This window comes from Streptacidiphilus jeojiense, assembly GCF_000719095.1.
GTDB classification, from domain to species: domain Bacteria; phylum Actinomycetota; class Actinomycetes; order Streptomycetales; family Streptomycetaceae; genus Streptacidiphilus; species Streptacidiphilus jeojiensis.
Window position 1 is genome coordinate 54,685 of the sequence record NZ_JOEH01000032.1, and the last position, 48,914, is coordinate 103,598.

The window sequence follows — 48,914 nt, forward strand, 5'->3', positions numbered from 1 at the left end:
CCGACGCCCTGGCCGAGGTGCTCACCGCGATCAGCCGCCGCCAGCACGAGCACCGCGACCTCACCACCCGCCGCCTCTCGGACGTCCTGGCCGCAGGCCTGCTGTCCGACGAGCTGGTCCAGCTCGCCCTGTACTACCGGGCCAAGGCAGACAAGGACCTCGGCCGCACCGCCCAGGCCATGGACGGCATGCGCCAGGTCGCCGCCTCCGAGGGCCGGCTCGCCTCCCGGGCGCGGCGCGGCCTGGCCAACCTCGCCCGCATCCACGGGGACTTCCCCACCGCGCTGAGCATCCTTCCCGGCCTCGGGTGGAAGGGCCGCCAGCACCGCGTGCACGGAGACATCCTGTGGCCGCAGGGCGACTTCACCGCCGCCGCTCACGCCTTCCGTCAGGCGCGGGACCAGGCCGAGCAGCACCAGGCGCCGGGGGAGCGGGCCATCGTACAGACCCGCCTCGCGTTGGGCACCGCCTTCACCGACCCCGTCCGGGCGCAGGACGAGATCGCCCTGGCCCACCAACTGCTGGAACCCCTGGACCAACGTGCCACCGTGCTGCTGGCTCAGATCGCCGCCCTGGTCCGCGACGCCGGCACCGACCACGCCATCGCCGACCGGGTCTCCGTGCTGCGGGCCCAGATCGACGTCGCCGGACTGCTCTGGCTCATCCCGCTGCTGGAGACCGCCCTGGTGTTCCACCATGCCGTCCGCGACGACCAGGGCGAACTGACCGCCGCCATCACCCGTCTGCAGGCCGCCACCGCCACCGGCGACTTCGCCTACTACGTGGACATCGCCCACTACATGGCCGACCTGCCCCTCCCCGCAGGGTCTGCGGTGCGCTGGCTCGAGGACCCGGAGCTGATCCGCACCCGCTGGCGTCGACTCGTCATGGACCGCCGCCCAGGAATCGCGACTGTCTGATCAGAACGGTCGATTCAAAGAGCGCCGTCGTGCCTGGCATCCTGACCCCGTGGCCCGCCGTCACTCGCAGCAGGCCGGCTTCCGAGCTCCACCGACCACCGTCCGTGCCAGATCCCTGGGAGAGAAACGATGAGTGCCCTGGCTGGAGCCGCCGTGACCTCGGTAATGATCCTTGGGGCCGGAGTCCTGCTGACGCGCAACCAACTGCGGCTACTCAGGCGCCCGGCAGCTGATGCGCCGCGCTCGGCTCGGCTCCTGGCCTGGACGGCAGTGTCCTGCTGGGTGGTACCAATGCTGTGGCTCTGGGCTGCCGCGGTGACCGACGACAGCACCGTCGCTCTCGCGGGCCTGATGGCCGTGATCGCCGTACCGACTGTGCTGCTCGTGATCTGCGGACGGTACGAGCGCTCCGAGCGCCGGGCCGAGGACCGTGAACGGGCGGCCCAGGGTCTTGCGCCCCGTCGCTATCTGATGGCGCCGTGGCGTCTCGGACTGGTCTGGGGCTTTGTCTTCGTGGTGACCGTCAACGCCATGGTCCTGATCCCCATCCTGGTCTCGCCCCTGCACACACCCCCGACGCCGAACATCGGAGCCATGGAGATCGTCGCCACCATCGTCCTGCTGGCAGCCGTCTCCCACATCCTGCTCCAGCGCCACCGGGTCGCCAGGGAGGGCCAGCGCGCCGCTGCGAGCGACCGGCGAGATGTAGGCCTGGCCTGACCGACTCCGGCAACCAGCCGGGCAAGCCCCTCTCCTGCCCTACGCGGCCGAAGCGGTTCCCGGATCGTTCGCGGCTGCCGCCCGGGCTTTCTCGCTGATCGCGAGTTCCTGCATCCTGCGGGTCAGCCCAGCCAGCTCCAGGCGCTCGCGGTGGGTGCCCTTGACCGGGAGCAGTGCGATCTCCCAGCGCAGCGCCACAGCCCGCTCGTGCAGACCCTGCAACTCGGGGGAGAGGGGAGCGGGGCGGTGGCGTCGAAGGATGTTTGGTAGGCGCATCGGCAGAACGGCCTTCGCTCCTTCGCACGGGCTACTGGTTGATGCCGTGCTCGGGGCACTGGTAGTCGAGGAAGCGGGTCGAGTCGAAGGACTCCTGGTTCTGCTCGTAGACGCTCTGCCACAGCTGTGGGCTGTACTCGTGGACTGTCACTGGTTGTGGTGCTGCCATACCGTCTTCAGCGATCGTCATGTAGGGGAAGCTGTGCCGAGCTGCTGCGATGCGCGGATCTGTTCCACCCATGCAGCCCACGGCCGGCGACAGCCACAGCCGTGCAATGCGGCCGGCCATTCCGTTCAACGCGATGAACCGGGTGTCGTGCAGCCAGGTGAGAGTTGCGCGTAGGTCGGTGTCGGAGTCATCAGCAACGAGTTCGTCGTCAAAGTCGAGTGCTACAGGTGCGTCCCCGCGAAGTTTCGTCACCAGCCTGATGAGCAGCAGCATGGGCAGGCCGTCGGCTTCGCGGCGGCGAAGTTTCTTCCCGCCCTGCGTGCGATCGGCGCACACGGCGGAGCGGTACAGGAAGTCGGCAGCCAGGAAACCGGGGCCGTGGACGAAGGGTGGCCTGCAGGTGCAGCTGATGACGGTGGTCATGGTCGGACCCTAGCGCTGGGATGTGGTTTGGGCGGGTTGTGTTGCATGTGTCTCACCCCGTCAGCGGACAGTGCGTCAGCGTGACCCGTGCAGCTGGTCGACGTCGTTCTGACCGCTGGTCGGCACTATGCGCGGATGCGGCCGGGGAAGAGCTCCGTGACGCGTTGATCGACCGTCAGATGGAGCCGTAGCCTGCCCGTCGTGGGAGCCGTCGCACCGGTGAGTGCGGCCTCGGCTTCGCCTTCCCGTAGGAGAAGCAGCACGGCGAGGCCGTCGGCGGCGATCTTGTGGGCGGCGGAGCGAGTGATGGCCATGTCGTAGGACTTCCAGGTGGCGTGCGGGTCCACGTGCTGCAGGCCGGCTAGGACGGGAATGGTGCTGGCCTTGGTCAACTCCGCGAGGAGGGCTTGACGCAGGGTGCCGACGACGGTCATGGGCGCTCCGACCCCGTATCGGAACGCTGGCCGCGCGGGCCGCATACGGCCGGAGCCGACGGCGGGGCAGCGAGTCGCTCGCGAAGGTCTGCGATGTCCAGGCCCAGACGGTCGGCGACCTCGGGGAGCGGGGTCAGCGGGATCGCCTCGGCGAGTCGAAGGGCGTCCTCGAGGAGGGCGCACTGCAGGGGCGCTCCGGTCAGCAGGTGGTTTCTGGCCTGGGCGGCAGCGTCCCGGACCAGTGCATGGAGTTGGTCGGCTGTGGGCGCGGGGGCTGGCGGTGGCGGCCACGCGGCGGAGTGCGGCTCGGGTTCGGCGAAGGGCCCGGGCGCGGGCAGAGCGGGGGCTTCGGGGCGGTTGCGGTACCAGTCCCAGGCCTGCTGCGCGGAGATGCGCGGTGGTGTCGCCGCGGTGGGGCAGTGATCGGGGTCGGCGGGTGCGGCGTGGACCTGGGGCAGGGGAAGCAGGCCGCGCAGGGCTGCGAAGGCCGCCGGGGTAGTGCGGAGCCGGTGGGTGACGGCGTGGGCCAGGGCCGCGGAGTGGTGGCAGGGCGGGGTCCCGCACGTGCAGGCGAAGCCGATGTGCTGCGCGGCCGGGGCCAGTTCCGTGCCCGCGCAGTGGGCCGGGTCGGCGAGGCAGTCGGAGAGTTCTCCCGCACGCAGCCGGGTGGCGTGGCCGCAGGTAGTGCTGCTCTCCAGCAAAGCGGTGATCTCGGCCTGGCAGAGCATCGGCACGGTGATGGCGGTGTGCGCCTGGTGGCCGGTATGGCGTGCGGTGGCCATGGCGGAGGCGTGGCCGGGGGACAGGGTGAGGTTGGTGATGCCGCCGGCGGCGAAGTCGTTGTGCCCAGCCAGCAGGAGGGCGTCGTCGCCGATGGCGGTGCGCAGGGCGCTGCCCCAGGCGTCCGGCCAGGGGGTGTGGGTCATCGGTGCGCTCCCAGGGCGATCAGGTCGCAGATCTGTTCGTCGCTCAGTTCGGTCAGGGCGGAGTAGCCGTCGGCCAGGACGGCGTCGGCCAGCGCGCGTTTGTGACGCAGAAGGTCGTCGACGCGGTCTTCGAGGGTGTTCTCGGTGATGAGTTGGTGCACGGTGACGGTGCGCTGCTGGCCCAGGCGGTGGGCGCGGTCGATGGCCTGGCTTTCCTTTGCGGGGTTCCAGGGGCGGTCGAACAGGACCACATGGCTGGCGCGGGTCAGGGTCAGGCCGGTGCCGCCGGCTTTGACGGTCATGACCATGGTGCGTCCAGGGGCGGCCTGGAAGGCGTCGATGATCTTTTGGCGGTCGCGGCCGGCGGCGATGTCGCCGCTGAAGTACAGCGGTTTGAGGCCGTGGGCGCGCAGGTGGTGGACGAGGTGGCGGGCCATGGTGCGGTAGCCGGTGAAGATGAGCGTGGACTCCTGGGGGTCGGTCAGTACCGGCAGAAGGTCGTCGAGAGCGGCGAGTTTGCCGGAGCGGGCGGCAGCGCGCTCGGGGTCGTGGTGGCCGTCCGCGGGTTCGCGCAGGAAGTGGGCGGGGGAGTTGCAGATCTGCTGGAGCTGCAGGAACAGGGTCAGCAGCAGGCCCCTGCGGTGCATGCCTTCGGCGGAGCGCAGTTCGCGCAACGTCTGGTCGGCGACCTGCTGGTAGAGGTCGGCCTGCTCGGAAGAGAGCGAGACCACGCGCGGGGCGATGATCTTCGCGGGCAGTTCGGTGGCGATGCCGGGGTCGCCCTTGCGGCGGCGGAGCATGAAGGCCTTCAGGAGCGCGGAGAGGCGTTCGGTCAGGCCGGTGTCGGTGATGTTGGCTTCGATGGGTCGGGCGAACTGGTCGCGGAAGGCGCGCAGCGGCCCGAACAGGCCGGGGTTGAGCCAGTCCATAACGGCCCAGGCCTCGGTCAGGTTGTTCTCGACCGGGGTGCCGGTCAGCGCGGTGCGGGCGGTGGTGTTCAGCAGGCGCATGGCGCGCGCGGCGCCGGTGCGGTGGTTCTTGATGGCCTGGGCCTCGTCGGCGACGACCAGGTCGAAGGGTTGCTCGACCAGGATGTCGACGTCGCGTCGCAGCGTCTCGTAGGTGGTCAGGACGATGCTGTTGGCGGTGGCGTCGTGCAGGTCGCGGCCGGGTCCGTGGTAGCGCACGGTGGCGACGCTGGGAGCGAAGCGGTGGATCTCGCGTTCCCAGGTGACGAGCATGGAGGCCGGGCACACGATCAGGGTCGGGCCGGCGGGGTGGCGCTCGTGCTCGCGGCGGTGCAGGTGCAGGGCCAGGGCGGTGACGGACTTGCCCAGGCCCATGTCGTCGGCCAGTAGTGCGCCGAAGCCGGCGTCGGTGGTGTTGGCCAGCCACGCCAGGCCCTGGAGCTGGTAGTCGCGCAACGTGGCCTGCAGGGTGGGTGGCGGGTCGACCGGGCGGGTTCGGGAGCCGCTGCGCAGGAAGGCCACGATGGCGGCCAGGACGTCCTCCGGCTGGCAGGGGAAGGTCTGGCCGTCGCAGGTGAGGGTGCCGGTCAGGGCGGCGCGCAGTGCCTCCCCGGAGGCCATGGGTGGGATGGTGGGGTCGGCTGCGCGCTCCGCGGTGGCCTGGTCCAGCAGGACCCAGGTGTCGCGTACGCGTGTCAGCGGGCGTGGCGCGCGGGCCAGGTCCTGCGCCTGCTGCGCGGTCAGGTCCTCGCCGTCGACGGACAGTTGCCAGCGCCCGGCGAACAGGTCGTTCAAGCAGAACGTGGGCCGTGCGGCCTCGGGCGGGCACGCAGGGCGCCGGCCCACGACGGCGCGGGTATGCAGCGCGCTGGTCCACTGCTGATCCCACTCCACCAGCAGGCCCAGCTGCTCCAGCTGGCGTCGGGTGTCACCCAGCAGCAGCACCGCCTCGTTGCCGAACAGGCTGATCATGTCGGGGACCGGGCGCTCCAGGAGCCGCTCGGCCGGCGGCCAGTGTGGCGCCAGGCGGCGCAGGCAGCGCCGGATGTCGGCCAGCACAAGCGGGTCGGAGCCTCGCTGTTGGACCGGATTCCAGTGCCGCTCCGGTGCGCCTGCGCTGGCGGGGACCCGGACGGACACCTCGCCCAACAGCAGCTCGGTGTCGTGCGGGCTGTTGTTCTTCGGGCGCCGCACGGTCAGCTTCAGCTCCACTGCTACTGCGTCGGGCTGCAGTTCGGTGATGTCGTCCGCCCAGCGCAACAGCGCGGGACTGCGCTGCTGGCGCGGAACGGCTGCGGTGAAGGGACCGCCGCCCAGGACCGCGGGGGTACCCGGTCCGCGCAGCATGGCCTCGGCGACCGCGTCCAGAGCGGCGCGCACCACGATCCGCGGCGCCCACAGCCGGTTCCGGCGCAACCCGGTGGCCACACCGCAGTGCCCGGTGGCCACCATGGCCTGCCGCAGCTGCCTTGCGCGTTCCTTGTGCTCGGGCGTCAGCGGCCCGGCCCGCCACAGATCCGTGCCCTGATCGCCGACGGCGGGGTGGACCCGGCCGGCGGCCACCAACTCCAGGCCCAGCCCGATCACCTGCCGCCAGACCCGCACCGAGTGCGCTTCCTTGCCCCGGTCCCGGCACCCGGCCAGGGCGTTGGCGAGCAGCCGCACCGGCACCTGCCAGCACGGCACCTGCTGCGCGGCGACCATCGCGCCCCTCTCCGGCAGTAGCAGCTCGGCCTGGCAGGCTCGCAGCGGCCGGGGTACCGGCCCGGGCAGCGGAAGCCGGTCCAGGCGGTAGAGCAGGAACCGGGCGCTCTCGCCCTGCACGTCGATGGTCAGTTCCGCACCCTGCTCCAGTGCGTCGCGCAGTGCTTCGCAGGCCGCTTCGGCCTCGCCGCGTTCCGCCGCGGGCCCGCCGGGGCCATGGCTCAACCGCTCGTCCCGCACCGCCTGCGGCAGCACGGGCGCGGCTGGCTCTGGCGCCGCGGCCACAGGTTCCGCGGCGGCCTGCACTGGTGCGGCGATCAGGTCCAGCAACTCGGCTGCGGCGGCGGTCTGCGCAGCGCGCTTGGTCGGGCCGGCGCCGGTCGCGCGCACCGGCCGGCCGCCGCTGCGGCAGGTGACGGCTGCCACGAAGCCGTGCTGCTTGTCCACCTGGCCCTCGCCCACGTGCAGCGCGGAGACCTTCCCCTTCATCTTGGCGTCGTTGAGGAGCATCAACGGGTTCTTGCCGGTGGCTGCCGTCTTGTCGGTCCGGGGCGGCGGCGCCTCCTTGGTCGCACGAGTGCGTGCGGCCAGCAGCTCCTGGGCTGCTTGCAGGCGCGCCCCGGAGCGGCCCACGCTGCGGCCTGTTGCCGACAGCAGCTGGCCCTCACTGACGCAGGCCGCCACACACACGAACTTCGGCTCCAGCCCGGAGATGCCCGGGTGCTCCTTGAACACCAGGTCGCTGATCTTTCCCTGGTCCTGCAGCCCCTCCAGACTCTCCAGCGGCCCACAGGGTGTCGAGACGCCAGACGCACCAGCCGCCGTCGCCGGCGCGGGTGACCTGGAGGGCAGCAGGCCCAACGGAAGGCCGGCGAGCACGGACAGGACCTGGAGACTCGCCGCGCCGCGCGCGTGACGCTTCGTGGCCAACCACGGGCTACGCTCGGTGATGACCTCCCCGCCCACCAGACACTGAACAGTCGAGCGGAACCCGCCCGAGCCCGCGCCAGCCACGTCGCTGAACTCGGGTCCGGGTAGGTTGCGCACCGACTGGTGCAGCGTCAGCACCGCCACCGCCGTGCCCGGTTCCGCACGCGCCACCTGCAGGGCCGCGATCCGGGCCGGCATCCACGCCTCGCCGTCCGGGGTGAACAGCACCGCATGCAAATCACGCGGGATCAGCAACCCGGCCCCAATCCGCGACATGACCTCAGCGACCACCGCCGGCGCGACCTGCGGCTGCTCCAACGCCGCCTGCAACCGTGCGGCGAACGACAGGTCGCGGGCCGCCCCACCGCTGCTGCCTGCGATACGGGCGGCAGGCAACCACGCCGCGGCCTTGACCGCCACCTGCTCCACCGGCTCGCAGCCGCTCACATGCCCCAGCAGGGTGACCGCCGCGTACTGCTGCGCCGCCTTATGGGTCGTGCGCGTGACCACCGCACCATGGACCGCGCCGGAGGCGCCCCGCCAGCCCGCCTGGCAGCTGAAGTGCTCGGGCACTGACGGTGGCAGGTCGCACACCACGAAGGCATTGGCGACCCCGGCCTGCTGCGCGTGGCAGTGCAGCACCGAGGTGGCCACCTCCGGGCGGGCCTGTACGAAGGCCCACGCCGACGCGGTGGCCGGATGCCCCGGCGCGAAGCGGGGCAATCGCAGTAGCAGCAGTCGCAACTCCTGGACACCCAGTCGCCCGCAGGCGGCACGGGCGGCAGCCTCCGCGCCGAAGTCGGCGGTCATCCGACGGTCCGCGCAGACCCGCTGCAGCAGCTTCGCGAACGCCTGCGGGTCCACCGCCGCCAGACCCACACGGGCGCCCGGGGCACCCGGACGCGGCACTGCAGCGGAATGAGTCGAAGGGGGAGTCGCCATGAGAACCTTCAGGAAACCGGCACGTCACTATGCGTGCTTCGCTTTTTAGAATCAGCAACAGAGCGTGACAGACTGCCAGTTAATTCATCCCGATTTCACCGCTTTGCGCGCGATTGAGTACACAGATGTGCGACGGCCAGGGATTTGATTGACGATGCGCTACAGGGGGCGGGTCGCCGGCGGCTTCTCCGGGCCGAACGCAACGGCGCGAATGGGCGACCCTCACGCGCTGTCCAGACTGTGCTCCACTGTTACTCAGAAAGACTGTGTGCGGCACGATGATGCACACCACCGTGCCCGACAGGAACAGTCCCGTTGGCGCCGCCCTGGTCGTGCACCGGCGCGGCCAATGAGGTCGCTCCCACGACCCGGCTGACCGCCCTGTCGGCACCGGGCCGCCTGGGTCGGACCCTGCGGTGCCGGACGTGATCCACAAACCGCGTACACGCCCAACCCCGGTGTGCTGAAATGCGAGAAGCCAGGGGCACGGCGGGCTCCAACTGCAGCAGGGAGCAGCCGATGGAAGGTCAACCCGAAGGCCCGGCCGGCCTGCTGGACCCAGCAGCCCCGACCACGGTCACCATCCCGGGCGACAGCAGGCAGCGCATGTTCCACGTCCCGGGACTGGTACTGGCAGCAGCGGTCGCCGCGATGTACCTGTTCCTGGAGATCTCCTTCGCCCTCCCGGGAGCAGCCGCGGCCGCCGGCGGACACGCCGTGGCCGACGTGCACGCCTCCAACCGGCAGGCCTTCGCGGCTGCCTTCGCCTGGACCATGATGGGCGCGATGTGCCTGGCAGCCCTGGCCGCGGCCGAGCCCTGGAGCGCCATCAGCGCACCACTGCGCCCGGCCAGTCGACTGCTGCCGACCGCCGCTGTGGTGTTCTGTCTGGCCGAACTGCCGACCGTGGTGCTCAGCGCGGTCCAGCACTGGACCTTGGACCGCTTGCCTGGAGCCGGCTCCTACCTCGGGGGCGCTGCCCAGACCCCGGTGCTCGGATCGGTGACGGAATCCATCGCCGCCGGCTTCAGCGAGGAAGTCGTGGTCCTTGCCGGCCCGGTGCTGCTCCTGCGGGCCGTGTGGCGTCGACCGCTGGGCCCGGTCGGACGCGGATGCCTGATCACGGTCCTGGCGGCGCTCCGGCTGTCGTACCACGTCGAGTACGGGTTGGGTGTCCTTCCGTTGCTGCCGTGGGCCATCGCTTGTGCCCTGATCTACGAGCGGTCCCGCGCGCTGATCCCGCTGATGATCGCGCACGCCGTCTACGACGTCGTGGTGACCATGGCCAACCGCGTCGACTCCTACACCCAGGAGACCCTGATCCTCGCAGTGGCCTGCGCCGTGGTGGCCGTCTACGCGCTGCTGTCGCTGCGGCAGGCCCGAACTGCCGACTCGCTGCTTCTGCCCCGCGGGTGAGCCCGGCTGACGTCCGGATCAGTAGTTGACCTGGAGAACGGGACCGCCGAGCAGTTCATAGAGCACTCGGACAGCCTGACATCTCCTACGCGGCCCCGCGCTTCCGGCCGGCCTTCCGCACCGCGTCCTGCAACTGCTCGCGGGTCATGTTCGACCGCCCGGCAATATGCAGCTCGGAAGCCAACTCGTACAACTGCGCCTTGGTCATGCTGTCGAGCTGCGCGGACGTGCGCCGCTGCCCGACCCGAGTCACCGTCGCCGTCTCCTCGGCGGCCTCCGGCTCCGGATCCGGCTGCGCACCGCGATCGGACGGCGCAGACCGGTCCAGGCTCCGTCGCAGCGCCTCCATCAGGTCCACGACGTTCGTCGCGCCCGGCGCCTCGGCCGCATGCACGATCTCCTCCCCGGCTCGCTTGGCGTCGATGAGTGCGCGGATCTTGTCCTGGAACTCGTCGCGGTAGTCGGCGGGGTTCCACTCGATGCTCATGGCCTCGATGAGTTGCTTGGCCATGGCGAGCTGCTCGGCTGCCAGGCGGGTGTGGCCGGGCAGCTGGGGCAGTTCCTTGGCGGGGTCACGGACCTCGTCGGCGTAGTGGAGCGTGTGCAGCTCCAGCGCGCCCTGTTCGTTGGGCCGGATCGCCGTCAGGTACTGCGAGCCGCGCATGACAAATGTGCCGACACCGATCTTCCCGGTCTCCTCCAGAGCCTCCAGGAACAGGGCGTAGATCTGCCCGAACTCCTCGCCCCGCGGAGCCAGGTAGTAGCTGGAGTCGTAGAACCGCGGGTCGACTGCGCCCGGGTCAACGAACCCGGCGATCTCGATCAGGCGCGAGCGCCCCGGTGCGATGTCGTCGAGCTCGGACGGCTCGATGATTGCGTAGGTGTCGTCGCCGAGGTCGTAGCCCTTGACGATGTCGTTGAACGCGACCTCTTCGCCGGTGCGCTCGTTGACGCGCTTGATCCGCACCCGGTCACTGGTACCGCGCTCGATCTGCCGGAAGCGGACCTTGTGCTCCTGCGTCGCCGAATACAGCCCGACCGGGACGGTGACCAGCCCGAACGACACTGCGCCGGTCCAGATTGCCCGGGCCATACGCGCTCCTCACCGTGATGGTCATGGGCGCCGCCTGCGCGTGCCGGTGGACCGACGGATCTCTGCCACTGCTACCCATGAACCCGGTCATCCGCGCAGGTGGCACAGAATCATCGTCACGCCGCCCACCTCCGGGTGCATCCGGAGCGGGTCAGGCAGCGTCCAGAATCGCGCGGGCCTGCTCGTCCACGGAGATCAGCTCGTCGGAAACCCCGTACTCGGACGCCAGCGCGTACACCTCGGGCCATGTTCCGGCAGCCCGCTCGAGGACCACCTGGTCGTTCCGGCACTCGTACACCGCCACGGTCACGCCGTCGCCACGGGCCTGGTGGATGTAGAACCCGAGGACCTCCGCATCACTGTCCATGCGCCCATCGTCTGGGAGAGGCGTGCGAGGTGCACTCTGGAGAGGGCACTGTCGCCGCTCGGTGCAGCAACGAGCCCGGCTCAGTCTCCCGGCGGCAGCGTCGCGCGATAGGCACGACGGCAGGCCACGCAGCGGGTCTCGGCCCTGAGCTCCTCGAGCTCCGCGATCGGCAACGTCCCCGCTGCCGGCGTCAGCTCATGTCCGCACAGCCCGGTGCTCTTGCCGGTGTGGACCACGTGCCACAGGTGGATGGCTCGCCCGCCAGGAGCGGGCCGGAACTCGACCTTCAGTTCGACCATGTGGCCACTCCCGCTGCCCGGCATGGCCGTCCGGCCGTCACCTCAGGCGGCCTCTTTGATTTTGATGTCCGCCTCGGCGGCGGCCCGCTTGACGGCCTCCACGCCCTTGATGGCCACGGCCTTGGTCGGGTAGCCCTCGCCGGATGCCACGGTCTCGCCGTTGCCGGCCTTGAGGCGGAACCGCCACTGGTTGGCCTTGTCTTCGTAGACCTCGAAGTGCGCCGACATCTGTGCTCCTGGTGGTTTCGAAACGAGTTGTATCGGCACGCTACGTCCGGTCAGGGCGGTCGGCATCCCAGGCCGCGGTCCCTTCCCCCACGTCAGAGGCCTCTACCGCCGCACCCCTGCGGCCCCCGGCCGGGCGAACTCTCAGGTTCGGCACCCGGGGGTAGATCACTCCCACTGGTCGGCTCCGCCACCGCGCCAGACAACGGGGATGTCGGCCCGAAGTCCCGCCTCTTCCAGGAGGCGGTCCACGTCCTGCCATGACTCGGCTCGTCCCACGTCCACAGCTCCAACCTGAACCGGGCGCCCCGGTCCCTGGGGTGAGCTTTCCATGGGCCATACGACGACCAGGGGATCGGCTTGGGTCATGACAGCAGGGTCGCCCCGGGCGCCCGCAGCGGCGAGTCGGACCGATCGGCCCCGCGGTAGCGAGCAACTCGGGGTGGACGGTGCGGCCAGCTGATGGTGACCGCTGCGGTTTTGGGGCGGTTGGGGGCAGTGTGCCGCTGCACGCTTTGACTTCACTATCAAAGTGAACAGGTGTAGTATATGGTCACAGTCTAGGGTTTGGGAGTGATGGTGTGAAGATCGGCTTCGATGGGGAGCGGGTTGAGGTACCCGCCGATCTGGGCCGCGCCTTGCTCGCGGCCCTGCGCGGGGACCGCGTGGAGCCGCCGCAGGCCGGCGCGTTCGAGGACCTGACCGCCCTGGTCTCCAGGCTCAGCGGCCTGATGCAGCACCTGGGCGTGGTCAAGGAACTGGCGATGTCCCGCGCGGACGCCACCGGCGGCTACTCCAACCGCCGTGCCCTGGGCGCGGCCGCCGCGATGGCACCCTCACAGTTGGGCCGGGTGCTGGAGGGGCACGGGCTGCCGCGCGACCGGCGCAGCGGCGGCGTGAACCTGGCTTTCGCGTTCCGCACCACCGATGACGGCGCCCTGCACCTGGCCACCGAGGCCGAGGTCGCCGACCTACCCTCGTTCACGCTCCCGTTCACCCCCGCGGAGCGGGCCACCGCGCCGACGGACTTCGCCGGGCGGGAACTCACCTTCTACTACCGCCCCCAGGTCCCGATCGCGGTCGCCGACCTCGGGCGCACGGCCGGCTACACCCTGCGCAGCACCGAGCAGGGAGTGATCGCGTGCGTGACCGAGGCCCTGTTCGACGCCCTGTTCGGTGACCCGCGGATCGACCCGACCCGGCCCACCGGACGCTGAGGAGACCGCCGGATGTCCGAGGAACTGTTCCACTCCGTCGACGCGCTGATCGCGGCCGTGGCCTCCGGCACGGTGCTGCCCGCCCCCGCGGAGCGGGTCCGGCTGCGCCAGGCGGCCGGGCTCACCGTCGCACAGATCGCCGCGGCTCTGCGCGTGGACCCGGTCCTGGTCCAGGGCTGGGAGGACGGCAGCGCCGTCCCGTCCGCGGGCATCGCCCCGGCATACGCGCGGCTGCTGGAGGGCCTGGCGGAGCGCTTCCCCACCGCCGCGGCCGCCCCCGTGCAGTCGGCCGCCGCTTCGGCTCCGGCGGTGGGGGAGGTGGCGCTGGTGGCGGACCGCGGCCCGGACGGCGAGATCCTGATGCTCGAGCCCCAGCCGTGCCGGTGGTGTGGGCTGCCGACGCCGATCCGCGTGGGTGGGGTTGCGCAGCACCTGGGCGACTTCTGCCGCACCCAGCAGCCCGCTGCCGCCCCGACGCCCCTCCCTTTCACGCCGCTCCCGTCGGTGTCCGTACCGGTCGCTCCGCCGGTTCCCGCCGTGGCTCCGGCTGCCGCAGTCGCACCGGTCGCTGCCCCGGTCCGGGCCGCCGCACCGTGGACCCCGACCCCCGGGCCCGGCCGCCGTCCGGCCCCGGCCCGCCCCGCGAACCGCCCCACTGCGCCCCGACCCACCTCCGGCTCCGGGCAGGCCGGTGCTGCCCGCTGGTGGCCCGCTGTCGCGCTGGACGTGGCCGCGGACGGCGGCTGGAAGCCGGACATCGAGAAGATGCCGGTTCCGGCCGGGCCCAAGCTGGGCGACTGGTTCGCGTGGCTGGGCACCGGGCTGCCGCTGCGGATCGAGCGTGCCCACCCGTCCGGGCGCGGCGGTGACGGCATGGTCGTGCTGACCGCCGCCGCCCTCAAGCAGCTGGGCCTCCCGGCCGACCTGCCCACCACCGACAAGGCCCTGACGGCGCTGCAGAGCAAGCTGGCCAAGGCCGCCGGCGGCGTCGGCATGGAGATCTCGGACCAGGTCGGGCCGACGTTCCACGCCTTCCGTCGCAAGGGCTCCGCCGGCGGCCCGCGCACCTCGGTCCGGATCAGCGTCGCCCCCTGGCTCGGCCAGGGCGATGCCCGCCAGCAGGCCACCAGCGCCCTGATCACCCCCCTGGCCACCGCCCCGGACGGCACCGTGGACGGCCTCACCCTGGCCCGCCGGATCCGCGCCTTCACCGCCGACCTCGGCGTCGCCCCCGGGGCGAGCACCGCCTCCACTGCGATGCTGCTGCTGGACGCCGTCCGCCCGAGAGTGGAGTGGACCAAGGACGAGACGACGGGGGAGTGGTCCTCACATCTGCGTGAAGGAGCCCTGCCGGTCGGTGACCTGTGCGTGGCCCCGGCTGCCGGGGCCCGGCACCCGCTCACCCGCGAGCTGCTGTCCCGCAAGGAGACGGTGTGCGAGGAGGAGGACTACAAATGGTGGGCGCGCATCCCCAGCCAGGCCGAGGCGGCGTGCCCGTACGCGGTCGCGGTCGACGTCTGCGCCTCCTACCTGTCCGTCACCGAGTCGCTGCGCCTGCCCGCCGGTGAACTGGTGCACGTGAAGAACCCGGCCTGGGACGGCGGGAAGGTCGCCGGACTGTGGTGGTGCGACTTCACCACCACGACGGTGGACGACCTGCTGCCGCACCCGGCGACCTTCCACGGCCTGCCGCCGACCGGGCCGGGCTGGTACGCCACCCCGACCGTCGCCTACATGATCAGCGCCTACGGCTTCGACCCGGCGACCATCACCGACGGCCTGCTGTCCACCCACACCGTGCCGCTCCTCAAGGAGTGGACCGGCCGGTTGCGCGGCGGCTACAAGCGCACCTACGGGGTCCTGGGCCTGGTCGACGGGCAGAGCCCGGCCGAGTTCCTGGCCGCCTACGCCGTCCACAAGGACACCGGCACCGACCCGGACCGGGGCGACGCCCTGGTGCTGTCCTCGCTCTACAAGAACATCTACAAGGGCGGCATCGGGAAGTGGTCGGACTCCGCCAGGCACCTGGACGACGCCACCTGGCTGGAGAAGGTCGCCGCGTCCTGGCAGTACCGGCCGGAGATCAGGTTCCACATCATCGCCGCCGCCCGCATCGCCGCCCACCGGCGCATGCGCAAAACGCTGCAGCTCACCGGCCGCGCCCCGATCGCCGTCAACGTCGACTCGTACCTGTACGCGGCCGCGCAGCCGTCCCCGCTGGAACTGCTGCCGGTCAAGGACGACGGCTCCCCGGTACCCGGGGCGCTGCGCCTGGGCATCGCGCCGGGCAGCCACAAGCACGAGGCCTCGATCCCGATGGCAGCGGTGATCGAGGCGTTGGAGCGGCGCGAGCACCCCTCCAAGCTCACCCACGCGTTCACCACCGACGGCGAGCCCGTCGACCAGGACCAGGCCGTCGCCGACGGCACCGACGTTGAGGAAGGCCGGGACTGATGGCGGGCAAGGGCATGTTCGGCCGCGTGAGGGAGGCACTGTTCCCCTCCCGGAAGGCACCGGTGCACGCGACCACCCAGGCCGGGCAGGTCAGGGACAAGATGTTCGGCGGCAGCACGAAGGCGATGGCCGCGGCCTACGGCGTGAGCCAGCGGACGGTGGAACGCTGGATCGACGGCACCCGCACACCTCCGCAGCTCTCGCGCGCCGCTGAGAAGCGGTGGGAGAAGGAGAACGCCGCCCGCCGGCGGCGCGGCCAGGCACCGCTGCCGCGCCCGACCACCTCGGCCGACAAACTGGCCACGGACGCGGTCCGCGCGCAGACCACCGAACGCGGCCGCGAGCGCAAGGCCCGCCAGCTGGAGCAGCGCGGCACGGTCTCCGGCATCGGAGCCCGTGTCGGCCGCGCCACGACGTTCGAGATCCGCGGCTCGGACGCGATCCGCACCCGCGACGTCCACCTGAACCTCTCGGGTCAGCAGGCCGCCGCCCTGGCCCGCGCACAGAACGAGGACGAGGTACGGGCCGTGATCGGCCAGGCCCTCGCCGACTACTTCAACGGCGGCAGCGGCTACGGCGGCTTCTCGCCCCAGGACTTCGAGTACGACACCAACGACTTCGACCTGAACTGATCCCGTCACCGACCAGTCCGATGGAGGCGCCATGGCCACTGAACAGCCCACCCCGGTCTGCCAGCGTGCCCACTACACGCTTGCGGCGCAGTGCACCCTGCTGCCCGGCCACGACGGTACCTGGCACCAGGCCCTGCACCCCGACGACGGGCGTCTCCTGCGCTTCCGCGTCACCGCCGACGTCCAGCAGACCCAGGAGTGGGAGCCGAACGACGACCCGGGCGCCACGAACCCGGGCGAGTGGATCACGCTGCACTACGCCACCGCGCAGACCAGGTTCACCACCGTCGTCCCGGACGACCTCGACCAGCGTGGTGCCAGCCTGATCTCCGGCCACTTCGAGACCGGCCGCACCCGCGAGACCGACACCGGGACCGGGACCGAGTGCGCGTGCGGCACCTGGTACCCCGCGAGCCCCTACGGCGCCCACAGCAAGCACCTGGGCCGGGAGATCTCGCTGCTCGTACGCTCCTACTTCGACACCGGCCTGCACTACGGGAAGGCGAGCTGATGGGTGCCCTGTGGCTGCTGCTGGCCGCCGCCGGCGGCTACATCCTGCGGTGGGCGGGCCCGGCCCGCCGCCTCACGGCCTGGGCCGAGCAGGAACTGACCGACCCGGGCCGCGGGCTCCGGCACCGGGCTGCCGTGGCCGTGACCCTGGTGGACGTCGCGGTCCACCCGATCCGCTCGCGCCGGAACTGGTCCGCCAACCGGGCCCACGACCGAAACCAGGAGGAAGAGTTCACCGGCGCGATGAAGCCGGCCGTGCGGTACGACCCCGCCTGGGCCGCCGACCCCGGCCAGCAGCCCTGACCGCTGCAAGCCCGGTCAGTCCAGGTCCGCGCTCGCCAGCGCCACCGCGAGCGCGATGTGCGAGACCGCCCCCAGGCACAGCTCCGCACCCATGCTCGGATCCGTGGCGGTGCGCACCTCGTGCAGCGCCAGCAGCCCGGTCAGCACCGCGGCGTCGACCGCCTGGTCCAGGACCTCCTCCACCGAGAACTCGCCCCGGCCGCCAGCTGCAGCACCAGGGCGGCCGCCTCCGCCGGATCCCTCCGCCACTGCGCAGTGACCTCATCGCCAGCGGCCACCAGCCCCATCGCGGCAACCTGCTCCACCGTCGGCAGCGGAACGCCGCCCGCCCCCGGCGGGTCGGCCTGCTCGACCAGGTCCCGGGCCGTCGCCACCGCGCACCGCTCGGTGTAGGTCCGCCGGGCCTCCCCCCGCTCCCACACCACGACGTCCGGCCACCGGGCGCAGTCCTCGACCCGGGCCCGGTCCAGCAGCAGCGCGGCAGTGAGGCTGACCTGAACGCACGGCAGCAACGCCACCTCCACCACCTCCCGGACGGGCGGCGCGGCGGCGATCGGCCGATACACCGCGGCCGCCGCCTCGGCGCAGGCCCCGATCAGCTCCGTCAGGGCGGCGATCAGCCGGGCGTGGCGGCGCCGGCGGGTGGGAAGGGCACGGCGGTCCGATGTCGCGGTCATCCTCCGCACTATGCCGCGCCGCCCCGCCCCCTGGGCGGTTTTCCCCCCGCCGGCCCGCCCCAACGTGGGTTCGAGCGGCCCGGCGATCAGACCGGAGTCAGCCCGTCCCTGCCCGGTGTCGGCCCCCAGCGCAGGTCACGCGGCCCGTTGAAGACGTCCCGGGGCAGCGGCACCGCGCTCTCGCTGACGGTCTCGAACACCTCGAAGAACACCTCGTCACCCACGGGGGCCTCCTTGCTGGCCTCGACCAGGGCCTGCATGAACTCGGCGCTGTCGCGGTCGTACTCGGCCCGGTGCTCATCCATCCACTGCGCCACCCACAGAGAGCCGTGATCCTCCCGGCGCAGTACGGCGACGGCGCTGACATAGGAGTGATCCATCGTCAGCTTCCCGTTCCGGCCGGCGCTCCACCGCCAGTCCTCGATCCCGCCGTTCGGACCCAGCGTGCCCGTCACCTCCGGGTCGCCGTACATGGCCGCGACCACGCTGTACGAGTTCAGCGGGACGGGCCGCCCGGCCGGGTTGTCCAGCACCACCACCAGCGGCATCCCCGAGTCGGCCAGCTCCTTCAACTGCCCCGCCGCCTTGGAGATCTGCCGCCGCACCGGCTTCAGCGCCTCCTCCATGGACCGGCTCCCCACGGAGGCACCCACCGGGAGGGTCTCGAACATCCCGAAGGTGTCGAAAGCCTTCACCTCAAGGACCACCTTCGCCTCGGCGGCAGTCACCAGGAAGTCCGGGTTCTTGGTGATGCCCAGGTCCGGCTCGTGCTCGAAGGCGTAGCCGCGCTCCTCCAGGTACCGCTGGACCCGGGCCTCCGCCGCGTCGGCCAGCTCCTTGATCTCCTTGTTGCTTCTGCCGCTCATAGGCTCATTCTCCGGCACCGCCCCACGATGCTCCGGCCACCGGGCCGCCCGTCATGCCGTGCGGACCGAGCGACCAGAACGCTCCGACCGGCCAGAGCCAGCCAGCCGTCGACGTGCCCCAGCCGCTGGACCCAACACCGAAACGCCCCGCCGGACGGTAGCCACTGTCAGTCGGCCATCGGCAAGTGGGTGAAGGTCGTGTCGTCGTCGACCACAGCGAGGCCTGCGGCGACCAGTCCCGGCACGGGTTCCAGTGGCAGTGGCCAGCCGTCCGCGACGGTGACCACCGAGCTGAAGGCGACCGGGCCGACCAGCGGCGGCAACCCGGACTCGATGCCCGCACGCCACAGTGCCAGGACCAGCTCCGTATCAGCCACCAATCGGCTCACCAGGGTCTGACGGTGCTGTTCCCCGGTATCGGGGCGCGGTCCGTACAGTCCCCACAGCGCGTAGCCCTTCTCCCAGTGCGGGTCGACGCCCATCAGGACGCATGCCTGCTCGAAGGTGAGGTCCACGCCGGCGGGCATCTGGTCGGGGCGGATGACCAGCGCGCCGGCGACGTTGAAGTGGAGCGTTTCCGCTGGCAGGTCGTCAGATTCGTTGTCCACAGCGGCATCATCCACCCTCAGTGTCCATGTGCGCCGGGGAAGTCGGGTTGCACATGCGGTCGGCTGGCCGGTCCGGGTCGCCCAGCGAGGCCGACGAATGCATTGCACACGAACCCCGGCCCGGGTACCTGCATCTCCGCATGAGTCCTCCGGTTGCTGTCCCATCGTCGCCTTCGACAGCACCTGGGGTACCTCGGTCAGGCGATCTTGGTTCCCGGCCGCGTGTGGTGACGCGTATCTATCGGGTGGCCTCACCACAGTGGACCCATGGCACCCTCACGGATTCTCGTTGTCCTGCTGCTGGGCAGCGCCTTGCTCACCGCGACCGGGTGCGACGGAGGGTCCTCGAACCCATTGCTGCTGAACAACCAGTTGGTTCCCGCGCCGCCCGCGATCGGCTCACCGGCACCTGCGGTGGCCAGGCCGTCGCCTGCCGCGCCTGAACCGAGCGCTCGCTCCTGGATCGCGGTAGCCGGCGCCGCTCCTACGTTGCTGCCGCAATCAAGCCCGTCGGACCCGGTCACCAGACCGGCCCCCACCCTCTTGTCCCCTCCGACCACAGTGAAGCTGCCGCCGCGTCACGCGGTCCACCCCCGTCCCCGCTCTGAGCAACAGCATCAGAAGCCAGCTCACCGCCCTGGTGGCACTCACCATCAAGCAGGCGGCACCACCCAGGAGCACCCGCAGAGCCCGCCCCAGGGGAGGGACCTGTGCCAGACCGCGCAGCAGTACGGCGGCCTGCCCGGAGCCCTGGCGGGCGAGTGCCACAGCATCTACGGATGATCCCCAGCGCATCAGCGACGTGAGCCCACCGGGATACTGATTACAAACGCTCCGGCCAGTAGCGTTTCGCGCCCGCCCACGCCTTGCTGCTGGGCAGGTCGCCCGAGACGAAGATGACGTTGTCCAGCCGGACCGATCGCTGTTTGAGCTCGGATGCGGGCGCTTCCGGCTGCTGGCCATGGTGGTCCCAGTCCGTCGCGGCGAACTCCCAGCACTGAGCGCTGGGACAGATGACCTCCGCCCAGTCCTGGTCCTCGGTGTAGATGACGCGCCACCCTCGGGCGGCATTCCACCTTCCCATGTACGCCTGGCAGCACCCGCATCGGATGTAATTGGAGGGCGGGCCCCATCCGTTGGCCCAGTGTTCGTCGTCGTGCCGCTTCCAGGGCGTCGGCCCCGGTCCCTCCATCGCCATTCACCGCCCGTCTCCTGCTACGAGGGCTGAGTGGGGCCCTCGTTGGCCTGCTCGTCCGGGACGCGGCGTTCTGCTTCGCGGCGGTCCCAGTCGATTCCAGCTGTGATGAGGTGCTTGTACTCCCATAGCTGTGGTCTCTCCGCCCCCGTGAGCTCGGCCGGCAGTTGGTTCACCTCGTCCCACGCTGCGGAGCGGGCCCGGCATGCGGCCGGCCAGTTCCTGGTGTTCACGGCCCTGCTGAGTTCGATCATCAGCTGCCTGAGCTTCTTCCTGGCAGACTTCTGCTTCTTCGAGAAGTGCTGTGCCGGCGCTTTGGCGGCGCTTGCAGTCCGCCGCTGTTCGTCCGGTGAGGGTCCACCGGCGGTGAGTTGGACCCTCGGTCGGCCTCGGTGCGTCATCAGAGGCTCCTTCCCGGACACCGATGTCACAACGCGCAGGGACCGGGCTCCTGGAACAGCGCGTCCAGGGCCGTGTGCATGAGCCCAGGGTACGTACGCGAGACCCCTCATGTCAGGCCGAAGTATGAGTCCTGACCTGCGGGGATCCAGTGCCTCGCGAGGGAACTTGCTACACATGCGCAACAGCGCACTGCGTCGCGCGGCCTCTGCTCACGGGCGGCGTTGGCTGCTACGCTCCAGTTCGAACACTTATTCGACATCGGTTGTACGATAGTGGGCGAAAGGGGCATTTTTGGCATCGGTGTGGGTCTGAGCGGAAGGGAGCGGCTGGTGTGTTTACGCATCTGCAGGTCGCGTCCGGCTACTCGGCCCGCTACGGGGCCTCGCTGCCCGACGCCCTGATCGCCGCCGCGGCGGAGCGGAACCTGACCGCCCTGGCACTGACCGACCGGGACACCGTCGCCGGCAGCGTGCGGTTCGCCAAGGCCGCGATGAAGGCGAACATCCGCCCGCTGTTCGGCGTCGACCTAGCTGTCGCCCCTTCCGAGCCCGCGGCGTCGACCGCTGGGCGGCGGTCGCCGGCGCGCGGTGGCGCGTTCGTGGACGAGTCCGCCCCACGGGTCACCGTCCTGGCCCGCGACCGCTCCGGCTGGGCAGCGATCTGCCGCATGATCAGCGCCGCCCACGCCGACCCGGCCGACCGCCGACCGCTGCTGACCTGGTCGGCGCTGCGCCAGCACGCCGGTCCCGGGCTCACGGTGCTACTGGGTCCGGACTCCGAGCCGCTGCGCGCCCTGTCCGCCGGACGCCCGGACCGCGCCACCGAGCTCCTGACCCCCTGGCGCGAGGCCTTCGGCGACCAACTGCGCCTGGCCGCGGTCGCCCACCGCCAGGGCGACACCGGACCCGGCTCGCTGCGCCTGGCCGCCCGCACCGTGGGCCTGGCCGCCGACCTGGGCATCGGGGCGGTGCTGTCCAACTCGGTGCGCTACGCCCACCGGTCCCAGGCGCCGATCGCGGACGTGCTGGACTCCGCGCGCCGCCTGGTGCCCATGCACGAGCAGTCCCCGGACCCGGGCGAGCGCTGGCTCAAGCCCGCCGCCGCCATGCAGGAGATCGCCGAGCGGATCGCTCGGGCTGCCGGCCAGGAGCACGGCGGCGCCGCCCGGCTGCTTGCCGCCACCGAGGACACCGCCGCCGGTTGCCGCCTGGACCCGCACGGCGACCTGGGGATCGGACAGGTGTTCCTGCCCGAGGACACCCTGATCGGCGCCGACGTCCGTCCGGCCCACCGGGTGCTGGCGTCGCGGTGCGTGCGCGGCATGGTGCTGCGCGGCTACCACCACGACGGGCCCACCTGGCGGCGCCTGGACCATGAACTCGACATCATCGGCCAGTTGGGATTCGAGAGCTATTTCCTGGCGATCGGCTCGGTGGTCGACGACGCCCGCGCCGCCGGCATCCGCGCCGCGGCCCGCGGGTCGGGGGCGGGGTCACTGGTGGTGCACCTGCTGGGGATCGCCGCGGCGAACCCGATGGACCACGGCCTGCTGATGGAGCGATTCCTCTCCCCGCACCGGCGCACCCTGCCCGACATCGACGTCGATGTCGAGAGCGCCCGGCGACTGGAGGTGTATCAGCAGATTTTCGACCGGTTCGGGACTGAACGGACCTGCGCCATCGCCATGCCCGAGACGTACCGGGTGCGGCACGCGATCCGCGACGCCGGCGCCGCCCTGGGCATCGACCCGGACGAGGTCGGACGCCTGGCCAAGGCATTCCCGCACATCCGGGCCAAGGACGCCCGCTCCGCCCTGGCCGAGCTGCCCGAGCTGCGCGAGACCGCCCGTCACGCGGAGAAGTACGGGCGGCTGTGGGACCTGGTGGAGGGCCTGGACGCGCTGCCGCGCGGGGTCGCGATGCACCCGTGCGGCGTGGTCATCTCCGACGCCGGCCTGCTGGACCGCACCCCGGTCGTGCCGACCTCCGGGGAGGCGTTGCCGATGAGCCAGTTCGACAAGGAGGACGTCGAAGACCTCGGGTTGATCAAGCTGGACGTCCTGGGGGTGCGGCTGCAGTCCGCGATGGCACACGCCGTCGTGGAGATCCAGCGCACCACCGGAAAGAAGATCGACCTGGACAGCCCCCGCGACGTACCCCCGGGCGATCAGGCAGCCTACGAGCTGATCCGCTCGGCCCAGACGCTGGGCTGCTTCCAGATTGAGTCGCCGGGCCAGCGTGACCTGATCGGCCGTCTGCAGCCGGAGACCTTCGAGGACTTGGTCATCGATATCAGTCTCTTCAGGCCGGGGCCTGTGGCTGCTGACATGATCACGCCATTCATTGAGGCCCGGCGCGGCAAGCGGACCCCCGTGTACCCGCACCCGGACCTGGTGCCCGCACTGGAGAGCACGCTGGGTGTGGTGGTGTTCAACGAGCAGGTCATGCAGATCGTCAGCGTGATGACGGGCTGTGATCTGGGGTGGGCCGACGTCACCCGCCGCGCCCTGGGCGACCCGCAGCGGATCCCCAAGGTGCAGGCGTGGTTCCGCGCCCAGTCCCTGGGGCGCGGCTACACCACCCAGGTGGTGGACCAGGTGTGGGAGATCCTTTCCGCGATGGCCAGCTACGGCTTCGCCAAGGCCCACGCCACCGCGTTCGCCGTCCCGACCTACCAGTCCGCCTGGCTGAAGGCCCACTTCCCGGCCGCCTTCTACGCCGGCGTGCTCACCCACGACCCGGGCATGTACCCCAAGCGACTGATCGTCGCCGACGCCCGCCGGTTCGGCGTGCCGATCCTGCCCGTTGACGTCCAGCAGTCCGCAGCCGACTACCGCACCGAATCCGTCGACACTCCCGAGGGACCCGTCCTCGGGGTGCGGTTGGCGCTGTCGGAGGTGCACGGGATCTCGCAGGAGCAGACCGCGCGGATGGTCGACGGCCAGCCCTACCAGTCGCTCGCCGACTGGTATGCCCGCGCTCGCCCCGCCCTCCCGGTGGCGGAGCGCCTGGCCCGGATCGGAGCACTGGAGTCACTGGGACGCGGAACCCACCGCCGGGACCTGCTGCTGCAGATCACCGAGCTGCACCGCCAGCACCAGGCCACCGCGATCCCCACGCAGCTGGCCCTGGCGGACTCCACCAGCGCCCCGGCTCCCTCCGGCCTGCCGGTCATGACCGCCCAGGAGGAACTCGGGGCGGAGCTGGCGGTGCTGGGCCTGGACGGCTCGCGGCATCTGATGTCCGATCACCACCAGCTGCTGTCCGAGCTCGGGGTGGTACCCGCCCACCGGCTGGCCGACCTGCAGACCGGTGCGCAGGTCCTGGTCGCCGGCGCGAAGGTCGCCAACCAGACCCCACCGAACCGCACCGGCAAGAGGATCCTCTTCGCGACCCTGGACGACGGCACCGGCCTGATCGACCTCGCCTTCTTCGACGACGCCCAGCACTGCGCCGGCACGGTCTTCCACTGCTTCCTGCTCCTGGTGCGCGGGACCATCGCACGCCGCGGACCGCGCAGCCTGAGCGTGGTCGGCAACCAGGCCTGGAACCTCGCCGACCTCGCCGCAGCCCGCGAGCACGGCGGCCTGGACGCGGTCCTGCGGCAGCTCGCCACCGCCGCCACCCACCCCACAGCCCCCGCCGACGCCGAGGACGCGACGGACCCGGACCGGGTGCTGACCCTTCCCACCGGCTACACCCTCGCGCCCTGGGCCGACCTGCGACCGGCCGGCGGCGACGCCACCGCGACCCGGAAACTGTGGACGTCCTCACCGGGGAGCGCCGGATGAACGCTGATCGCCGCAGTATCGCCTACGCCCACTTCCACCACGTGAATGAGGAGGTGTATCGGCAGATCTTCGACTCCCTGGCCGACATCACCCCCGTCGTCCAGGCCCTGCCCACCGATGCCGCCCTGCTGGACCTCACCGGCGCCCTGGGCTACTTCCACGCCACCCCGGCCAGCCTGGCCCTGCTGCTCCAGGTCAAGGTCATGGCGCGGTTCGGGATCACCGCCACCGTCGGCATCGCCGAAAACCGCCTGCTCGCCACCCTCGCCGCCCAGACCACCGCGCCCGGCTCGATCCAGGTCCTGTCCGCCGACCCGCAGCAGATCACCGCCTTCCTGGACCCGCTGCCGGTCCAGGCCCTGCCCGACATCGGCCCCAAGACCGCCAAGGCCCTCGCCCGTTACGGCCTGCACACCATCGCCGACCTGCGCCCGGTACCGCTGACCACCCTGCAGCGCATCACCACCGCCACCACCGGACGCCTGCTCGCCGAACGCGCAGCCGGCACCGACCCTCGGACCGTGCAGCCCCAAGGACCCCCGACCACCCTGTCCACCAGCCGCGCCTTCCCCCGCGACACCCTCAACCCGACCGCCGCCCGCAGCGCCCTGCTGTCCATCGCCCTGGAACTCGGCGCCCGGCTGCGCCACACCGCCCAGGTCACCGGACGCCTGGAACTCGAGGTACGCATGGCCGACCGGTCCAGCACCACCCGGGCCCGCACATTGCGCGAGGCCACCGACCACACCGCGGCTCTCCAACACACCATCACCGACCTCTACGACACCCTGGCGCTGCAACGCGCCCGGCTGCGCTCGGTGACCGTCCGCGCTCAGCAACTGCGCCCGGTCCAGGACTCCAGCTTCCAGCTGACGTTCGACCGCCGCACCGAGCTCCGCCGCCGCCTGGACCCCCTGCTGGACCGGGCCAACGATCGGTTCGGCCCCGATGCCCTGCACTTCGCCGCCCTGCTGAGCGATCCGCGCCGTCACCGCAACGCCGCGTAGGCGATCGTGCCCCCGGCCCCGCCGGGACCATCTCCGTCACCGGGATCGGCCACTGTCAGTGTCATGACGACCCTGCCCGCGCAATTCCCAGCTCGACTCTGGCGGTGGGGACTGAACCTCGACGTCCGGTCCTTCGAAGTCGGCACGGTGCCACCTGGTGAAGGCGGCGCCGATCCATCTCGAGCAGGCCTACACCGGTGCAGCCGCCTTCTGCTGTTGCTGGCTCAGTAGTTTGCTCCAGATCTCCGACCAGTTGAGTGCCTCGCGCGCGGGCCGGACCGGCGGAACGGGCTGGTTCTCCAGACAGAGGACTTCGGCGAGCGGAGTGCCCCAGGTCGCCCACTGGCGCAGCAGGTAGTGGCCGATGAGCTTGATCTGCTGGGAGTCGGCAAAGTCGATGGCCGGTTCTGAGAAGGAGCCGTTGGTAATAGCGACCACGACATCGGCCCCATGAACGGGGCGGGCCGTCCCGTTCAGCGCGTACAGCACCGGCGCGCCCACGCTTTTGCCGCGGCGCGTGTGCTTGCACTGGATGACCACACGAGTCCGGCCGTCCGGGGCCACGGCGATGACATCCGCGCCCCGGTCGTTGACCCCACCGCATGCCTGCTCGATGGTGAAGCCGTCCCGCTCGGCCAAGTCCGCTACAGCGAGCTCGAACTGAGTGAAGGACATCTCGCGAATTCGGTCCAAGGTGATGCTGTGCCCTGACCGGCACAGCCCGCGATATTGGTCCTCGCGCAGGGCGAGGCCGTGCGCGGCCTCGCGCTCCGCCGCGACGAGCTTCTGGATCCTGTCCTTAACACTGAGGCTCGCTCGCCAGCAGGCGATCGCCTCCTCGGCCAGAGAGAAGTCACCCGTGCGGGAGCGGTCAAGGCGTCGCCGAATCCGGTGAGTCCTTTTGCAGGGCCAGATAGATCTCTGCGACGCGGCGGTGCAGGCCCCGGACCTTGTCCGACTCCCGCCGGAGGGCGTCGCCGGTCCGTATCGCGAGCTGCCGGCACTCCTGGTCCGTCGGCGTCGTATCGTCCGGCTTCACCAGGGAACGCAGACGTTCCCGTGCTGCCGCCGCTCTGCTTTCAAGGTCCTTCTTCTGGCGGTCGAGGGCACTGTAGATGTCCAGGACAACACGAGCTTCCACCATGCACAGGTGGGATGCCAGCAGGTCGTCCTGGTCGGCGTGCGCCAGGTAGGTACCGACGGAGCGGGTGAAGGCTTTGTCGAGCAGGCGGGGCGGGAGGACGGCGGCGTCAGTATCGATGATCACCGCCGGAGGCTACACACTGCTCCTGACATTCGTGTATCCGCGTGCTGCTGTGATAACCGCAGATCAGCGCGCTGCGGCCGTGGTCTGATGCCGCATCGGCCGCCGGGTCTGTGGGCGGGGGCGAGCGCGATCCGGTGCCACTCGATCCGGTGAGAGCATGCCGAGGAAGGTGACCGTCGGACCCTCGCGGGGGTTGGGGCGATCATGACGATGAATCGCCGGACCTGGATCGCCGCTGCTGTGCTGCTGGCCCTCGTGCCCTCGGTCTCTGCGGCCGATGCGGCGCCTCGTACCCGCGCCCAGCAGATCGACCTCAGGATCAACGCCGGTGCTGCCTACGGCGTAGTCGGCCTCGCGGTCACGCGCGAGGGCCGTGGCTTCCGTCTGCGCGGCAATCTGATCAACTCATCCGATGCGGTTCGCGCGGGCGAGTACGACGGGGACGACTGCGTCGAACTGGTTGCCCAGGAGATGTACTTTGGCCTGGGTACCACCGGGAACTCTGTGGCCAAGCTCTGCCACTACGGGGACGTCTACATCGACCGCCGCACCAGCCACAGCAGCATCCGGCTGGTCGCCCACGACCAGCGCAGGGGCGACAGCGCCGAGTCCCGCATCGTCACTCTGACCGGTTGAGGCCGCGTGCCGCCGGGAGCCGCGGCCGGTTGGCCGCCTTCAGCAGGCGCCTCGGACGGTGGATCACCGATAACCGGGCCTGGCCCCCTGTCGTTCGCTGTGTGTGCGACCCGTCCGAGGGGAGCGTCAGGAGGGGAGCGGCGATGCGGATTGCCATCAGGAGCGGCCCGGCGCAGGAGAACCCAGTCCCACCGGCCGCACATGTGGCTGCGACGCTTCAGGACTGCCCGGAGCCGCAGTGCGAAGCCCCGGCGGGTCTTCCCTGCCGGGGCCCGGGCGGCGTCATGGTGCACGAGCACCAGGCCCGTCACGATCTCGCGGTCAAGCGGAGCCGCGACGGGCGCTGGTCCACCACCAGGGCGCCCAGTCGGCGGATCTACTCCACACCGCTCGTCGGCTCCCGCTCGCCCCAGCGCGCCCGCGACGGGCAGGCCGGCCCGGCTGAACCGGGCCAGCGCGCCGTCGACGCCGCTACGGCGGCGAGCGCGGCGCCCCCGGGATGACCGGGGCGGCCGGGGCGCGGTGATGGGGCGACCCGGGTCCGCCCGCCCGCCGGGCCGGTTAGAGCGGTTAGAGCTCCGTCCAGCCGCACGGCTGCGAGCGCCCGTCCAGGGCCGTCCACACCGCAGCACCGGGACCGTACGCTTCCAGGTCCTCCAGCCGGGCCACGCCGACCGGCACCTTGCGCACCAGGTGCGCGGCCAGGGGGTGCGCGCCGGCCATGGACTTGAGGTCCTCGATGCGGTGGCGCAGACCCTGCTCGCCGCAGTTGGTGATGACGAACAGCACCCGGGGGTACTTCGGGTAGAACCGCTGCCACATCGGCATCGTGCTCTGGTTCTGCGCCGCGCTGCGGCGTCCCGGTGGGACCGGGGTGTAGTCCAGGAACCGCGCGTAGGCGATCAGCTTGGCGGCCAGCCGCTCCGAGGACATGGTGGCGCGGTCGACCTCCACGAACGCCCGGTACTGCACCCGTCCTTCGGGGGTGTTGGCGGTGTAGCGCAGCAGCGCGTCGGCGATCACCGCGTCCTGGTGGTGGTCGGTGACCTTGTGCAGGACCTCGGGGATCCAGTCGAGCACCCCGTACTCGTCCCCGCGGGTCCGGGCTTCGGCCAGGAAGGCCAGGTGGGCGCGCAGCACCGTGAGGGTGTGGGCGGCGCGCAGCCGCACGGCCAGGGGGTCGGCGGCCACCGGGGGGCAGGTGCGCCCGCGCAGTTCGGGCCAGTCCGCGGCGACCTGGCGTCCGTAGTCGGTCAGGTGCCAGACCCCGGCGCCGCCGGGCGGTGCTTTCACGAGGTCCGCCAGGCCCTGGGCGCGCAGCTGGTTCATCTTCTTGCGCGGCCATTCCAGGGACCGCTCCGGTGACAGGAGCTGGCCCAGCTGGGCGAGGGTGGCCATGCGGTGCTGGAACAGGACGGCGATGGCCTGCTGGGCGAAGGTGGTGTCGGTGGTGGTCACGCGTGCCTCGATTCGGAGCCGGCGGCGCGAGCGGGGGAGCAGGGGGCCGGCGGCTCGACCAGGGAGGTGGCGCCGTCGGCGCCGCGTGAGGCGGGGAACCACAGGACGACTTCGTCCGGAGCGTCGGCAACAGCCGGGCGCCGGACGGCAGCCGGCCCGCCCAGGGCACTGGCGGGCCCACGTCTGTCGCCGCGGATCCGCAGCGCGTCCACCCGCTGTCCGGCGTCGGCCAGCCAGAAGTCGTGGTGGAGCCGCGGGAACTCATCCGCCCGGGCCGGGGCGCCGGCAGACCGCCCATCGGTGATCAGCCGGAAAGCGGCGGTGCACCGGACGGACGTCTGCAGCACGCTGTCGCAGGTCCCGGCCGGGACGCACGGGAGCAGCTGCGCGGCGCTGGCCACTGCACGGTGGTGACCGATCCCGGCCGTGCTTCCGCCGGCGGCCAGGAAGGTGTCGGCCACATCCGACGTGGGCGTAGGAGCTGGAGAGCTGGGCTCTGGTGGAAGCGGCGGGTGCATCGGTGTCCTCCTGAGGAATCGGTGTCGACTCCTGCAGAGAACCCCGTGAAGATCACCAGCCGACTTGCCAGATTCACCCGGATGGCATCACGCATCCGCATCGCTGGCGACGTGCGAGAACTGGTGATCACCAGGAGAGTAACCAGCGGGATGCCGCGCTGTCACCAGAGGCCTATGCGGCCCCTTGACCTGCGCGTACCTGTGCCACCAGTCGCTCGGCGTGGCGTTGGGTCACCTCCAGCTCGGCGGCCAGTTCCGCGGTCGACAGCTCCGGTGACTCGGCCAGCCGCTGCGCGGTCCGCTGCAGCCGCTCCTCCGCCAGCGCCCAGCGCTCCGACTTCAGCACCCAGCCCTGCCGGCCCGCAATGCCGCTGCGGTTGGGCGCGCCCTGCCGGCCCGGGCCGCCGCCGCGGCCCCGGCGGTTCTCGTTCCAGGTGGCCAGGTCGGCGCGGCGCCAGTGCGACACCCCGCACAGCACGTCCTCGGGCCGGACCGGGGGTGCGGTGCCGTCGCGCAGGTAGGACTCCCAGGTCTTCGGCGTGGGCCGTCGGTCCTCGGGCAGGGCGAGCCGGGCTTCCTCGTAGTCGAGCCGGTCGTCCGGGTGCGGCTGTGTGGGCATCGCGGCGCCGGCCTTGACCGCGGCCCGCTGCTCCGGCGTCAGCTGACCCCGGCTCAGTTCGCGCGGCAGCGGTGGCACCGGCAGGCCTTTGATCGAGGCGTCCAGCTGGTCCTTGGACCAGAGCCGGACCTTGGCGCCGGTCCGGCTGAGGACCGGGGGGAGCTTCTCCCAGGCCCGGTGCCGCCGGAACGTGCTCAGGCTGACGCCTTGGGACGCGGCGGCGTAGGCGGAGTCGACGGGGACGACGTCAGCGGGGATCATCACGGCTCCAAGCAGGTAGGTGGCGGGCCACATCCAGTGGGCGACATGGGTAAAAATACCATAGTCAACACGCAAGCGGGGCTGAACGGGCGACCCGGGGATGCATCAGGATGCAGGGCCGCCACGCATCGGGGCGTCCATGGTCAGTGCACCACGCCCAGACGGGCCATCCGCACCGACCGGGCCACGACGGACCTCCCATGACGGTCGGCGCCGGTCAGGGCCCTGCGGGGTGCGGCGGTGCGGGAGCGGCCGTGGCGTCCGTCGTCATGGTCAAGGAGCGGGCGAGGCCGGCGGGAGTGGATCGGCTGCCGTCGACCCACCCGGTTGGGCCACTTGATGGATGAGCCCCACCAAGCCGTGTCGGTGCCGGGGCGGGATAACTCCGGTCGTGTTGTCGGTGCCGGAGCGTACTGTCGGCACGTACGGACGGCAGCGGCGAGGCCCGCTCCGGCTACGAGAAGCGGGAGCAGCAAGATGGGTCGGCAACTGACCGAGGTGGAGCGGATCATCCTTCTGCAGAAGTGGATCGCCGCGCCGACCCAGGCCGAAGCGGACCGCCTCGAGCGGGCCCAGCGCATGGTCAACGGGGCGGTGCGGGCGCATCCGGCGTTCGCCGGCCTGGACCTGACGGTCAAGGGCAAGGGCTCCTACGCGAACAACACCAACGTCCGCTTCGACGCCGACGTCGACGTCAAGGTCCAGCTGAACCGGCCCCACTACCGCGGCTTCGGAATGCTCGGCTTCTGGCCCTGGGCAATCGACAACGCAGAGGCCAGCCAGGGGCCGTGGACGCCGGCGCGGTTCCGCGAGGAGCTCGGCCTGGCGCTGAAGGCCTGCTTCAACGACGTCGACGCCAACCACAACGTCGCCTTCTACGTTCCGCCAGTCCCCGGCAGCCGCCCCAGCGCCGACGTGGTGCCCTGCTTCGCCTTCCGCCAGTACCGGGACTTCGGCGGCAGTTCCTTCGACGAGGGCAGCGTGGTGTTCACCCGCGACGGCGGCCGGGTCATCAACTGGCCCGAGCAGCAGTTGGCCAACGGCATCGCGAAGAACAACCGGACCAAGCGCCGCTACAAGTTCGCGGTCCGGGCCCTGAAGCAAGTGGAGAACGCCGTGGCCGCCGACGGGCTGATCACCGCCCTGCCCTCCTACTTCAGCGAGTGCCTGATCTACAACGTGCCCGACAGCGTGCTGCTGGCCGACTCCCTGGACACCGCCCTGCACGGCGCCCTGGCCCACCTGCGCCGGGATCTGAACTGGTGGTCTGGCGGCTGGCGCGACCAACTGGAACCGAACGAGATGAAGAAGGTCTTCGGCGAGGGGCAGAAGTGGACCATCCAGGACGGCCGTCAGCTCATCGAGGCCGCGTTCTACTACCTCAACTACGGGTGAGCGCCCGATGACCTCACCCGCCAAGCCCATACGCTGGGGCGCCACCAGCGCCTCCACCCTGTACGCCGTCCTGCTGTACGTCCTGGGGCTACGCCCGGAACTGGAGCTCAAGTACGCCTTCGCCTACCTGCCCGCACTCCTGGGCTACGCGGTGATCGCCTTCGACAAGTGGGTGTGGCGCTGGCCCGGCGTCCACCGGCTGACCGGGCACCCCACGCTGGCCGGCACCTGGCGGGTGACGCTGGCACCCAGTGCGCAGAGCCGCATCCCAGCCGGCGGCAACCGCGGCCCCATCCGCGCCTACCTGACCATCGAGCAGTCGTTCTGGACCCTCCACGCCACGCTGCGCACCGCGGAGAGCAGCTCGCGCTCCAGCAGCGCCCTGGTGGAGAAGACCGACGGCTCCGGGGTGAGCGAGTTGCGGTTCCTGTACGAGAACACGCCGCTGGTTGCGCACCAGCAGCGCAGCCCGCGGCATACCGGGGTGTGCCGATTGAGCGTCACCGGCCGGAGCCCGCAGGCGCTGACCGGCCGCTACTACACCGACCGGTTCACCGCAGGCGACATGGACGCGGCGCTGATCGTGCGCTCCACCGAGTTCGGCACCTTCGAGCAGGCCCGGGCGGCCGATCCGGCTCCCTGAGCACTGTGGCGGTTGGGACTGGAGGCGGGGACGGGGCCATGGAGGTGGCGGTTCAGGTACAGCCCAAGGTCACGTCGCTGCCGTTCTCCAGGTAGAGCGTCGTCCCGGCCCTACGGGCTGCTGCGCAGGCCTTCACCCGCCGGCCCAGCAGTTCGGTGAGGTACTCGTGGACCTGGCCGACCTCGACGAACCGATAGCCCTGAAGCTCCTCGGCCTGCAGCACGATGCCCGCGACCTGGAGGCCGGTGAGCACACCGCCGTCGAACACGGTGATCATCCCCTCGCCGCGTTCAGGCCGGGGCGGCACCCAATCGACAGCGAGCAGCCGGCCCGGAGCCGCGGACATTCCAAGCTCCTCCTTGACCTCCCGGCAGGCGGCGTCGCGGGGGGACTCGTCAGCGTCCACCGCGCCGCCGGGCACCTCCCAGCGCGGCTTGTAGACCGGGTCGACCAGCAGCACCCGGTCGGCCTCGTCGAAGAACAGCACGCTGGCAGCCATGCGCTTGCGCGCCAGACACCGGTCGTACGTCATGGGATCCATCACCGTATGCGGGGCGTCTCTCATCCCTCGACCCTAGAAAGCAGCGGGCCCTTCCGTGCCCGAAACGGAAGCACCCGCACCATGTGGTCACCCGAACGTGTCAGACTCCCGGCCGCCCCACCCCAGGTGGTGATGGGGCACGGGGCCGAACCCACACTGGCCAACGGCCGAACCGGATGGATCGGCCGCTCCTGACGAGTAGTCACGGGTCGGCCGGGAGTCCCGGAGCCGGAGCACCGGCATCACCGAGATCCGGGGGCGGCCGTCCGTCGGCCTCCCCCGGTCCATGGTCACGCGGTCAGGTGTAGCAACCGCCGGTGGAGTGTGGTCCCGGTCTGCAGGAGGTCGACGAGCTGTGCGGTCGGCGGGGCGGTGGTCACCTCGTGCCGGCGGGGGCCGGCGGTGGTGACGACGTCGCCGATCTCGGGGTTGATCTGGTACTCGGGCCAGTCGAGGATCGAGCGCCGGCGCCGGAGGCGGTCGCGTTCCTGGCGCTGAGGGTCGGTCAGCGGCTGGTCGGCAACGGCCTGGGCGATGATCCGGGCGGCTGCCTGGGGGTCGGCGCAGCCGGCGGGGTCCAGGTGGTGGGCGGCGGTCCGGGCGAAGTGCTCCGCCAGCAGGTCCCAGCGTGCGGCGCGGTCCGGCTCGGGGAGCGCGGCAGCGCGGCCCAGAGCGCGGTCGCGGGCGAGGGCGGTGATGAAGTCGCGGCGCCAGCGGGTGCGCAGCGGCCGCAGGTCGCGGTCCTCGGCCACCGCTTGGCCGGCGGCGGTGTCCCGCAGCCAGGTGCCCAGCTGGCGCAGGGCCTGGTCCGCGGCGCGTTCGACGGCGTCCAGCAGGCGCGGCAGGGCGGCGGTGAACGCGGCCAGCTCGGAGGCGTCGCCGGTGAGGGTGAGCTGGGCGGGGTGCAGGCGCGCGATGCCGTCGCCGCAGATGCTCTTGCCGTTGATCCACGGGGTGTACCAGGTGCGGCGGCTGAACAGTCCGTGCTCCAGGGCGAGGCTGTGCACCGCGTCGCGGCGGGCGTGGTGGTGGCCCCCGGAGCGGGAGACCTCCACGGTGATCTCGCCACGGTGGCCGTCCTCGTCGGTGGCCATCCGCCCCTCGGCCCAGGCCAGGGGCGGTCGGGGGGAGGCGGCTGCGCGGGGTCGGGGTGCGGGGAGCGTCGGCGCAGCCGCAGGGGCCGGGCCGCCGGGGTCGAGCAGGCTGAGCTGTACTGATGTGTTCGTCACGAAGGGGGCCTCTCGCTTGGTCGTGGTCTCGGGTCCGGTGCAGGGCTCGGCGGCGGTGCGCGCGGCGATCCCCGGACGTGCCCGGGCGCGGCAGGACGCGCCCGGGTCGCCGGGTGCCTCACCGGGCGGTGGCCAGGGGGGCCTTGTGGGTCAGATCGGGACCGAACGCGATGGCGTTGAAGCTGACGGCGCTGTGGGGGATGCCGTCGGCCCGGGTGTAGTGGTGCAGGGTCTGGGTGCCGGCCAGCACCACCCGTGCTCCCAGGGCCAGATGGCAGGCGGCGGCGCTGCGTGCTGCGTGGCCGGTCAGGGTGACGACCATGAGGTGTGCGGCGCCGTGCTGGTTGGGGTCCAGGGCGATCTGGAGCCGCGCGACGGGCATCCCGTCGGCGGTGCGCAGTTCGGGGCCGCGGGTCAGGGTGCCGGTCAGGACGGCGGGGGCGGCGACCGGTTCGGCCCGGGCGGTGGGAGGGGCGGCGAACTGGGGGCTCAGCGTGGCGGCGGTGTTGCCGGCGGGTGCGGTGCGCAGCGCGGTGCGGGCCCGGTCGGCGCCCTGGCGCTGCCGGTCGGCGCGGGCGGATCGGCCGATCGCGTCGGCGTCCTGCGCCAGGCGGTGGGCCAGGACGGCGATGTCCAGCAGCCCGGGGTCGCCGGTGCGGTGGGCCAGGCTGGCCAGGTGGTCGCGCTCGCCGTGCAGGTCCGCGGCGGTGTGCGCGGCCAGGGCCCGGACGTCGGTGTGGTGGCGGATGACCTCCCGCTGCACGACCCGCGGGTGACCACCCTGGTCGACCTCGCGCTCGGCCCGCGCGACCACGCCGGCTGGCCCACCGTGTCGATCACCGTCCTGGAGCAGGAACGCGGCGGCTGCGCCGACTTCTCCCGCCTCCGGCGTCGCGCAGCTGGCGCAGGTGTGTGAGCAGCGCGTACAGCTGCCAGGGAGCGGTGCCGTAGCCGGCGGCGGGCATCGCCATGGCCAGGTGGCCGGTGGTGCCGTCGGGTTCGGTGACGGTGGCCTGCAGGACCAGCAGGGCGGGCTGGCCGAAGCGCACGACGGTCGCCGGGCGGGTGACCGGCTCCGTGGTCCGGTCGGCGGTGTTCAGGGTGCCGGGCATGGGAGTTCTCGCCTTCGGTCGTTCGGTTCGAGAGGGCCGGGGCGGGGGGCCAACCCCGCCCCGGCTGAGCTATGGCGGTCTTGCGACCAGGGGGTTCACGCGTGCGGCGTGGCGCCTGAGCGGCGATGCCGGGGGTCAGCCGAGGGCGTCCAGGACGCGCAGCACCAGGTCGCCGCCCCCGCCGAGAGACAGGTCGGCGGTGCTGGCGTCCGTGCCCCGCATGCCGTGCGGAACCCGGACCGTCAGGCGGGTGCGCGGTGCCGGGCCGCCCGACCAGATCAACCGGAAGGAGCCGCCCGACAGGGCGGGGAGCGGCTGGAGACGGGGGAAGGCCGCGAGCACCCGGCGTGCAGCGGCGCTGGGGACGGCTTCGGCCGGCATCCGGTGCCAGGTCCGGCGCTGACGTCCCATCACCAGCAGCACCACGCGCTCCACCAGCGGCAGCGGCAGGTCGGACAGGACCAGCTCCGCCCGGCCGGGAGCGGTGGTGGTGACGGCGACCTGCGAGCGGTCGCGCCGCTGCCATCCGATCCGGTGCCCCAGACCGGGGCAGTGCAGGCTGCCGCCGACCATGCTGCGCCGGCCGGCTCGGCGGATGACCTCCGTGCGGAGCAGCAGCAGCAGGTCTCGGACCCGGTCGAGTGGACCGAGGTGCTGTGCGGCCTCGCGCTCGATCGCCGCCAGATGGTCGCGGGCGGCCAGGTCGGCCAGGTCGCGGGCCGCCGCCGGACCGGGCAGGACCGTCTGACTGTCGCTGTGCCCGGGGCGGGCCAGCGCCAGCACCCTGGAGGGGTCACCGCCCAGGACGAGCGTGCGCGCCCCGTCGCTGAGGAGCGCGACGGGGTAGCCGTCCATGCTCAGGCAGGGCTCTTCGGTGGCGGTCCAGGGACGGTCGGCGCGGGAGGGCAGCAGCCGGGCCACGTCGGCGGCCAGGGTGAGCAGGGGCAGGTGAGCAGTGGTTCGGTTCACGGCGGAGCTCCGGTGGGTGTGCGGTGTGCGAGAGGGGGCCGGGCGGCGGGGCCAACCGCCGCCCGGCGGGAAGGAGGAACAGGGGCTATGCGCCGTGCTCCTGCTGCAGGTGACCGGGGAACAGCGGCCAGGAGTCGGGGGAGTGCTCCGGCTGGTCGCCCGGGGTGAAGGGCTCCATGCCCGGGCTGAAGCGCACGAGCTGCATCAGCGGGCCGCCGGCTTCCTCGCGGGTGACGCCGGTGGTGGTGCCCGTGCGCGTCATGGAGCAGCACTCGCAGGTCCACCGCACCGTGGTGCCGTCGCCGAAGAGCCGGGCTCCGTCGAGGGTGAGGTGGTGGGGGAGCGCGAGGACCTGGCCCGGGGGAGCGAGCCGCAGCGACTCGATCAGGCCGGGGTCCGGGGCGGGGCAGTCGACGTCCAGGCCGAGGGCGGCGAACCAGGCCAGGAGGATCTCGACGGTGTCGCCGCCGTTCCACCCGTCGTCGTCCTCGTTGTTCTGGAGCGCGGCGAGCAGGTCGCAGATGGCTGCGCCCTCGGGGACGGCGAGGTTGAAAGTGGGGTCGTGCATGGGTGTCTCCTTGATTCGGTGCGAGAGGCGTCGGGCGGGGGCCAACCCGTTCCGACATATCCAACAATACCGTAGACAACACGCAAGGGGAGTGAACTTCGGCGCTGAGCAGGCAAGTTCACCCCGTCGGGTTAACCCGCGCTGCACCGCCGGATCGGGCCCGCCGGTGCTCCTGGCGGCGCAACTCGGCCAGCGGCAGCGGCCGTTTCACCCCGCCCCGGGTCTGGGTCAGGATCGCCACCTCGCCCAGCTCCGCGCGCAGCGCCTCCTCCTGGGCCTCGGCCTCGGCGTAGCGCTGCGGGAAGGTGGCCAGGGTATGGCGCCACTGGGCGGCCCCGGCCCGAACGCACGTTCCGCCGCAGTTGTTGTGCTCGTACCCGAGCCCGTACAGCCGCGGTGGCTCCACCCCCAGCGCCCGGGCCTGCTCCAGCAATTCCTCCTTGCTGGCCGGCTCCGGGTCCTCGGCCAGAGGGAAGGCGACGGTCCAGGGCCGCCAGCCGTGCCGGATCGCCGGGATCCGGGCCCGGTCGTGCGCGGTGCCCTCGATGCCGACGTAGGTCACCGCGTCGTCGGGATGGGTGTGCTGCTCCATCCAGCGGCGGCATGGGATCTGCTTGAGCGCCGCTGAGCAGGGGGTGAGGCGGTCGTTGCCGAGGAACCGCTTGTCGCGGAAGACCTCCCAGGGGGTGCGCCCGTCGGCGACCCGGGTGAGCGGGACGCCGATCAGTCGGCTGGTGTCGCGGGCGAACCGCCACAGGTCCGGGTCCTCGATCCGGGTGTCGGCGATCAGCAGCACCAGGTCCCGCAGGTCGACCAGTTCGGCCAGCCGCACGGCGACGTGGAACGAGCCGATGCCTCCACTGAACTGCACGACGTGCTGCGTCACGGTGAAGCGCCTTTCTTCGCAGGGTGGCCCGGCCGGTCGGTGGGGCCGCGGACTGTGCCGTGCTGCTCCGTTCTCGGGATGGTTGGACCGGTGGCCTATCTGGTTTGAAGGGAGGGCCGGGCGGCCTGGTGCCGCCCGGCCCGTGGACGGGTGCTCAGGTTTGGGCGGGTGCGGTGGCGCGCTGGGTGGACTGCAGGGCGGCGAGGACGGCGCGGGCCTGCTCGGGGGTGAGGTTCTCGCACTTGATCGTCACGTTGGTCTGCGGGTAGCTGCTGATGCGGGCGCGGGCGGAGGGTGCGCCGTAGGGTTCGCGGCCCCAGCGCAGTTCGCGGCGGGTGTCGGCGCCGCGGCGGCGGTCCTCGGCGGTGGGCTCGTTGCCGTGGACGTTGTCGACGGTGAGCAGCAGCGCGGCGGTGGCCTGGACGGCGGCGGCGTCCTGGGCGTGGGTGAGCTGGCGGCGGTGGACCTCGGCCATTGCGGTGTCCAGGTCGGGGATCAGGCGTTCGCGGATGTCGTGGGCGATCTGCCATGCCTTCTTCTTGCGGCTGACGGTGATCTGACCGCCGCTGAGGCCGTGGCGCTCGTAGTAGGCGGTGTTGTCCGGCAGCCAGCCGGACAGGGTGAGCCGGCCTTTGGACAGGCGGTGCTCGCCGATCCCGATTTCGGCGCCGTCCTCGCGCCGCAGCCGGATGCGCGGGTTGTACCGGTCGCTGGCATAGGTGGTGTCGGCGCTCCAGCGCAGCGCGTCCAGGGCTTCGGGCAGGGTGTCGGCGAGCTGGTGCATCTGGACGCTGAGCGCGGCGCGGTGGGCTTCCTCGGCGACGGGGTCGTACGGCACGGCAGGGCCTTTCAAGAGCGGGGCAGGTCAGGGGGTGGGGCCGGGCGGTCGCCCAGCCCCCGGATGGGTGTCGCCGGGTCAGCTGGCGGTGGCCTCCAGGCGGCGGGCCGCGGCGCGCAGCCGCCGACCGGCGGCGAGCGCGGGGGCGCCGCTCGCGGCTGCGTGCCGGGCGTCGTCCAGGTGCACCGTGGCCCAGGCCCAGGCGGCTGCCATCCGTGTCCACGGCTGGCCGGTGCCGGGGCCGGTGAGCAGCGCGGCTTCGTCGGCGGCGTACCGGGCGCGCAGCTCGCTGACGTGGACCTGGGTGGCGTACCACCGGGCGTCCGGTGCGGCGCAGCGGCCGTCCTGGACGGCGGTTGCGGCGTACCGGTAGGCGGCGGCGGCCTGCTGGGCCCGGCGCTGGACGCAGGCCAGGTCGACGATCTCCAGCAGCACCGCCAGTCCGGCCGGGCTGTCCAGGGCGGCCCGGCGCTGACGGGCGGCGTGCGCGTCGCCGGGAAGCGGGTGGGGGACCGTCGCGTCGGGGTCCACCTCGCGCAGCGAGTAGGCGGTGCGGGAGTTGCCGGGGTGGGTGGAACTGATGCCGGTGCTGCTCACGGTGCTGCTCCTGGTGGTGGGGTGCGGGAGAGGGGGCCGGGCGGCGGGGCCAGCCGCCGCCCGGGGCGGGTCAGTTGTCGGTCAGCGCGGTGGCGATGGCGGCGGCGACCTGAGCGGGGGAGGCGTCCGGGGCGGCGACGGCGTCGAGCTCGGTCCAGCCGTCATCGGCGTAGCCGTCGCGGACGTAGTGCTGCCATCCCTGGCCGGTGGGCGCGAACACGTGGTCGTCGTCGCAGCTGATGCCCCATCCGTGGGTGGGTCCTCCGGCGTGGGTGGGGGTGGTGCGGGCGCGGGGGTGGCCGGCCAGGACGAGCAGGGCCTCGGTGCGGCGCAGCGCCGCGAACGGCACGCTGTCCGGGAACGCCTGGGCGTTGTGGTCGACCTGGTGCCAGTGCGGGTCGACGTCGGCGAACTCGCTGCCGGTGTGCACGTCGAAGACCTTCACGGCGGACACCTCGCCGTCGCCGTGCGGTTCGGCGGGCGCGTGCCAGATCGTTGCGTGCTCCCGGAAGAGCGGTTCGGGCCGGTCGCTGTGCGCGGTGACGGTGGTGACAAGGCCGTCCGCGTCGGTGGTGATCGTGATCCACTGCTCGGTCACGGGGTGCTGCTCCGTTCCTCGGGGCGGGTCCGGCGGCCGGTGGTTCCGGCCGCCGGTGGCGCGGGTGGGTCTAGCTGTCGCGGCGCGGCTGGCCGGGGATGTTGGGCTTGGGCTGCGGGTTCTCGGGGCTGCGGCGCGGCCGGGGGATGCCGGGGATGCGGGGGATGACGGGCTGGTTGTCGTCGTCGTGGTTCATCGGGGTTCCTCTGGTGGGTTCGGGTGCGAGAGGGGATTCGGGCGGCGGGGCCAGCCGCCGCCCGGCGGTGGTGTCAGCGCGTGGGGCGCAGCGAAGTGGGTGCGGTGTGGGGGCGGGTCCGACCCGATCCGGCGGCGTCGGTCAGGTGCAGCAGTCCGCTGGGGCGGCGCAGGCAGATCAGGCAGGGGCAGGGTCCGGTGACCCGCCAGGTTCCGGCGTTCCTGCTGCGCGGCAGGGCGCGGGTGAAGCGCACGGTGTCGCCGGCCGTGAACGTTTTGGGCATGGGAGGGCCTTCCTGGTGGTGCGGTGCGGGAGAGGGGGCCGGGCGGCGGGGCCAACCGCCGCCCGGGGGAGTGCTCAGAACAGGTGGATGCCGTCCTCGCCCTCCAGGAGCGAGAGCGTGCCCATGGCGTCGCCGCCGACGGCGAACATCGCAGGCTGCACGGCCTTGGGGACGGCGGTGAACGCCAGGGCCGACATGGTCTGCCAGTCAGGCCGGACGCTGGGCGCGGCGGCGGTGTCCAGCGGGCACGGGCCGTCGGTCTCGTCGCGGTGGCTGGAGCAGGTCAGGCAGGTCTGGGTGGTGCGCGTCAGGTCCAGGCGCAGGGCGTCGCCCTCGGCGCGGGTGCCGACCACGTCCATGATGAGGTGTTCCACGGTGGTGCTCCTTGCTCGTTCGGTGCGAGGTGCCGGGGCGGGGGGCCAATCCCGTTCCGACATGAGTAACAATACCAGAGTTAACGAGCAATCATGTCTGAAAGGGGCCGGTGGCGTGGTAGTTCACCCGATCGGCGCAGAGCCCTGGACTGGAGCGGCCTGCGGGCGTGCGACCGGGCCGCGTCGGCGTGTCAGAGCAGGGGGACCGGTCATCGGCCGCCGGTCCGGGCGGTAGCCTGGAGGGGTTCCGCGCACGGGCTCTGCCTTCTGTGCGGTGCGAGAGAAAGACCGGCGGCCGTGCCTAGCCAGTGACCCCCTCGGGGGCCCCGCCCTCGGGCGGACGGCCGCCCGGTCGAAACCCCGGGGTCAGACCCCGCTGCCGCCGTGCTCACCGGCGAACTGGACCACCACGGCGACCAGTTCGGCCGTGTCCCGCGCGAAGTCGGCGCTGTGCGAGCGGTAGATCTCGGTGAACTCCTCCGGGCACCGGCCCATGTCCGGGTACGCGACCGCCAACCATCCCGTATGCGATCCGGTGGTGAAGTCGGCGGCGCTGTCATGGTTGCTGATCCACACGGTCGTTCCGTCGACCAGCGGCACGGTGACCACCGACCAGCCGCATCCGCCGTCGTCCCTGGTCGATACCCGCCACTGGGCCAGTGCGGTCCGCAGCTCGGTCCCGGCGTGTGCGTGTTCGGTCCTGCTGTTCATGGCGTTCCCTCGGTCGTCGTCGGTGCGAGAGGGCCGGGCGGCGGGGCCTACCGCCGCCCGCCCCGGGTGGGCGGCCCCGGAGTGTCCGGGGCCGCTGCGCCAGTCCTACCCCCGCTCCGCCTCCACCTCAATGCCGGTGGCCGGCTCACCCTCGGCCGGGACCGGCGTGCCCAGCTGCTCCGTGTCGTCCGGGTCCGCCTGGTCGGCCTGCTCCTCCGGCTGCGGTGCGTCGTCGGGAGAGGGCTTGTCCGCATCGGCCTCCCCGGTCCCGTCCCGGTCGTCTTGCTGCCCAGCGTCCTCGGTGCTCTCCTGGTCCGCGGCGTTCCGCTCGGCCAACGGCTCCTGGCCGTCGTCCTCGGCCTCGGCCTGGGTCTGGGGGGCGGCGGTGCCGGTGGCGGTGGCCAGTACCTCGGCCTCGACCTCGGACAGGGTGTAGCCCTCGGCGACCAGGAGCTGAAGCCACCAGGCGACCTCTTCGCTCGGCTGGTCCCATGCCCGCTCGTGCATGACGACCAGTTCGGCGCAGGCGGCGAGCTGAGCGAACAGCACGTTCCCGCGCCTGGCCGCGCTGGTGCGCGCCACCAGCGACGCGTACGCCTTGGTCCGCTCCTGGTAGCGGTAGGCACTCAGCTTGGGGTCCTTCATCTTCAGGAAGCGCGACAGGTCCTCGGTCGCGTGCTTGGCCAGCCCGTCCGTGTACCAGTGGGGCGTAGCGACCGTGGTGCTCAAGACCGCGTCCCACACCGCCTTCGAGGCGTCCTTGCGGGCAACGAGCTCGGTGATGAAGTCCTTGCGGACCTCCCGCGCGGCCAGCCACAGCGGCTTGTACCGGCGGGTGCGCTTGGCCTTCGCGGCCGAGTCCAGCACCTCGCGGCCGCCGTTGCGCCCGCTCTCGGCCTTGGCTACGGCCTCGGTGAGCTGGTGGCCCTGCTTGGCCCAGTCGGTGCACACGTACACCACGGTCTCGTTGTCCCGCTCCACGTACGCCCCGTGGGCGGCGCACATCTCCGCGTGCCGCTGCGGCGTCATCTCCTTGCCCAGCGCGTTCAGCAGGTCGGACAAAGGGCGCTCGGTGGTCCGGGACCAGGTGTACTGCCGTTCGGTGATCCGTACTCCGGCGTCGGTCAGCTCCTTCACGAGCTGCTCGCGCCTGGCTTCCTCGGCCAGTTCCTGGCGCAGCCGGGCGATGGCGTGGTTCCAGTGGCCGCGCCCCTTCTTGCCCTCGGCCCGGTCGCGCTTGCGGGCCTGCTTGAGTTCCCACAGGTCCCCGTCGTCGCCGCCGACCGACTGCCAGTCGGCCATTTCAATGAAGTCGAATTCGGCGTCCAGGGCCTCGGCAAGGGCGTCGTCGTCCAGCTTGGCGGCGGTGTTCGCGGCTTCGACCTGGGCGGTGGTGTATCCGAGGGCGCGGGCGTGCTTCTTGCGCTTGGTCGCGGTCATCGGCATGAGCGCGAGCTGGGTGAGCGCGTCCATGTCGTCGCGCTGGCTGGCCGCTTCGCGGTGGGTGTTCTCGATCATCGAGAGCACCAGGGCCTCGTCATCGACCCCGGCCAGGTCCTCGCGCACCAGGACCGGGATCAGCACGACCGGCCTTTTGGCCTTGGCGGCCTTCTCGGCGGCGATGACCGCCGCCATCAGGCGGCGCTGCCCCTTCACGGCTCCCAGCGTGGTGCCGTCGGCCTGGGGGCGGACCGTGATCGGGGTGTCCACGCCGACCGCTTCCACGGACGCGATGAGCTTGGCGTCCGGCGTGACCGGCTTGCCCTCGCGGTTTTTGCGGTGGTTGTACGGGTCGACCACCAGCGTGCGCGGGTCCAGGTACCGGAGCTCTCCCACGCTGCGGAAGATGGTGCCGGCCTCGTCGGGCTCCGGCGCGGCCGGGGCGGAGCCGGTCTGGGTCGGTTCGGGAGCGGTGATGGTCACGGGTGGTGCCTCTCTGTTGGTTCGGTGCGAGGTGCCGGGGATGGGGGGCCAATCCCTTCCGACATGAGCAACAATACCAGAAAGAACATGCAAAATGGTCTTGGTGGGCGGTTTCGGCGAAGCTTCACCCGCATGGAGCAGCGGCGGGACGGCCCGGCCGGGGGCCTGGAGTGCCCCCGGCCGGGCCCGTGAACGGCCGTCAGTCCTGGGCGCGGCGGCGTAGAACGACCTTGTCCACCACGTCCCTGAACTGGGTCCAGCCGGTTCCTCCGCTGATCCGCTGACCGTCGATCTCGGTCATGGGAAGGCTGTGCTCATGGATGGTGATGGACCGTCCGTGGTGCTCGGACAGGAGGTCCAGGGCGCTCCGCTTGGTCTCGGGTGAGAACTGGCGGTCGTAGTTGATCCCGTCCACGGCCGGGCTGACCGCGACCGGCAGCGCTCCGGGTTCCAGCGCGACCATGAGGGGTTCGCACTGGTCGTAGCCGTCAGTCATGCCGTTGAAGCGGCTCCCGTGCCACGGCTCGCACACTGCCTGGACCTCGCGTTCCGAGGGTCCGTCGGTCCAGGCGATCCGCAGCCATGAGTACGCGGTGCCGGTGCCGCAGCGCACGCTGATCCGCGCGCCGGGGAACGCCGCCTTCAGGTGGCTGCGCAGCACCTTGGCCACGAACCGCGATCCGAGGTGGACCGGGGCGGCCGGGGCTGGCGTGGTGTCCTCGGGAACGGCCTCCGGGTGCCCCGCCGGAGTCTTCGCCGGTCCCTGCGGCTCGACCGGCCGGAACTGTAGCGGCTCCGGAAACAGACCGCTCACCTTGACCACGCCGGACACGTCCAGCGTCGCAACGACTCCACGTTCCGCCCCGGCAGCCAGCACGTTCCGCAGCACGCGCGCCCGGATCCGGTCCGTCCCCTCCACCTTGAAGGGGACCCACTGGCATGCGCGCCCGTCGCGCTGCAGCATCGAGACGGCGAAGTGCTGGGCACCGACCGGGTCACCGGGGGCGAGTACGCGCGCCCCGGGGACCGGGTCCAGACGCAGCGACACATCCCGCTCCCGGGCCCGGGTGCTGAACGTCAGCAGGTCGTCATGGCGCAGGAGCAGACCGCCGGGGCCGAACACCTGGGACAGGAAGTGCGGCAGCGTCGCGCCGATGATCTCGCCCTCGGGGTCCAGCGGCAGGGGAGTCCACTCCAGCCCGGTCCACACCTGCGCCCGGTACAGCGCGGCCAGCCCGGCAGCCTGCCCGGACTCGTAGGCCAGCAGTTCCAGCCCGCCCGACTGCTCGCGCTGCGGCTCGGCCGAATCGGACACCGGAGGCGGTGTCTGCTCCGCCGGGGCCGGGGCGGTGTCGGTCGTAGCGGTAGCGGGAGCGTTGGAGGGCTCGGCGGCCTGGGGGCGGTAGGTGGTGCGGCCGGTGCGCCGGTGCTGGACGTCGACCGCGCCCCGGCCGTCGACGTGCACGGGCTTGCCGCGCAGCAGCGCCCGGGTGACGGCCAGTCGGGCGCTGTCGGGAGTCAGCCTCCTGGTGGTGGTCACGCCGTCCCGGCCGTGGAGCTCGTAGCGGTAGGCGGCCGCGTTGGCGTCGATGGCCTCCCCCGCCAGTCGTTCGGCCTCGGCCGCGTCGCCGGGCGAGGCCTGGATGGGACGCAGGGGATTGCTCTCGTTCACGTGTGCTGTCCTTCGGAGGTATCGGGTACGAGGGGGGCCGCCGCCAGGGGCCACCTGGCGGCGGCAGAGAGGTGCACGGGGGTCTCAAAAGCCGACCGAGGGGCGGCGCGCGGCCCAGCGGCCGGCTGCGGCCGTCGGGACGAGTCACTCCCCGGGGCCCTGGTCCTCGCCGTCGTCCAGACCTGGCCACCGGTCGCCCGTGGCCAGGTCGGGGCGGGCCTCCAGCCAAATCCCGTACGCCCAGCGCACATCGCGACGGATGTACCAGTCCGCGCCGCGCTGTTCGACCTGCTGCGCCCAGTCGGCGCGAACACGCCGGTAGGCGCGCTCCGAGTGGTCGTAGCCGGTGGCCGGATCGATGTCCTCCAGGGCCACACCCGACTCGATGCACAGGGCGGTGCGGGCGTCGGCCATGGAGGTACGGCGGTCGGCCTCGGCCACCGGGTCCGGGCTGCCCTCTCGGGCGTAGTGGAACAGCAGCAGGGTTGAGCGGCAGATCACGGCAGGGGCCTTCCGGTGGGAGCGGGTGCGGGAGATGCCGGGGCGGGGCCAACCGCCCCGGCGGGTCGTACGGAGGACTTCAGCGGGTGAGTCGGTCCGCGAGCTGGGTCAGCCGGTCCTGCTCGGTCCGGAGGAGCTGGCGGGTGCGCTCCAGCGCGGCGGCCTGGCGCTCCTCCTGCTCCCGCAGCCGGGCAAGGGCGCGGATGCGGCGGTCCGCCTGCTGGCGGGGGGTGAGCTGCGGAAGCAGCGGGCGCGGATGCGGACCGGGGCACCGGTGTGCGGCGTGCCGCTGGCGCATCGTCTTCGCGGCGCTGGGGTGGTGCGGGCACCCGGGGTCGGCGAGCTGTTCGATGACCAGTCCGCAGGCGGACTTGGGGCAGGGGCAGTCGGCTTCGTGTTCGTTGCCGGACCACGCCCGGCCGATGTGCCGCAGCTCGGGGCAGCGCTCCAGCGGGTGCCACTGCTCGGTGATCGGATCGCCTTCGCGGTCCGGCCGGTGCCAGGGGCAGGCGGCGTCGGCTCGTCCGCCGAGCGGACCCCCGCACCAGCCGCGAGGGCAGGTGCAGTCGGGATAGTTGGAATGGGCGTGCAGCTCGATGGGCACGGCAATGGACACGTGGCACTACTCCTGGAGAGCGGGGGCAAGGCGGAGCGAGGCAGCGCCCTGCGCGGTTCGAGGGGGCGGGGCCGGGCGGCGGGGCCAACCGCCGCCCGGCGCGGTGTCAGCTCTCGTGCGGCTGCATGATCGTGATGACCGGCTCGCCGTCGTCGCCGGGGCCGATGTCGGCAATCAGACGGACCGTGGTCGCCCTGCTGGAGCGGCCATCGCACGGCACCCGGTCCAGGTCTACGGTCAGCGACACCGTCCCGCGCGGCGCGCGGCTGATCGCGTAGCGGGTCATCCAGAGCACGTCCCACAGGCGGCCGGTCTGGTCCTGCACCGCGTCCTGCCGCTCGTCGTCCGCCTCGGTCCAGGCCACGCAGTCCGCCCACGCGGCGGCGGTCAGCGCCACCGGGACCATGAACCCGGCCTCCGCGCACAGCGACGGCGTCGCCTCGAACAGCACCCCGTCGGCCAGTGCCTGCGCCCGGCTGTAGACGTCGATCGGCTCGCCGAAGAAGTCGGCCAAGAGGGCGGAGGCCCGGGCCTGCTGCTGCTCGGTGTCGGAGTTGAAGGCGTCCGGGCCGCCCTCCCACGCCCCGCCGCTCGTGGTGCCCTGCTGCGCGTTGCGGTCGTTCATGCTGGTTCCTCTGTTCGTCTGGTGCGGGAGATGCCGGGATGGGGGGCCAACCCCTTCCGACATGAGTAACAATACCTGAATACACACGCAAGATGGTGTATTTTCGCAGGCCATCACCCGATCGGAGCAGCGGGCCGCCCGCCCCTGGGTGGGCGGCCCGCTGGTGTGACGGGGTGTCAGTCGGCGGCGCGCCATGCCTGGCGGCGGGCCTGCTCAAGGAGTCCGTGGGCGCGCTGCGTGCGTCCGCTCTGGGCGTGGGCGACGGCCTTCATGAGGTGGTCGACGGCTTCGACGGCGCAGCGTCGGCGGTACGCCTCCAGTTCGGTGCAGATGCCGGGCCTGCGGGCAGCCTCGGTGCGCAGCTTCGCCAGGGGCAGCAAGGCCGCCACGGATTCCGGGGCCGGGGGAGCGGCGAGCAGTCGGGCCCGGCTGCCCGGGATGGCCGACTCCAGGGCGGCGGCCACCATGGCCAGGGTGGGGGCGAACCAGCGCAGGTACTCGGTGCGGGTGTTGTCGGACATGGGAGTGCCTTTCAGGTGCTGTGCGGGGTGCGAGAGAGGGGGGCCGGGCGGCGGGGCCAACCGCCGCCCGGCGGGGTGGGTCAGTAGGCGATTTCGACGGGCTCCTGCCAGCCCTGGAAGATGGCGATGTGGCACAGGCGCTCGAACGCCTCGTCAAAGAGGTCATCGCCCTCCAGGCCGCGCAGTTCGGGAATGTGGGCCTGGTACTCCTCGCCGGTGTGCTGGTATGCCTGGGTGAGGGCGGCCAGGGAGCTGCACGCCGTCTCGTGACGCACGACCGGGCCGTAGAGTCCGTGCCCGTCGGTGAAGTCCAGGACGACAGTCCAGCGAATGGCGTCGGCGAGGCGCTGGGAGCGTCGGCGGGCGGCACGGGCGGTGAGGGTGCGGATGGTGGCGAACATGACTTCCTCCGGGGGTGGTGGGGCGGGGTCCGGACGGGGCGGGGTGCCCCGTCCGGTGAGGGGGCGTCAGTTCGCCCCGGCGAGCTCCATCAGGGAGAGCTGCACGAAGTCGGAGGGCGGGGCCAGCCGGATCACGGCGGCCTGAACGGTGCGGGTGGTGATCGTGCGGGGGAGGTCCCGGGCCACCGCACGGGCGTCGTTCTCCTCGCGCCAGGCGGCGTAGAGCACCCGGTCACGCTTCGCGGCGGTGGCCGCGAGTTCGGCGCGCAGCGCCTGGAAAGTGGCCTCTACGTCCAGGGCCTCGATCATGAGATCCGGCGACATCGCCATCAGGTGGTGCCTCTCTGTTCGTTCGGTGCGAGATGCCGGGGGCGGGGGGCCAACCCCTTTCGACATGAGTAACAATACAGGGATACACACGCAACGGACGTAAAACGCGTGCTCCACCAGCAGAGTTCGCCCGATTGGCTTAATGGAAAATTGGAGGCGAAACCGGACTCATTTTCAACCAACCCGAATACTCCGGAGAGGTGGAAATAGTCGCGAGAATGCCCACAGGAGGTCAGCTGACAGCCTCCCGGTCCCCCCGGATACCCAACCGCCACCGGGCCCCGAACCACCCCGAGGCCGGCCTCTGGAGCCGATCCGATCGGACCCGTCAACCCCGGATCGCGGCCGATGTCGCCTGTGCCCAGGGGTACGGATACGGGTACGGACAGGGGTACGCCCAGAGGTACGAATAGCAAGCCCTCCCCCTTGATGGCTGGCCAGTAAAGCCACAGGTCAGAGCACCTTTAGAAGTATCCACAGACCCTGACAACCCCCTCTGTGAGCCCTCTTCCTGCTGTTTGGGTGAGGAGTGGCGGGCATGGGCGCACGTCGGCGGCTCCGGCGCGGCGCTGCGCTGTGCCGTTTTGAAGCAGGGCAGCGCCCGGCGAAGCCGTGCGATTGGGCGGCTGGACGCCGTGCTACGGGCGGCCAGTACGGCCGAATCCCGAGCGAGCAGGGAAAAGAAGAGACAAGCTCAATGTGTGCGCCTCTGGCAAGTGCCCGTACCGGATGGATTCCTCCTGGCCAGTCGAGCAGGGGTTGTCCGGCTTTTTCATGGATTCTCCAGGACCACCCAAAAATCCCAGAGCTAAGCGGTACGGCATCTTTGATGCACCAACCTGACCAGGGGCGTATCTGACGCTGCGTCACCACCCCATGAGAAAAGGCGCGAAGCGCCCCCTAGCCACCAACTCCGCAGCGAAGCGCAGGAGTTGACCCCAACCACCGAGGGCGCACAGCGCCCGCTTTTCCCTGATCGGGCGAAGCCCGATCCGCCCGGCGCAGCCGGGCGCACTTCCCCCGGTGCACAGCACCGGGAAGCATCGGGCGAAGCCCGATGCCCCGCCCAAAGGGCGGGCACTCCTTGGCGGGCGAAGCCCGCAGCGCAGGGCCGAACGCCCAAGCAACCCGCGCCGAAGGCGCGTGGTTACCC

56 protein-coding genes (1 of these 56 running past the window's edge) are annotated in these 48,914 nt (G+C 71.7%); 14 read left to right on the forward strand and 42 right to left on the reverse strand.

Features of this window, described 5'->3' with window-relative positions; translation table 11 throughout:
- Both IF29_RS0134255 and IF29_RS0134260 read left to right on the forward strand, forming a co-directional pair.
- Positions 1 to 920, forward strand: partial view of a tetratricopeptide repeat protein gene (locus IF29_RS0134255; protein ID WP_030263565.1) — the 3' portion only. Its footprint begins 1,762 nt before the window's first position; the window shows 920 of its 2,682 coding nt (coding positions 1,763-2,682); the start codon falls outside the window, past its left edge; the stop codon is at positions 918 to 920.
- Between the two features lie 315 nt (positions 921 to 1,235).
- A complete protein-coding gene (locus IF29_RS0134260; protein ID WP_157624076.1) occupies positions 1,236 to 1,640 on the forward strand; it encodes a hypothetical protein in 405 nt (134 codons plus the stop codon).
- 39 nt (positions 1,641 to 1,679) lie between these two features.
- On the opposite strand, the gene IF29_RS46470 is transcribed toward IF29_RS0134260, so the two are convergent.
- The 5 genes from IF29_RS46470 to IF29_RS44525 form a co-directional block, all read right to left on the reverse strand.
- Entirely contained in the window at positions 1,680 to 1,916 is a 237-nt protein-coding gene (locus IF29_RS46470; protein WP_157624077.1) for a hypothetical protein, read from the reverse strand.
- Positions 1,917 to 1,947: 31 nt separating this feature from the next.
- A complete protein-coding gene (locus IF29_RS0134270) occupies positions 1,948 to 2,508 on the reverse strand; it encodes a hypothetical protein (RefSeq protein ID WP_030263571.1) in 561 nt (186 codons plus the stop codon).
- Between the two features lie 125 nt (positions 2,509 to 2,633).
- The gene (locus tag IF29_RS0134275) at positions 2,634 to 2,942 is read right to left on the reverse strand and encodes a hypothetical protein (RefSeq protein ID WP_030263580.1); all 309 of its coding nucleotides are present in this window, start codon (positions 2,940 to 2,942) and stop codon (positions 2,634 to 2,636) included.
- Positions 2,939 to 3,868 (reverse strand): hypothetical protein, encoded by a 930-nt coding sequence (locus IF29_RS0134280; protein WP_051726404.1) that lies wholly within the window; start codon positions 3,866 to 3,868, stop codon positions 2,939 to 2,941. The genes IF29_RS0134275 and IF29_RS0134280 overlap by 4 nt, the downstream gene beginning before the upstream one ends.
- Complete coding sequence (locus tag IF29_RS44525; protein ID WP_051726405.1) at positions 3,865 to 8,349, reverse strand: DEAD/DEAH box helicase; 4,485 nt, start codon at positions 8,347 to 8,349, stop codon at positions 3,865 to 3,867. The genes IF29_RS0134280 and IF29_RS44525 overlap by 4 nt, the downstream gene beginning before the upstream one ends.
- A 582-nt stretch (positions 8,350 to 8,931) precedes the next feature.
- Between IF29_RS44525 and IF29_RS44080 the strand changes: the two genes are divergently transcribed.
- Entirely contained in the window at positions 8,932 to 9,828 is an 897-nt protein-coding gene (locus IF29_RS44080) for a CPBP family intramembrane glutamic endopeptidase (RefSeq protein ID WP_030263588.1), read from the forward strand.
- Between the two features lie 85 nt (positions 9,829 to 9,913).
- Here IF29_RS44080 and ku read toward each other — a convergent pair whose 3' ends face one another.
- The 4 genes from ku to IF29_RS0134310 form a co-directional block, all read right to left on the reverse strand.
- The gene (gene ku / locus IF29_RS0134295) at positions 9,914 to 10,921 is read right to left on the reverse strand and encodes a non-homologous end joining protein Ku (RefSeq protein WP_030263591.1); all 1,008 of its coding nucleotides are present in this window, start codon (positions 10,919 to 10,921) and stop codon (positions 9,914 to 9,916) included.
- A 151-nt stretch (positions 10,922 to 11,072) separates the two neighbouring features.
- Positions 11,073 to 11,288: a hypothetical protein gene (locus IF29_RS0134300; protein WP_030263594.1), complete on the reverse strand. Its 216-nt coding sequence runs from the start codon at positions 11,286 to 11,288 to the stop codon at positions 11,073 to 11,075.
- An 80-nt stretch (positions 11,289 to 11,368) separates the two neighbouring features.
- Positions 11,369 to 11,587, reverse strand: coding sequence for a hypothetical protein (locus tag IF29_RS0134305; RefSeq protein ID WP_030263601.1), 219 nt, complete (start codon positions 11,585 to 11,587; stop codon positions 11,369 to 11,371).
- 42 nt (positions 11,588 to 11,629) lie between these two features.
- The gene (locus tag IF29_RS0134310; protein ID WP_030263610.1) at positions 11,630 to 11,815 is read right to left on the reverse strand and encodes a YegP family protein; all 186 of its coding nucleotides are present in this window, start codon (positions 11,813 to 11,815) and stop codon (positions 11,630 to 11,632) included.
- A gap of 578 nt (positions 11,816 to 12,393) precedes the next feature.
- Here IF29_RS0134310 and IF29_RS0134315 point away from each other — a divergent pair.
- From IF29_RS0134315 to IF29_RS0134335, 5 genes are read left to right on the forward strand one after another with little or no spacing between them, the layout of a single operon-like run.
- Positions 12,394 to 13,029, forward strand: coding sequence for a hypothetical protein (locus IF29_RS0134315; protein WP_030263612.1), 636 nt, complete (start codon positions 12,394 to 12,396; stop codon positions 13,027 to 13,029).
- A gap of 12 nt (positions 13,030 to 13,041) precedes the next feature.
- Positions 13,042 to 15,483, forward strand: a complete 2,442-nt coding sequence (locus IF29_RS0134320; RefSeq protein WP_030263634.1) for a helix-turn-helix domain-containing protein — start codon at positions 13,042 to 13,044, stop codon at positions 15,481 to 15,483.
- A 26-nt stretch (positions 15,484 to 15,509) separates the two neighbouring features.
- Positions 15,510 to 16,115 carry a helix-turn-helix domain-containing protein gene (locus tag IF29_RS0134325; RefSeq protein ID WP_157624078.1) on the forward strand — a complete coding sequence of 202 codons (606 nt, stop codon included), beginning with the start codon at positions 15,510 to 15,512 and terminating at the stop codon, positions 16,113 to 16,115.
- 31 nt (positions 16,116 to 16,146) lie between these two features.
- Complete coding sequence (locus tag IF29_RS0134330; RefSeq protein ID WP_030263640.1) at positions 16,147 to 16,626, forward strand: hypothetical protein; 480 nt, start codon at positions 16,147 to 16,149, stop codon at positions 16,624 to 16,626.
- Entirely contained in the window at positions 16,626 to 16,928 is a 303-nt protein-coding gene (locus IF29_RS0134335; RefSeq protein WP_030263644.1) for a hypothetical protein, read from the forward strand. The genes IF29_RS0134330 and IF29_RS0134335 overlap by 1 nt, the downstream gene beginning before the upstream one ends.
- 15 nt (positions 16,929 to 16,943) lie before the next feature.
- On the opposite strand, the gene IF29_RS46475 is transcribed toward IF29_RS0134335, so the two are convergent.
- From IF29_RS46475 to IF29_RS47120, 6 genes are all read right to left on the reverse strand, one after another.
- Entirely contained in the window at positions 16,944 to 17,111 is a 168-nt protein-coding gene (locus IF29_RS46475) for a hypothetical protein (RefSeq protein ID WP_157624079.1), read from the reverse strand.
- A complete protein-coding gene (locus IF29_RS42645; RefSeq protein ID WP_051726406.1) occupies positions 17,069 to 17,605 on the reverse strand; it encodes a hypothetical protein in 537 nt (178 codons plus the stop codon). Before IF29_RS42645 ends, IF29_RS46475 begins: the two co-directional genes overlap by 43 nt.
- Positions 17,606 to 17,691: 86 nt before the next feature.
- Complete coding sequence (locus IF29_RS42650; RefSeq protein ID WP_037597657.1) at positions 17,692 to 18,471, reverse strand: hypothetical protein; 780 nt, start codon at positions 18,469 to 18,471, stop codon at positions 17,692 to 17,694.
- 167 nt (positions 18,472 to 18,638) lie between these two features.
- Positions 18,639 to 19,079 (reverse strand): hypothetical protein, encoded by a 441-nt coding sequence (locus IF29_RS0134350; protein ID WP_051726407.1) that lies wholly within the window; start codon positions 19,077 to 19,079, stop codon positions 18,639 to 18,641.
- An 823-nt stretch (positions 19,080 to 19,902) separates the two neighbouring features.
- On the reverse strand, positions 19,903 to 20,277 hold the full coding sequence (locus IF29_RS0134355; RefSeq protein WP_030263649.1) for a hypothetical protein: 375 nt from the start codon (positions 20,275 to 20,277) through the stop codon (positions 19,903 to 19,905).
- Positions 20,278 to 20,294: 17 nt separating this feature from the next.
- On the reverse strand, positions 20,295 to 20,528 hold the full coding sequence (locus IF29_RS47120; RefSeq protein WP_198037638.1) for a hypothetical protein: 234 nt from the start codon (positions 20,526 to 20,528) through the stop codon (positions 20,295 to 20,297).
- A gap of 479 nt (positions 20,529 to 21,007) precedes the next feature.
- Here IF29_RS47120 and IF29_RS0134365 point away from each other — a divergent pair, with 479 nt between their 5' ends.
- Together IF29_RS0134365 and IF29_RS0134370 are read left to right on the forward strand one after the other, a co-directional pair.
- Positions 21,008 to 24,466, forward strand: a complete 3,459-nt coding sequence (locus IF29_RS0134365) for a DNA polymerase III subunit alpha (protein ID WP_030263654.1) — start codon at positions 21,008 to 21,010, stop codon at positions 24,464 to 24,466.
- Positions 24,463 to 25,473, forward strand: coding sequence for a DNA polymerase Y family protein (locus tag IF29_RS0134370; RefSeq protein ID WP_063757679.1), 1,011 nt, complete (start codon positions 24,463 to 24,465; stop codon positions 25,471 to 25,473). The genes IF29_RS0134365 and IF29_RS0134370 overlap by 4 nt, the downstream gene beginning before the upstream one ends.
- Positions 25,474 to 25,662: 189 nt before the next feature.
- On the opposite strand, the gene IF29_RS0134375 is transcribed toward IF29_RS0134370, so the two are convergent.
- Positions 25,663 to 26,148, reverse strand: a complete 486-nt coding sequence (locus tag IF29_RS0134375) for a restriction endonuclease (RefSeq protein ID WP_051726410.1) — start codon at positions 26,146 to 26,148, stop codon at positions 25,663 to 25,665.
- A 196-nt stretch (positions 26,149 to 26,344) separates the two neighbouring features.
- Positions 26,345 to 26,740 (reverse strand): hypothetical protein, encoded by a 396-nt coding sequence (locus IF29_RS0134380; protein ID WP_030263670.1) that lies wholly within the window; start codon positions 26,738 to 26,740, stop codon positions 26,345 to 26,347.
- Positions 26,741 to 26,944: 204 nt separating this feature from the next.
- Here IF29_RS0134380 and IF29_RS0134385 point away from each other — a divergent pair, with 204 nt between their 5' ends.
- Positions 26,945 to 27,376 carry a hypothetical protein gene (locus IF29_RS0134385; protein ID WP_030263673.1) on the forward strand — a complete coding sequence of 144 codons (432 nt, stop codon included), beginning with the start codon at positions 26,945 to 26,947 and terminating at the stop codon, positions 27,374 to 27,376.
- A gap of 284 nt (positions 27,377 to 27,660) precedes the next feature.
- The gene (locus IF29_RS46480) at positions 27,661 to 27,879 is read left to right on the forward strand and encodes a hypothetical protein (RefSeq protein ID WP_157624080.1); all 219 of its coding nucleotides are present in this window, start codon (positions 27,661 to 27,663) and stop codon (positions 27,877 to 27,879) included.
- A 67-nt stretch (positions 27,880 to 27,946) separates the two neighbouring features.
- Here IF29_RS46480 and IF29_RS0134395 read toward each other — a convergent pair whose 3' ends face one another.
- The 3 genes from IF29_RS0134395 to IF29_RS0134405 form a co-directional block, all read right to left on the reverse strand.
- Positions 27,947 to 28,834 carry a replication-relaxation family protein gene (locus IF29_RS0134395; RefSeq protein ID WP_051726411.1) on the reverse strand — a complete coding sequence of 296 codons (888 nt, stop codon included), beginning with the start codon at positions 28,832 to 28,834 and terminating at the stop codon, positions 27,947 to 27,949.
- A complete protein-coding gene (locus IF29_RS0134400) occupies positions 28,831 to 29,295 on the reverse strand; it encodes a hypothetical protein (protein WP_030263681.1) in 465 nt (154 codons plus the stop codon). Before IF29_RS0134400 ends, IF29_RS0134395 begins: the two co-directional genes overlap by 4 nt.
- A 229-nt stretch (positions 29,296 to 29,524) precedes the next feature.
- Complete coding sequence (locus IF29_RS0134405; RefSeq protein ID WP_157624081.1) at positions 29,525 to 30,232, reverse strand: hypothetical protein; 708 nt, start codon at positions 30,230 to 30,232, stop codon at positions 29,525 to 29,527.
- A gap of 477 nt (positions 30,233 to 30,709) precedes the next feature.
- On the opposite strand from IF29_RS0134405, the gene IF29_RS0134410 reads away from it, so the two are divergent.
- Positions 30,710 to 31,627: a nucleotidyltransferase-like protein gene (locus IF29_RS0134410; protein WP_051726412.1), complete on the forward strand. Its 918-nt coding sequence runs from the start codon at positions 30,710 to 30,712 to the stop codon at positions 31,625 to 31,627.
- Between the two features lie 7 nt (positions 31,628 to 31,634).
- A complete protein-coding gene (locus tag IF29_RS0134415) occupies positions 31,635 to 32,270 on the forward strand; it encodes a Cap15 family cyclic dinucleotide receptor domain-containing protein (RefSeq protein WP_030263688.1) in 636 nt (211 codons plus the stop codon).
- 52 nt (positions 32,271 to 32,322) lie between these two features.
- On the opposite strand, the gene IF29_RS0134420 is transcribed toward IF29_RS0134415, so the two are convergent.
- From IF29_RS0134420 to IF29_RS0134525, 22 genes are all read right to left on the reverse strand, one after another.
- Complete coding sequence (locus tag IF29_RS0134420) at positions 32,323 to 32,802, reverse strand: NUDIX domain-containing protein (protein ID WP_232242716.1); 480 nt, start codon at positions 32,800 to 32,802, stop codon at positions 32,323 to 32,325.
- A 299-nt stretch (positions 32,803 to 33,101) separates the two neighbouring features.
- Positions 33,102 to 34,040 (reverse strand): hypothetical protein, encoded by a 939-nt coding sequence (locus IF29_RS0134425; protein WP_157624082.1) that lies wholly within the window; start codon positions 34,038 to 34,040, stop codon positions 33,102 to 33,104.
- Between the two features lie 118 nt (positions 34,041 to 34,158).
- Positions 34,159 to 34,854, reverse strand: coding sequence for a single-stranded DNA-binding protein (locus IF29_RS0134430; protein WP_030263702.1), 696 nt, complete (start codon positions 34,852 to 34,854; stop codon positions 34,159 to 34,161).
- A gap of 22 nt (positions 34,855 to 34,876) precedes the next feature.
- Positions 34,877 to 35,152 (reverse strand): hypothetical protein, encoded by a 276-nt coding sequence (locus tag IF29_RS0134435; protein WP_030263704.1) that lies wholly within the window; start codon positions 35,150 to 35,152, stop codon positions 34,877 to 34,879.
- Between the two features lie 135 nt (positions 35,153 to 35,287).
- The gene (locus tag IF29_RS0134440) at positions 35,288 to 36,121 is read right to left on the reverse strand and encodes a hypothetical protein (protein ID WP_030263707.1); all 834 of its coding nucleotides are present in this window, start codon (positions 36,119 to 36,121) and stop codon (positions 35,288 to 35,290) included.
- Between the two features lie 85 nt (positions 36,122 to 36,206).
- Complete coding sequence (locus tag IF29_RS0134445; RefSeq protein WP_030263710.1) at positions 36,207 to 36,689, reverse strand: hypothetical protein; 483 nt, start codon at positions 36,687 to 36,689, stop codon at positions 36,207 to 36,209.
- 118 nt (positions 36,690 to 36,807) lie between these two features.
- A complete protein-coding gene (locus IF29_RS0134450; protein WP_051726413.1) occupies positions 36,808 to 37,575 on the reverse strand; it encodes a hypothetical protein in 768 nt (255 codons plus the stop codon).
- Positions 37,576 to 37,729: 154 nt separating this feature from the next.
- Positions 37,730 to 38,413 carry a hypothetical protein gene (locus IF29_RS0134455; RefSeq protein ID WP_030263723.1) on the reverse strand — a complete coding sequence of 228 codons (684 nt, stop codon included), beginning with the start codon at positions 38,411 to 38,413 and terminating at the stop codon, positions 37,730 to 37,732.
- A gap of 78 nt (positions 38,414 to 38,491) precedes the next feature.
- Positions 38,492 to 39,010: a hypothetical protein gene (locus IF29_RS0134460; RefSeq protein ID WP_030263725.1), complete on the reverse strand. Its 519-nt coding sequence runs from the start codon at positions 39,008 to 39,010 to the stop codon at positions 38,492 to 38,494.
- A 70-nt stretch (positions 39,011 to 39,080) separates the two neighbouring features.
- Positions 39,081 to 39,608, reverse strand: coding sequence for a hypothetical protein (locus tag IF29_RS0134465; protein WP_030263727.1), 528 nt, complete (start codon positions 39,606 to 39,608; stop codon positions 39,081 to 39,083).
- A gap of 70 nt (positions 39,609 to 39,678) precedes the next feature.
- Complete coding sequence (locus IF29_RS48650) at positions 39,679 to 39,804, reverse strand: hypothetical protein (RefSeq protein ID WP_269665072.1); 126 nt, start codon at positions 39,802 to 39,804, stop codon at positions 39,679 to 39,681.
- A 73-nt stretch (positions 39,805 to 39,877) separates the two neighbouring features.
- Positions 39,878 to 40,087 (reverse strand): hypothetical protein, encoded by a 210-nt coding sequence (locus tag IF29_RS0134475; RefSeq protein WP_030263728.1) that lies wholly within the window; start codon positions 40,085 to 40,087, stop codon positions 39,878 to 39,880.
- A 74-nt stretch (positions 40,088 to 40,161) separates the two neighbouring features.
- A complete protein-coding gene (locus IF29_RS0134480) occupies positions 40,162 to 40,461 on the reverse strand; it encodes a hypothetical protein (protein ID WP_030263730.1) in 300 nt (99 codons plus the stop codon).
- Between the two features lie 366 nt (positions 40,462 to 40,827).
- On the reverse strand, positions 40,828 to 41,172 hold the full coding sequence (locus tag IF29_RS0134485) for a hypothetical protein (RefSeq protein WP_030263732.1): 345 nt from the start codon (positions 41,170 to 41,172) through the stop codon (positions 40,828 to 40,830).
- 105 nt (positions 41,173 to 41,277) lie between these two features.
- Positions 41,278 to 43,095, reverse strand: a complete 1,818-nt coding sequence (locus IF29_RS0134490) for a ParB/RepB/Spo0J family partition protein (protein WP_051726414.1) — start codon at positions 43,093 to 43,095, stop codon at positions 41,278 to 41,280.
- Between the two features lie 199 nt (positions 43,096 to 43,294).
- Entirely contained in the window at positions 43,295 to 44,767 is a 1,473-nt protein-coding gene (locus IF29_RS0134495; protein WP_030263735.1) for an LPD29 domain-containing protein, read from the reverse strand.
- Between the two features lie 144 nt (positions 44,768 to 44,911).
- On the reverse strand, positions 44,912 to 45,268 hold the full coding sequence (locus tag IF29_RS0134500; RefSeq protein ID WP_030263736.1) for a hypothetical protein: 357 nt from the start codon (positions 45,266 to 45,268) through the stop codon (positions 44,912 to 44,914).
- 79 nt (positions 45,269 to 45,347) lie between these two features.
- Positions 45,348 to 45,884 carry a hypothetical protein gene (locus tag IF29_RS42655; protein ID WP_037597660.1) on the reverse strand — a complete coding sequence of 179 codons (537 nt, stop codon included), beginning with the start codon at positions 45,882 to 45,884 and terminating at the stop codon, positions 45,348 to 45,350.
- A gap of 106 nt (positions 45,885 to 45,990) precedes the next feature.
- Positions 45,991 to 46,509 carry a DUF6573 family protein gene (locus tag IF29_RS0134510; protein ID WP_198037640.1) on the reverse strand — a complete coding sequence of 173 codons (519 nt, stop codon included), beginning with the start codon at positions 46,507 to 46,509 and terminating at the stop codon, positions 45,991 to 45,993.
- 176 nt (positions 46,510 to 46,685) lie between these two features.
- A complete protein-coding gene (locus IF29_RS0134515; protein ID WP_030263745.1) occupies positions 46,686 to 47,030 on the reverse strand; it encodes a hypothetical protein in 345 nt (114 codons plus the stop codon).
- An 80-nt stretch (positions 47,031 to 47,110) separates the two neighbouring features.
- On the reverse strand, positions 47,111 to 47,431 hold the full coding sequence (locus tag IF29_RS0134520) for a hypothetical protein (protein WP_030263748.1): 321 nt from the start codon (positions 47,429 to 47,431) through the stop codon (positions 47,111 to 47,113).
- Positions 47,432 to 47,497: 66 nt separating this feature from the next.
- Complete coding sequence (locus tag IF29_RS0134525; RefSeq protein ID WP_157624083.1) at positions 47,498 to 47,761, reverse strand: hypothetical protein; 264 nt, start codon at positions 47,759 to 47,761, stop codon at positions 47,498 to 47,500.
- Between the last annotated feature and the right edge of the window lie 1,153 nt (positions 47,762 to 48,914).

Bases quoted from the DNA above. Each gene is read 5' to 3' on its own strand.
- IF29_RS0134385 (WP_030263673.1), top strand. From the start codon at position 26,945: ATGACGATGAATCGCCGGACCTGGATCGCCGCTGCTGTGCTGCTGGCC.
- IF29_RS0134335 (WP_030263644.1), top strand. From the start codon at position 16,626: ATGGGTGCCCTGTGGCTGCTGCTGGCCGCCGCCGGCGGCTACATCCTG.
- IF29_RS48650 (WP_269665072.1), bottom strand. From the start codon at position 39,804: ATGAACCACGACGACGACAACCAGCCCGTCATCCCCCGCATCCCCGGC.
- IF29_RS0134515 (WP_030263745.1), bottom strand. From the start codon at position 47,030: ATGTCCGACAACACCCGCACCGAGTACCTGCGCTGGTTCGCCCCCACC.
- IF29_RS46480 (WP_157624080.1), top strand. From the start codon at position 27,661: ATGGTGCACGAGCACCAGGCCCGTCACGATCTCGCGGTCAAGCGGAGC.
- ku (WP_030263591.1), bottom strand. From the start codon at position 10,921: ATGGCCCGGGCAATCTGGACCGGCGCAGTGTCGTTCGGGCTGGTCACC.
- IF29_RS0134355 (WP_030263649.1), bottom strand. From the start codon at position 20,277: ATGGCGATGGAGGGACCGGGGCCGACGCCCTGGAAGCGGCACGACGAC.
- IF29_RS0134420 (WP_232242716.1), bottom strand. From the start codon at position 32,802: ATGACGTACGACCGGTGTCTGGCGCGCAAGCGCATGGCTGCCAGCGTG.
- IF29_RS0134485 (WP_030263732.1), bottom strand. From the start codon at position 41,172: ATGAACAGCAGGACCGAACACGCACACGCCGGGACCGAGCTGCGGACC.
- IF29_RS0134280 (WP_051726404.1), bottom strand. From the start codon at position 3,868: ATGACCCACACCCCCTGGCCGGACGCCTGGGGCAGCGCCCTGCGCACC.
- IF29_RS47120 (WP_198037638.1), bottom strand. From the start codon at position 20,528: ATGATCGAACTCAGCAGGGCCGTGAACACCAGGAACTGGCCGGCCGCA.
- IF29_RS0134375 (WP_051726410.1), bottom strand. From the start codon at position 26,148: ATGTCCTTCACTCAGTTCGAGCTCGCTGTAGCGGACTTGGCCGAGCGG.
- IF29_RS0134415 (WP_030263688.1), top strand. From the start codon at position 31,635: ATGACCTCACCCGCCAAGCCCATACGCTGGGGCGCCACCAGCGCCTCC.
- IF29_RS46470 (WP_157624077.1), bottom strand. From the start codon at position 1,916: ATGCGCCTACCAAACATCCTTCGACGCCACCGCCCCGCTCCCCTCTCC.
- IF29_RS0134445 (WP_030263710.1), bottom strand. From the start codon at position 36,689: ATGCACGACCCCACTTTCAACCTCGCCGTCCCCGAGGGCGCAGCCATC.
- IF29_RS44080 (WP_030263588.1), top strand. From the start codon at position 8,932: ATGGAAGGTCAACCCGAAGGCCCGGCCGGCCTGCTGGACCCAGCAGCC.
- IF29_RS0134510 (WP_198037640.1), bottom strand. From the start codon at position 46,509: ATGAACGACCGCAACGCGCAGCAGGGCACCACGAGCGGCGGGGCGTGG.
- IF29_RS0134305 (WP_030263601.1), bottom strand. From the start codon at position 11,587: ATGGTCGAACTGAAGGTCGAGTTCCGGCCCGCTCCTGGCGGGCGAGCC.
- IF29_RS0134410 (WP_051726412.1), top strand. From the start codon at position 30,710: ATGGGTCGGCAACTGACCGAGGTGGAGCGGATCATCCTTCTGCAGAAG.
- IF29_RS0134300 (WP_030263594.1), bottom strand. From the start codon at position 11,288: ATGGACAGTGATGCGGAGGTCCTCGGGTTCTACATCCACCAGGCCCGT.
- IF29_RS0134275 (WP_030263580.1), bottom strand. From the start codon at position 2,942: ATGACCGTCGTCGGCACCCTGCGTCAAGCCCTCCTCGCGGAGTTGACC.
- IF29_RS0134405 (WP_157624081.1), bottom strand. From the start codon at position 30,232: ATGATCCCCGCTGACGTCGTCCCCGTCGACTCCGCCTACGCCGCCGCG.
- IF29_RS42645 (WP_051726406.1), bottom strand. From the start codon at position 17,605: ATGACCGCGACATCGGACCGCCGTGCCCTTCCCACCCGCCGGCGCCGC.
- IF29_RS0134520 (WP_030263748.1), bottom strand. From the start codon at position 47,431: ATGTTCGCCACCATCCGCACCCTCACCGCCCGTGCCGCCCGCCGACGC.
- IF29_RS0134475 (WP_030263728.1), bottom strand. From the start codon at position 40,087: ATGCCCAAAACGTTCACGGCCGGCGACACCGTGCGCTTCACCCGCGCC.
- IF29_RS0134370 (WP_063757679.1), top strand. From the start codon at position 24,463: ATGAACGCTGATCGCCGCAGTATCGCCTACGCCCACTTCCACCACGTG.
- IF29_RS0134320 (WP_030263634.1), top strand. From the start codon at position 13,042: ATGTCCGAGGAACTGTTCCACTCCGTCGACGCGCTGATCGCGGCCGTG.
- IF29_RS0134310 (WP_030263610.1), bottom strand. From the start codon at position 11,815: ATGTCGGCGCACTTCGAGGTCTACGAAGACAAGGCCAACCAGTGGCGG.
- IF29_RS42650 (WP_037597657.1), bottom strand. From the start codon at position 18,471: ATGAGCGGCAGAAGCAACAAGGAGATCAAGGAGCTGGCCGACGCGGCG.
- IF29_RS0134330 (WP_030263640.1), top strand. From the start codon at position 16,147: ATGGCCACTGAACAGCCCACCCCGGTCTGCCAGCGTGCCCACTACACG.
- IF29_RS0134270 (WP_030263571.1), bottom strand. From the start codon at position 2,508: ATGACCACCGTCATCAGCTGCACCTGCAGGCCACCCTTCGTCCACGGC.
- IF29_RS0134525 (WP_157624083.1), bottom strand. From the start codon at position 47,761: ATGGCGATGTCGCCGGATCTCATGATCGAGGCCCTGGACGTAGAGGCC.
- IF29_RS0134435 (WP_030263704.1), bottom strand. From the start codon at position 35,152: ATGCCCGGCACCCTGAACACCGCCGACCGGACCACGGAGCCGGTCACC.